The sequence below is a fragment of the Hydrogenophaga sp. R2 genome (assembly GCF_049843595.1).
Classification (GTDB): domain Bacteria; phylum Pseudomonadota; class Gammaproteobacteria; order Burkholderiales; family Burkholderiaceae_C; genus Hydrogenophaga.
The window spans coordinates 221,443-277,812 of sequence record NZ_JBBHZN010000003.1 but is presented as its reverse complement, the minus strand read 5'-3'; the positions used below and the strand labels follow the sequence as shown (position 1 = coordinate 277,812).

49 protein-coding genes, 1 pseudogene and 1 riboswitch (2 of these 51 cut by a window edge) are annotated in these 56,370 nt (G+C 69.0%); of the genes and pseudogenes, 22 read left to right on the top strand and 28 right to left on the bottom strand.

Features of this window, described 5'->3' with window-relative positions; all coding sequences use genetic code 11:
- Both WD026_RS12635 and WD026_RS12630 read left to right on the top strand, forming a co-directional pair.
- Positions 1–534, top strand: partial view of a response regulator gene (locus tag WD026_RS12635; protein ID WP_086121680.1) — the 3' portion only. 141 nt of this gene lie to the left of the window's left edge; only the last 534 of its 675 coding nucleotides appear in the window; the start codon falls outside the window, past its left edge; it ends in the stop codon at positions 532–534.
- Between the two features lie 79 nt (positions 535–613).
- On the top strand, positions 614–1,999 hold the full coding sequence (locus WD026_RS12630; RefSeq protein WP_425724171.1) for a sensor histidine kinase N-terminal domain-containing protein: 1,386 nt from the start codon (positions 614–616) through the stop codon (positions 1,997–1,999).
- Here the strand turns inward: WD026_RS12630 and WD026_RS12625 are convergent.
- Both WD026_RS12625 and WD026_RS12620 read right to left on the bottom strand, forming a co-directional pair.
- Entirely contained in the window at positions 1,984–2,631 is a 648-nt protein-coding gene (locus WD026_RS12625) for a glutathione S-transferase family protein (RefSeq protein WP_425724010.1), read from the bottom strand. The genes WD026_RS12630 and WD026_RS12625 overlap by 16 nt on opposite strands.
- A gap of 19 nt (positions 2,632–2,650) precedes the next feature.
- A complete protein-coding gene (locus tag WD026_RS12620; protein WP_425724009.1) occupies positions 2,651–5,587 on the bottom strand; it encodes a DNA topoisomerase III in 2,937 nt (978 codons plus the stop codon).
- Between the two features lie 100 nt (positions 5,588–5,687).
- Here WD026_RS12620 and WD026_RS12615 point away from each other — a divergent pair, with 100 nt between their 5' ends.
- The 3 genes from WD026_RS12615 to WD026_RS12605 are packed head-to-tail and all read left to right on the top strand — an operon-like array spanning position 5,688 to position 7,763.
- A complete protein-coding gene (locus tag WD026_RS12615; protein WP_425724008.1) occupies positions 5,688–6,206 on the top strand; it encodes an SET domain-containing protein in 519 nt (172 codons plus the stop codon).
- Positions 6,207–6,225: 19 nt separating this feature from the next.
- Positions 6,226–7,008, top strand: coding sequence for a biotin--[acetyl-CoA-carboxylase] ligase (locus tag WD026_RS12610; protein ID WP_425724007.1), 783 nt, complete (start codon positions 6,226–6,228; stop codon positions 7,006–7,008).
- Complete coding sequence (locus WD026_RS12605) at positions 7,002–7,763, top strand: SPOR domain-containing protein (RefSeq protein ID WP_425724006.1); 762 nt, start codon at positions 7,002–7,004, stop codon at positions 7,761–7,763. Before WD026_RS12610 ends, WD026_RS12605 begins: the two co-directional genes overlap by 7 nt.
- Here WD026_RS12605 and WD026_RS12600 read toward each other — a convergent pair.
- From WD026_RS12600 to tkt, 4 genes are all read right to left on the bottom strand, one after another.
- Entirely contained in the window at positions 7,739–8,644 is a 906-nt protein-coding gene (locus WD026_RS12600) for an alpha/beta fold hydrolase (RefSeq protein ID WP_425724005.1), read from the bottom strand. The two genes, WD026_RS12605 and WD026_RS12600, sit on opposite strands and share 25 nt — an antisense overlap.
- Positions 8,641–9,285 (bottom strand): TetR/AcrR family transcriptional regulator, encoded by a 645-nt coding sequence (locus WD026_RS12595; RefSeq protein ID WP_425724004.1) that lies wholly within the window; start codon positions 9,283–9,285, stop codon positions 8,641–8,643. The genes WD026_RS12600 and WD026_RS12595 overlap by 4 nt, the downstream gene beginning before the upstream one ends.
- 108 nt (positions 9,286–9,393) lie before the next feature.
- Complete coding sequence (gene gap / locus WD026_RS12590; RefSeq protein ID WP_425724003.1) at positions 9,394–10,392, bottom strand: type I glyceraldehyde-3-phosphate dehydrogenase; 999 nt, start codon at positions 10,390–10,392, stop codon at positions 9,394–9,396.
- Positions 10,393–10,431: 39 nt separating this feature from the next.
- Positions 10,432–12,489 carry a transketolase gene (gene tkt / locus WD026_RS12585; RefSeq protein WP_425724002.1) on the bottom strand — a complete coding sequence of 686 codons (2,058 nt, stop codon included), beginning with the start codon at positions 12,487–12,489 and terminating at the stop codon, positions 10,432–10,434.
- Between the two features lie 132 nt (positions 12,490–12,621).
- Here tkt and WD026_RS12580 point away from each other — a divergent pair, with 132 nt between their 5' ends.
- The 6 genes and pseudogenes from WD026_RS12580 to WD026_RS12555 all read left to right on the top strand — a co-directional run.
- Positions 12,622–13,380, top strand: coding sequence for a nucleotidyltransferase family protein (locus WD026_RS12580; RefSeq protein ID WP_425724001.1), 759 nt, complete (start codon positions 12,622–12,624; stop codon positions 13,378–13,380).
- A gap of 49 nt (positions 13,381–13,429) precedes the next feature.
- On the top strand, positions 13,430–14,827 hold the full coding sequence (locus WD026_RS12575) for an aminopeptidase P N-terminal domain-containing protein (RefSeq protein WP_425724000.1): 1,398 nt from the start codon (positions 13,430–13,432) through the stop codon (positions 14,825–14,827).
- A gap of 21 nt (positions 14,828–14,848) precedes the next feature.
- The gene (locus WD026_RS12570) at positions 14,849–15,415 is read left to right on the top strand and encodes an MOSC domain-containing protein (protein ID WP_425723999.1); all 567 of its coding nucleotides are present in this window, start codon (positions 14,849–14,851) and stop codon (positions 15,413–15,415) included.
- A 156-nt stretch (positions 15,416–15,571) separates the two neighbouring features.
- Positions 15,572–17,899 (top strand): NADP-dependent malic enzyme, encoded by a 2,328-nt coding sequence (locus tag WD026_RS12565; RefSeq protein WP_425723998.1) that lies wholly within the window; start codon positions 15,572–15,574, stop codon positions 17,897–17,899.
- A 190-nt stretch (positions 17,900–18,089) separates the two neighbouring features.
- Entirely contained in the window at positions 18,090–18,548 is a 459-nt protein-coding gene (locus WD026_RS12560) for a ribonuclease domain-containing protein (RefSeq protein ID WP_425723997.1), read from the top strand.
- Between the two features lie 49 nt (positions 18,549–18,597).
- Positions 18,598–18,993, top strand: a pseudogene (locus WD026_RS12555) (barstar family protein); the annotation flags it as partial.
- Positions 18,994–19,185: 192 nt separating this feature from the next.
- Here the strand turns inward: WD026_RS12555 and rsmA are convergent.
- From rsmA to WD026_RS12540, 3 genes are read right to left on the bottom strand one after another with little or no spacing between them, the layout of a single operon-like run.
- Positions 19,186–19,953, bottom strand: coding sequence for a 16S rRNA (adenine(1518)-N(6)/adenine(1519)-N(6))-dimethyltransferase RsmA (gene rsmA, locus WD026_RS12550; RefSeq protein ID WP_425723996.1), 768 nt, complete (start codon positions 19,951–19,953; stop codon positions 19,186–19,188).
- Positions 19,950–21,314, bottom strand: a complete 1,365-nt coding sequence (locus WD026_RS12545) for a peptidylprolyl isomerase (protein WP_425723995.1) — start codon at positions 21,312–21,314, stop codon at positions 19,950–19,952. The genes rsmA and WD026_RS12545 overlap by 4 nt, the downstream gene beginning before the upstream one ends.
- On the bottom strand, positions 21,307–23,673 hold the full coding sequence (locus WD026_RS12540; protein ID WP_425723994.1) for an LPS-assembly protein LptD: 2,367 nt from the start codon (positions 23,671–23,673) through the stop codon (positions 21,307–21,309). Before WD026_RS12540 ends, WD026_RS12545 begins: the two co-directional genes overlap by 8 nt.
- A 134-nt stretch (positions 23,674–23,807) precedes the next feature.
- Here WD026_RS12540 and WD026_RS12535 point away from each other — a divergent pair, with 134 nt between their 5' ends.
- Genes WD026_RS12535 through WD026_RS12525 form a run of 3 tightly spaced genes read left to right on the top strand, consistent with a single transcriptional unit; the run spans position 23,808 to position 26,821 of the window.
- Entirely contained in the window at positions 23,808–24,899 is a 1,092-nt protein-coding gene (locus WD026_RS12535) for an aminoglycoside phosphotransferase family protein (protein WP_425723993.1), read from the top strand.
- A gap of 13 nt (positions 24,900–24,912) precedes the next feature.
- Positions 24,913–25,641: a 16S rRNA (uracil(1498)-N(3))-methyltransferase gene (locus WD026_RS12530; RefSeq protein ID WP_425723992.1), complete on the top strand. Its 729-nt coding sequence runs from the start codon at positions 24,913–24,915 to the stop codon at positions 25,639–25,641.
- A gap of 1 nt (position 25,642) precedes the next feature.
- Positions 25,643–26,821 carry an MFS transporter gene (locus WD026_RS12525; RefSeq protein ID WP_425723991.1) on the top strand — a complete coding sequence of 393 codons (1,179 nt, stop codon included), beginning with the start codon at positions 25,643–25,645 and terminating at the stop codon, positions 26,819–26,821.
- Positions 26,822–26,830: 9 nt separating this feature from the next.
- Here the strand turns inward: WD026_RS12525 and WD026_RS12520 are convergent, their stop codons facing one another.
- From WD026_RS12520 to WD026_RS12495, 6 genes are all read right to left on the bottom strand, one after another.
- Positions 26,831–27,700, bottom strand: a complete 870-nt coding sequence (locus WD026_RS12520) for a lysophospholipase (protein WP_425723990.1) — start codon at positions 27,698–27,700, stop codon at positions 26,831–26,833.
- 10 nt (positions 27,701–27,710) lie between these two features.
- Complete coding sequence (locus tag WD026_RS12515) at positions 27,711–29,207, bottom strand: M20/M25/M40 family metallo-hydrolase (protein WP_425723989.1); 1,497 nt, start codon at positions 29,205–29,207, stop codon at positions 27,711–27,713.
- A 66-nt stretch (positions 29,208–29,273) separates the two neighbouring features.
- On the bottom strand, positions 29,274–30,836 hold the full coding sequence (locus WD026_RS12510) for a methyl-accepting chemotaxis protein (protein WP_425723988.1): 1,563 nt from the start codon (positions 30,834–30,836) through the stop codon (positions 29,274–29,276).
- Positions 30,837–30,870: 34 nt separating this feature from the next.
- Positions 30,871–32,640 (bottom strand): methyl-accepting chemotaxis protein, encoded by a 1,770-nt coding sequence (locus tag WD026_RS12505; protein ID WP_425723987.1) that lies wholly within the window; start codon positions 32,638–32,640, stop codon positions 30,871–30,873.
- 19 nt (positions 32,641–32,659) lie between these two features.
- Positions 32,660–34,819 carry a methyl-accepting chemotaxis protein gene (locus tag WD026_RS12500; protein ID WP_425723986.1) on the bottom strand — a complete coding sequence of 720 codons (2,160 nt, stop codon included), beginning with the start codon at positions 34,817–34,819 and terminating at the stop codon, positions 32,660–32,662.
- A 43-nt stretch (positions 34,820–34,862) separates the two neighbouring features.
- A complete protein-coding gene (locus tag WD026_RS12495) occupies positions 34,863–35,384 on the bottom strand; it encodes a chemotaxis protein CheW (RefSeq protein WP_086121735.1) in 522 nt (173 codons plus the stop codon).
- Positions 35,385–35,553: 169 nt separating this feature from the next.
- On the opposite strand from WD026_RS12495, the gene WD026_RS12490 reads away from it, so the two are divergent.
- Entirely contained in the window at positions 35,554–36,243 is a 690-nt protein-coding gene (locus WD026_RS12490) for a transglutaminase-like domain-containing protein (RefSeq protein ID WP_425723985.1), read from the top strand.
- Between the two features lie 19 nt (positions 36,244–36,262).
- Here WD026_RS12490 and metW read toward each other — a convergent pair whose 3' ends face one another.
- Positions 36,263–36,844: a methionine biosynthesis protein MetW gene (metW, locus tag WD026_RS12485; RefSeq protein WP_425723984.1), complete on the bottom strand. Its 582-nt coding sequence runs from the start codon at positions 36,842–36,844 to the stop codon at positions 36,263–36,265.
- Positions 36,841–38,010 (bottom strand): homoserine O-succinyltransferase MetX, encoded by a 1,170-nt coding sequence (gene metX / locus WD026_RS12480; protein ID WP_425723983.1) that lies wholly within the window; start codon positions 38,008–38,010, stop codon positions 36,841–36,843. Before metX ends, metW begins: the two co-directional genes overlap by 4 nt.
- 62 nt (positions 38,011–38,072) lie before the next feature.
- Positions 38,073–38,146, bottom strand: a riboswitch (SAM riboswitch).
- A gap of 253 nt (positions 38,147–38,399) precedes the next feature.
- Here metX and WD026_RS12475 point away from each other — a divergent pair.
- Positions 38,400–38,801 (top strand): RNA recognition motif domain-containing protein, encoded by a 402-nt coding sequence (locus tag WD026_RS12475; protein WP_425723982.1) that lies wholly within the window; start codon positions 38,400–38,402, stop codon positions 38,799–38,801.
- A 63-nt stretch (positions 38,802–38,864) separates the two neighbouring features.
- On the opposite strand, the gene WD026_RS12470 is transcribed toward WD026_RS12475, so the two are convergent.
- Genes WD026_RS12470 through WD026_RS12455 form a run of 4 tightly spaced genes read right to left on the bottom strand, consistent with a single transcriptional unit; the run spans position 38,865 to position 41,891 of the window.
- The gene (locus WD026_RS12470; RefSeq protein WP_425723981.1) at positions 38,865–39,659 is read right to left on the bottom strand and encodes an SDR family oxidoreductase; all 795 of its coding nucleotides are present in this window, start codon (positions 39,657–39,659) and stop codon (positions 38,865–38,867) included.
- Positions 39,656–40,351 carry an LPS export ABC transporter periplasmic protein LptC gene (gene lptC / locus WD026_RS12465; protein WP_425723980.1) on the bottom strand — a complete coding sequence of 232 codons (696 nt, stop codon included), beginning with the start codon at positions 40,349–40,351 and terminating at the stop codon, positions 39,656–39,658. Before lptC ends, WD026_RS12470 begins: the two co-directional genes overlap by 4 nt.
- Positions 40,348–40,893 carry a KdsC family phosphatase gene (locus WD026_RS12460; protein ID WP_425723979.1) on the bottom strand — a complete coding sequence of 182 codons (546 nt, stop codon included), beginning with the start codon at positions 40,891–40,893 and terminating at the stop codon, positions 40,348–40,350. Before WD026_RS12460 ends, lptC begins: the two co-directional genes overlap by 4 nt.
- Entirely contained in the window at positions 40,893–41,891 is a 999-nt protein-coding gene (locus WD026_RS12455; RefSeq protein ID WP_425723978.1) for a KpsF/GutQ family sugar-phosphate isomerase, read from the bottom strand. The genes WD026_RS12460 and WD026_RS12455 overlap by 1 nt, the downstream gene beginning before the upstream one ends.
- Positions 41,892–41,932: 41 nt before the next feature.
- On the opposite strand from WD026_RS12455, the gene WD026_RS12450 reads away from it, so the two are divergent.
- The 3 genes from WD026_RS12450 (at position 41,933) to WD026_RS12440 (ending at position 45,562) form a co-directional block, all read left to right on the top strand.
- The gene (locus WD026_RS12450; RefSeq protein WP_425723977.1) at positions 41,933–43,918 is read left to right on the top strand and encodes a cation:proton antiporter; all 1,986 of its coding nucleotides are present in this window, start codon (positions 41,933–41,935) and stop codon (positions 43,916–43,918) included.
- A gap of 98 nt (positions 43,919–44,016) precedes the next feature.
- Positions 44,017–44,976: an MBL fold metallo-hydrolase gene (locus WD026_RS12445; protein WP_425723976.1), complete on the top strand. Its 960-nt coding sequence runs from the start codon at positions 44,017–44,019 to the stop codon at positions 44,974–44,976.
- A 40-nt stretch (positions 44,977–45,016) separates the two neighbouring features.
- On the top strand, positions 45,017–45,562 hold the full coding sequence (locus WD026_RS12440; protein ID WP_425723975.1) for an adenine phosphoribosyltransferase: 546 nt from the start codon (positions 45,017–45,019) through the stop codon (positions 45,560–45,562).
- Between the two features lie 17 nt (positions 45,563–45,579).
- On the opposite strand, the gene WD026_RS12435 is transcribed toward WD026_RS12440, so the two are convergent.
- The 7 genes from WD026_RS12435 to rpmH form a co-directional block, all read right to left on the bottom strand.
- Positions 45,580–46,260 carry a hypothetical protein gene (locus tag WD026_RS12435; protein WP_425723974.1) on the bottom strand — a complete coding sequence of 227 codons (681 nt, stop codon included), beginning with the start codon at positions 46,258–46,260 and terminating at the stop codon, positions 45,580–45,582.
- Between the two features lie 31 nt (positions 46,261–46,291).
- A complete protein-coding gene (locus WD026_RS12430) occupies positions 46,292–46,783 on the bottom strand; it encodes a Crp/Fnr family transcriptional regulator (protein WP_425723973.1) in 492 nt (163 codons plus the stop codon).
- A gap of 117 nt (positions 46,784–46,900) precedes the next feature.
- The gene (gene mnmE, locus WD026_RS12425; protein WP_425723972.1) at positions 46,901–48,283 is read right to left on the bottom strand and encodes a tRNA uridine-5-carboxymethylaminomethyl(34) synthesis GTPase MnmE; all 1,383 of its coding nucleotides are present in this window, start codon (positions 48,281–48,283) and stop codon (positions 46,901–46,903) included.
- Between the two features lie 116 nt (positions 48,284–48,399).
- The gene (yidC, locus tag WD026_RS12420; protein WP_425723971.1) at positions 48,400–50,091 is read right to left on the bottom strand and encodes a membrane protein insertase YidC; all 1,692 of its coding nucleotides are present in this window, start codon (positions 50,089–50,091) and stop codon (positions 48,400–48,402) included.
- Positions 50,088–50,375 carry a membrane protein insertion efficiency factor YidD gene (gene yidD, locus WD026_RS12415; protein WP_425723970.1) on the bottom strand — a complete coding sequence of 96 codons (288 nt, stop codon included), beginning with the start codon at positions 50,373–50,375 and terminating at the stop codon, positions 50,088–50,090. The genes yidC and yidD overlap by 4 nt, the downstream gene beginning before the upstream one ends.
- A complete protein-coding gene (locus WD026_RS12410; protein WP_425724170.1) occupies positions 50,365–50,793 on the bottom strand; it encodes a ribonuclease P protein component in 429 nt (142 codons plus the stop codon). Before WD026_RS12410 ends, yidD begins: the two co-directional genes overlap by 11 nt.
- Before the next feature lie 79 nt (positions 50,794–50,872).
- Positions 50,873–51,007, bottom strand: coding sequence for a 50S ribosomal protein L34 (gene rpmH, locus WD026_RS12405; protein ID WP_070399696.1), 135 nt, complete (start codon positions 51,005–51,007; stop codon positions 50,873–50,875).
- 197 nt (positions 51,008–51,204) lie between these two features.
- Between rpmH and dnaA the strand changes: the two genes are divergently transcribed.
- From dnaA to gyrB, 3 genes are all read left to right on the top strand, one after another.
- Positions 51,205–52,611, top strand: coding sequence for a chromosomal replication initiator protein DnaA (dnaA, locus tag WD026_RS12400; protein WP_425723969.1), 1,407 nt, complete (start codon positions 51,205–51,207; stop codon positions 52,609–52,611).
- A gap of 64 nt (positions 52,612–52,675) precedes the next feature.
- Positions 52,676–53,782, top strand: coding sequence for a DNA polymerase III subunit beta (dnaN, locus tag WD026_RS12395; RefSeq protein WP_425723968.1), 1,107 nt, complete (start codon positions 52,676–52,678; stop codon positions 53,780–53,782).
- Positions 53,783–53,859: 77 nt separating this feature from the next.
- Positions 53,860–56,370: the 5' portion of a DNA topoisomerase (ATP-hydrolyzing) subunit B gene (gene gyrB / locus WD026_RS12390; protein WP_425723967.1), read on the top strand. Its footprint extends 75 nt past the window's final position; the window shows 2,511 of its 2,586 coding nt (coding positions 1–2,511); the start codon lies at positions 53,860–53,862; its stop codon lies off the right edge, out of view.

Sequence of the window (56,370 nt, the reverse complement as noted above, 5' to 3'; positions counted from 1 at the left end):
CTGCTGATCCTCGACCTGGGCCTGCCGCGCCTGCACGGGCTGGAGGTGCTCAAGCGGCTGCGCTCGCGCGGATCGCAGCTGCCGGTGCTGATCCTCACCGCGGCCGACAGCATCGAGGAACGCGTCAAGGGCCTGGACTACGGCGCCGACGACTACATGGCCAAGCCCTTCAGCCTGCAGGAGCTCGAAGCCCGGGTGCGGGCCCTCACCCGGCGCGGCATGGGCGGCACCACCAACACCATCCGCCACGGCCCGCTCGAATACGACCAGGCCGGCCGCGTGGCCACCATCGACGGCAAGATGGTCGAGCTCTCGGCCCGCGAGCTGGGCCTGCTGGAGGTGCTGCTGCAGCGCGCCGGCCGCCTGGTCAGCAAGGACCAGCTGGTGGAGCGCCTGTGCGAGTGGGGCGAAGAGGTGAGCAACAACGCCATCGAGGTCTACATCCACCGCCTGCGCAAGAAAATCGAGAAGGGGCCGATCCGCATCGCCACCGTGCGCGGTCTGGGTTATTGCCTTGAAAAAATCCCCGGCTGAAGCGGACAAGGCCGGCTCGGTCGGCTTCGGACTGTTCCAGCGCGAACAGCGCAGCCTGTTCGGCGAAATCCTGGACTGGATGCTCACGCCGCTGCTGCTGCTGTGGCCGCTCTCGCTGGCGCTCACCTGGTTCGTGGCGCAGGGCATTGCCAGCAAACCCTTCGACCGCGCACTCGAATTCAACCTGCAGGCCCTGACCCAGCTGGTGGTCAACAACGATGGCCGCGTGATGTTCGTGCTGAACAACCAGGCGCGCGACCTGCTGCGCGCCGACGACAGCGACCTGGTGTACTACCAGGTGGTCGACGCCCGGGGCAAGCTGGTCAGCGGCGAGGGCGACTTTCCGCCGCCGCAGGACGAACCCGCGCCCGGGCCGGGCCGGGTGCTGCTGCGCGACGACGTGGTGCGCGGCGACGAGGTGCGCGTGGCCTACACCTGGCTGGACCGCAACGACGCCGCCGGCCCGGTGCTGATGCAGGTGGCCGAGACCAAAGGCAAGCGCTCCACCCTGGCCAACGAGATCATCAAGGGCGTGATGGTCCCGCAGTTCGTCATCCTGCCGCTGGCCGTGCTGCTGGTGTGGCTGGCGCTGGTGCGCGGCATCCGGCCGCTGTCCGATCTGGAGCAGCGCATCCGCGCCCGCCGCCCCGACGACCTGAGCCCGATCGAGGAGTCCTTCATCCCGCAGGAGGTGGCGCCGCTGGTGTCGTCCATCAACGACCTGCTCACCCGCCTGAAGGCCTCGCTCACCACCCAGCGCCGCTTCCTGGCCGATGCGGCGCACCAGCTCAAGACGCCGCTGGCCGGCCTGCGCATGCAGGCCGAACTGGCCCAGCGCGAGACCGATCCCCGCGAGCTGCGCGGCTCGCTGCAGCAGATCTCGCGCTCCAGCGCCCGGGCCACCCACACCGTCAACCAGCTGCTGGCGCTGGCGCGGGCCGAATCCACCGGCCGCGCCCTGCCCAGCGCCGACATCGACCTGGCGCGGCTGGTGCAGACGGTGGTGCAGGACTCGGTGCCCCGCGCACTGGAGGCCGGCATCGACCTGGGCTACGAAGGACCGGACGAGATGCCGCCCGAACTGCACCCCATGGGCAACCCGGTGCTGCTGCAGGAGATGGTGCGCAACCTGGTGGACAACGCCCTGGCCTACAGTGGCCGCGGCGGCGTGGTGACGGCTCGCGTGCTGGCCGACCGCTTCAGCGGGGTGCAGGTGCTGCAGGTGGAAGACAACGGGCCAGGCGTGCCCGAGAACGAACGCCACCTGGTGATGCAGCCCTTCTACCGGGCCCTGGGCACCAACGTGGACGGCTCAGGCCTGGGCCTGGCCATCGTGCAGGAAATCGCCCAGCAGCACGGCGCCACGGTGCACATGGAAGACACCCACCCCGAGCGCGCGCAGCGCGGGCTGCGGGTGTCGGTGAAGTTCCCGCCGAAACCCGACGAGACTCAGGCCGGCTTGTAGACGTTGAGCTGCAGGCGCTCGCGCTCGATGGCGCGGGCCACCGCCGGCAGGGCGGCGAAGCGCTGGGCCAGGTCCCAGGTGGCACCCAGCGTGGTGGGGTCGATGCCGGCATAACCACCCCAGCGCAGCAGGGTCAGGGCATAGGCATCGAGCACGCCGGGTTGCGCGCCCGCCAGCCAGGGCGAGGCGGCGCGGGCCATGGCCTCGATCTCCTCCAGCAGTCCCCGGTAGGCCGCCACCGCGTGCTCGCGCACCGCTTTCTGGGCGGCCTCGTCGGCGGTGAACTTCTGCGGCATGAACACGTGGGTGAAGGTGGGGTGCACCGTGTTGTTCATCCACATGAGCGTCTGCAGCGCCCGGGTGCGGGCGATGCCGCTGGCCGGCAGCAGACCGGCCTGGGGGAACAGGCTGTCGATGTGCAGCGCAATCGCCGGGATCTGGGTGACCACATCGCTGCCATCCACCAGCACCGGCACCTGGCCGCGCGGGTTCAGGGCCAGGTACTCGGGCGCACGCTGCTCGCCCTTGTGCAGCTTGACCATCACCGGCTCGAACGTGGCGCCGGCCAGCTCCAGGGCGGCGTGCGGCACGAACGAACAGGCGCCCGGGGCGTAAAACAGTTTGAGGCTCATGGCTTGTCTCCGTTGAAGTTCATTCCAGGTGCTGGCCGACCAGACCAGCGATCTCGAACATGGTCACGGCGTCCTTGCCGAACACCGGACGCAGCTTGGCATCGGCATTGATGCGGCGCTTGTCGGCAGCATCCTGCAGGCCGTTGGCCTTGATGTAGTCCCACAGCTTCTTGACCACCTCGGGGCGCGACACCGGGCCTTCGCCGATGACGGCCGCCAGCGCGGCGCTGGGCTGTTTGCCGGTGGCCGCCGTGGTCTTGCGCGGGGCCTTGGGCGCGGCGGCCTTCTTCGCGGCGGCGGCCTTTTTGGCCGGCGCGGCCTTGGCGGCCGGGCGGGCCGCGGTCTTGCGGGGCGGGTACTTGCTCTCGCGCTGCTCGAACTCGAAGTTCACCTTGCCGGCCTCCTTGTCCCAGGCCAGGAAGGCCTTGAAGGCGCGGCGGGTGCGCATGGAGACGAACTTGTCCAGCAGGTCGGTCTTGCCGGTGGCCAGCAGCTTGCTCATCTGCTCGCGCGCCACCGGCTGCTGCAGGATGACCTTGCCGCTCTTGAAGTCGCAGCTCGGCGTGGGCTGCTGCGCCGTGGGCACGGCGCGCTCGCACACATAGTTGGCGCCGTGCTCGTGCACCGCGCCGCCGCACTTGGGACAGGCGCCCAGCGACTCGCTGGCGGTGAACTCGACCAGCTCGCCGGTCTCTTCCTCGCGCTTGTCGTCGCCGAAGTCGAACTCCAGCTTCCAGTTGCGGTCCTCGTCGCTGAACTTGAGCACCATCTCGGCAACGAAAGGCCAGCCAGCCTTGGAGCGGAAACCCTCCAGCGGGCCGATGTGGCGGTCGCGCACGAAGGCCTCGGCCTCGTCGATCTCGAAGGTGCGGCCGGCCGGCGACTTGGTGAACGAGAAGCCGCAGCCCTCGCTGCTGCCATCGGCGCCGGTGCAGGCGTAGCGTCGGTAGTTTTCCTTCACCACGCCGCCGCAGTTGGGGCAAGGCGACTGCAGCGTGGCGTAGTTGCCCGGCACGGTGTCGCGGTCGTACTCCTTGGCCTTCTTCACCAGCCGCTCGGTCATGGCGGCGATGTCGGCCATGAAGGCCTCGCGGCTGAGCTTGCCCTGCTCCATCTGGGCCAGCTTGTATTCCCATTCACCGGTGAGCTCGGGGCGCGAGAGTTCCTCCACCTCCAGGCCCCGCAGCAGCGTCATGAGCTGGAAGGCCTTGGCAGTGGGGATGATCTCGCGGCCCTCGCGCAGCATGTACTTTTCGGTCAGCAGGCCTTCGATGATGGCGGCGCGGGTGGCTGGCGTGCCCAGGCCTTTTTCCTGCATGGCCTCGCGCAGTTCGTCGTCGTCCACCAGCTTGCCCGCGCCTTCCATGGCGCCCAGCAGCGTGGCTTCGCTGTAGCGGGCCGGCGGACGGGTCTTCAGGCCCTTGGCCTCCACCGACTCGGTGCGCACCGTCTCGCCGTCGCGCACCGGCACCAGGTTCTGGCCCTTGTCGCCGTCCTTGGCGTCGACCACGTCCTCGGCGGCTTCCTTGCCGTACACCGCCATCCAGCCCGGCTTGACCAGCACCTTGCCCTCGGTCTTGAAATGGTGGTTCAAGACCTTGGAGATGCGCGTGGTCACCATGAACTCGGCGCTGGGGAAGAACACCGCCAGGAAGCGGCGCACCACCAGGTCGTAGAGCTTCTGCTCGGCGTCCGACAGGCCGCTGGGCGCCTGCAGCGTGGGAATGATGGCGAAGTGGTCCGACACCTTGCTGTTGTCGAACACACGCTTGCTGGGGCGGATGTAGTTGTTGTTGAGCGCCGTCAGCGCAAAGGGCGCCAGGTGCTTCATGCCGCTGTCGGCCAGCATCTCGAAGGTCTGCTTGACGGTGGGCAGGTAGTCCTCGGGCAGGGCGCGCGAGTCGGTACGCGGGTAGGTCAGGGCCTTGTGGCGCTCGTACAGGCTCTGGGCCAGCTGCAGCGTGGTCTTGGCCGAAAAGCCGAAGCGGCCGTTGGCCTCGCGCTGCAGGCTGGTCAGGTCGTACAGCAGGCCGCTGGCCTGGGTGGTGGGCTTGCGTTCCTCGGTGACGCTGGCGGCCTTGCCGCGCACGGCCTCGACGATGGCCAGCGCCTCGCGGTGGTCCCACAGGCGGTCGGCGCGCAGGTCGGCATCGGCGTCATCGCCGGTGGGCTTCTTGAAGTCGGGGTCGAACCACTTGCCCGGGTACTCGCCGGCTTCGGCCAGGAAGCTGGCGTGGATCTCCCAGTAGTCGCGTGCCTTGTGCGCGCGGATCTTCTCTTCCCGCTCCACCACGATGGACAGCGTGGGCGTCTGCACCCGGCCCACGGTGGTCAGGAAGAAGCCGCCGTCGCGCGAGTTGAAGGCGGTCATGGCGCGGGTGCCGTTGATGCCGACCAGCCAGTCGGCCTCGGAGCGGCTGCGGGCCGCATCCGCCAGGCCGCGCATCTGGGCGTCGCTGCGCAGCTGCTCGAAGCCTTCGCGGATGGCGGCCGGCGTCATGGACTGCAGCCACAGGCGCTGCACCGGCTTGCCCAGGCCCTGGTACTGACCGTTCTTGAGGCCGCCGGCGTACTGCTCGATCAGGCGGAAGATCAGCTCACCCTCGCGGCCCGCGTCGCAGGCATTGATGAGGGTGCCCACGTCCTTGCGCTTGGCCAGCTTCACCACCGCGTTCAGGCGCGACTTGGCCTTGTCGATCGGCTTGAGCTCGAAGTACGGCGGCAGCACCGGCAGATGGGCAAAGCTCCACTTGCCGCGCTTGACGTCGAACTGCTCGGGGGCGGCGATCTCGACCAGGTGGCCCACGGCCGAGGTCACGACGTACTGCTCGTTCTCGAAGTGGTCTTCGTGCTTGTCGAACTTGCCGGCCACCGGCGTGAGCGCACGCACGATGTCCTGCGCCACCGACGGCTTCTCGGCAATGACCAGTGTCTTGGTCGAACCAGGGGTTTTCATCTCTACAATCCGGCTTTCCGCGCGCACACGCAGGCGCGCTCATGGGTGCGCACACACACGCGCGCACCTGCATGAAACAACCTTACCAAAAACTCCGACCGTGACGAAAAGCCCCGGAAAGCCCTCGGCGCGCCAGTCCAGAGCCGCCCCGGTGCGGCGCATCCAGGTCCGCCGCTCGGGGGTGCATGGTCGCGGGGTGTATGCCCTGGTCGATCTGGCCGAGGGTGAAACCCTCATCGAGTACGTGGGCGAGGTCATCACCTGGGCCGAGGCGCTGGAACGCCATCCGCACGACCCGGCCGACCCCAACCACACCTTCTACTTCCACATCGACGAAGAGCGGGTGATCGACGCCAAGTACGGTGGCAACTCGGCGCGCTGGATCAACCACAGCTGCAACCCCAACTGCGAGGCCGAGGTGGAAGACGGCCGGGTGTTCATCCGCGCCCTGCGCAACATCCCGGCTGGCGAGGAGCTGTTCTACGACTACGGCCTGGTCATCGACGAGCCGCTGACGCCAGCCCTGAAGAAGCAGTACCCCTGCTGGTGCGGTGCCCCGAAGTGCCGCGGCACCCTGCTGGCGCCCAAGCGCGGCGGCCGCGCCACCCGGCTCGGCTGACGCTGCCACGTTGCGCAACATGCTCACGGCGCACCTCGAATCCGTCTGGCAGGCTGTCGCGCCGGTGCTGCCCGGGTTCACGGTGGAGCTGCTGCCCACCATCGACTCCACCAACAGCGAACTCATGCGCCGCGTGCGCGCCGGCCTGAACGAGCCGGTGCTGCTGGTGGCGCAGGAACAGACCGCCGGGCGCGGGCGCCTGGGCAAGCCCTGGACCAGCCAGCCCGGCCATTCGCTGGCCTTCTCCCTGGGCCTGCCGCTGGCGCCGCTGGACTGGTCCGGCCTGTCGCTGGTGGTGGGCGTGAGCCTGGCCGAATCGCTGCACCCCGACCTGCGCCTCAAGTGGCCGAACGACCTGTGGCTGGAGGGCCGCAAGGCCGGCGGCATCCTGGTGGAAACCGCCAGCAGCGGCGAGGCGCCGGGCGCACCGCGCATGGTGATCGTGGGCGTGGGCCTGAACATCGCCCGGCCACCGGCCTCGGTGCTGTCCACCGCCGGTGCGCTGCCGCCGGTGCAGCCGGCCGGGCTGTCCGAATGCCGCATGGGCCTCACCGACGGCGAGGCACTGGAGGCCGTGGCCGCCCCGCTGGTGAACGATCTGCTGGCCTTTGCCAGCCTGGGCTTCGGCGCATTTGCCGCCCGCTTCGATGCGCGGGACGCGCTGCGCGACCGGGAGCTGCTGCTGTCCGACGGCACCACCGGCACCGGCCAGGGCGTGGGCCCGGACGGCAGCCTGCGGGTGATGACGACCCAGGGCCTGCGCGAGATCAGCAGCGCCGAAGTGAGCGTGCGGCCATGCTGAGGGCGCTCGTCATCCTGCTGGTGCTGGCCAACCTGGGCAGCTACGCCTGGCAGACCGGCTGGCTGGCCCCGCTGGGCCTGCAGCCACGCTCTGCGCAGGAGCCGCAGCGGGTGGAACAGCAGCTGCGGCCCGAGGCCATCCGCCTGCTCAACGGGCAGCGGCCCGCGACATCGGCTGCGCCCACCGCCGTAGCGCCCGCCAACCCGGCAGCACCCTCTTCACCACCCCCGCCGGCCAACGAAGCCCCCGCTGTGGCAGCCGATGCGGGCGGCACGGCGCCGTCATCGTCCACCGCAGCCACGGCCTGCTTCGAGGCCAGCGGCTTCGATGCTGCCCAGGCCGATCAGCTGCGCGCCGAGCTGGGCCGCATGGCACTGCCGGACAACGCCTGGCGCCTGAGCGAGGTCAGCAGCGCGGGCCGCTGGATCGTCTACATGGGACGCTACGACAACGCCGCCCAGGTCAGTGCCAAGAAGGCCGAGCTGCGGGAGCTGGGCGTCGACTTCCGCGACGTCAACACCACCGGCCTGGCCCCGGGCCTGTCGCTGGGCACCTTCTCCAGCGAGGCCGCCGCCCAGACCGCGCTGCAGCAGGTGGTGCGCAAGGGGGTGAAGACGGCACGGGTGGCCCAGGAACGGGCGCCGTCCACCAGCTTCAGCCTGCGGCTGCCGGCGATCACGGCGGCGCAGCGCGAGCGCATCCAGTCGCTGCAGCCGGCCATGGGCAACCGTCAGCTGGCCGCCTGCGCCGGCTGAGGCGCCTGGCCCAGCACGGTGTCGAACCAGTCCAGCGCGTCGTTCCACAGCGCCGAGGCCTGCGGACGGAAATAGCCCATGTGGCCCACCGGGCCGATGCCGCTGCCGCGCGGGTCGACCGTGACGGTGCGCACCGGGGCCTGGCGGTAGCCCGCCATGAAGGCATCGCGCGAGGCCGGCGGGGCCCAGGCGTCGTCCAGGGCGTTCACCGCCACGATGGGAAAGCGCACGTCGTCGAAACGCTCGGTCACCGGTTTCATGGCCGGATCGTCGAAGAAGTAGCGCGGGAAGCGGCACCACTGCCGCCACTGGCGGTACACGTCCAGCGGCAGGTCTTCGCCCATGCCCAGGCGGCTCCAGGGCAGGTAACCCGCCCGGCGGGTCAGGATGGGGCCAAGCACCCGCCACATGAAGAGCACGCGCAGGCGCTCCAGCGGCGGCATCCAGCCGTGCCAGCCGGCGCCGGTGGCAAAGGTCCAGGCGGCCGTGACCTGGGTCGGGTCGGGCAGCAGCCCCAGCGCGTGGCCGCCATAGGAATGGCCCACCAGCACCACCGGCCGGCCTTCCGTCTGCATGGCGGCCACCCCGGCGGCCAGATCGAGCCGGCCCCAATCCAGGTAGTCCATGCGGAACCCCTTGAGGCTGGGCGGCGCCGACAGGCCGATGCCGCGGTAGTCGAGCGTGAGGGTGTCGTAGCCGCGGGCGGCGGCGTGTTCGGCAAAGCGCCGGTAGAAGCCTTGCGGCACGGCGGTGGCACCGGCCACCACCAGGGCGGGCCGGCGGGTCTGAGGCTGCAGCGGGCGGTACCGCGTGGCCGCAATGGCGTAGCCGTCGGCGGCCAGCAGGGTCTGGCGTTCGCCGTTGATGGGGGTGGTGCTCATGAGGGGACTCCCGGTGGCGGGGATGGTGGAGCGGTGGAGGGCATGGCCAGCAGGCCAAGCAGGGCATCGGTCACACGGTCCAGCGGTGCGGTGCTGTGGGCCACCCGGGCCTGCAGCAAGCCGCCTTCGTAGGCGGAGACGATCAGGGCGGCCAGCGATTCGGCCCGCGCGGCGTCGTGCCCGGCCGCCGCCAGGGCCTGGGCCAGCCGCTGGCGCAGGCGGTCGAACGCCCGGGCCAGCGCCGCACGCAGGGCGGTGTCGGCGGCGGTGGTTTCCAGGGCGATGGTGGCCAGCGGACAGCCACTGTCGAAACCGCTGGCCTGCAGGCGGCCGGTGGCGCTCTGCAGCCAGACCCGGGTCGCCTGCAGGGGGTCGGGCTGCTGGGCCAGCAGCTGGTCCAGGCCGGCGATCATGCGGTCCACCACCTGGTCGATGGCCGCCACGGCCAGGTCGGCCTTGCCGCCGGGGAAGTGGTGGTAGAGCACGCCCTTGGGCGCGCCGGCCTGCTGCAGGATGTCGGCCACGCCCACGCCGTGAAAGCCCCGGTGGCGCAGGGCATCGGTCATGGCGGCGATCAGGCGGTCGCGGGTGCCGGGCACCGATGGGGGCGCGGCGGGTGGCGGGGTGGTGTCGGCGGGCATGGCCGGACTCTATAGACCGGTCGGTCTAGTGTCAACCGGCCCTGCGTGCCCGCCTGAATCACAAAGGGCGCCCGAAGGCGCCCTTTGTCTTGTCGAGTGAGCTTGCGCTTACTTGGCGACGACGCGAACCATCTCCAGGCACTTGTTGGAGTAGCCCCACTCGTTGTCGTACCAGCTCACCACCTTGATGAAGGTGCCGTCCAGGGCGATGCCGGCGTCGGCGTCGAAGATGGAGGTGCGGGTGTCGCCGCGGAAGTCGGTGGCGACCACCTTGTCCTCGGTGTAGCCCAGCACGCCCTTGAGCGCGCCTTCGGACTGGGCCTTCATCTCGGCCTTGATTTCCTCATACGTGGCGGCCTTGTCCAGCTCCACGGTCAGGTCGACCACCGACACGTCGGAGGTGGGCACGCGGAAGGACATGCCGGTGAGCTTCTTGTTGAGCGAGGGGATCACCACGCCCACGGCCTTGGCGGCGCCGGTGGAGCTGGGGATGATGTTTTCCAGGATGCCGCGGCCGCCGCGCCAGTCCTTGTTGGACGGGCCGTCCACCGTCTTCTGGGTCGCCGTGGCGGCGTGCACCGTGGTCATCAGGCCGCGCTTGATGCCCCACTTGTCGTGCAGCACCTTGGCGATGGGGGCCAGGCAGTTGGTGGTGCACGAAGCGTTGGAGATGATGGCCTCGCCCTTGTAGGTGTCGTGGTTGACGCCGTACACGAACATGGGGGTGTCGTCCTTGCTGGGCGCCGACAGGATCACCTTCTTCGCGCCGGCATCCAGGTGCTTCTGGGCGGTGGCCTTGTCCAGGAACAGGCCGGTGGACTCGATGACGACCTCGGCGCCGACCTCGTTCCACTTCAGGTTGGACGGGTCGCGCTCCTGGGTCAGGCGGATCTTCTTGCCGTTGACGATGAGGGTGTTGCCCTCGACGCTGACCGTGCCCTTGAAGCGGCCGTGCACGCTGTCGTACTGCAGCATGTAGGCCAGGTAGTCGGGCTCCAGCAGATCGTTGATGGCCACCACCTCGATGTCGGCGAAGTTCTGGATGGCGCTGCGCAGCACGTTGCGGCCGATGCGGCCGAAGCCGTTGATGCCGATCTTGATGGTCATGTCGGGTCTCTCCTGGAGGGGTGGTTCAAAGGGGGTTGATCACTTCGCGAGCACGGCACGCACCGTGTCCGCCACGTTCTGTTCGGTGAAGCCGAAGTGCTGGAACAGCACCGGGGCCGGGGCCGACTCGCCGTAGGTGTCGATGCCGACCACGGCGGCCACGCCGTACTTCCACCAGCCGTCGGTCGAACCCATCTCCACCGCCACGCGCGGCAGGCCGGCGGGCAGCACCGACTTCTTGTAGGCCACGGTCTGGCGGTCGAACACGCTGGTGCTGGGCATGGAGACCACACGCACGGCAATCTTGTGTTCGCGGGCCAGGCGCTCCTGCGCCTTGAGCGCCAGCTGCACCTCGGAGCCGGTGGCGATGATGACGGCCTGGGCCTTCTTCTTCAGGCCCACATGCGCCGGCTCGGACAGCACATAGGCGCCCTTGCTGATGTCCGACAGGTCCGACTTGGGTGCGTAGGGCAGGTTCTGGCGCGACAGGCACAGCGCGCTGGGGCGGCTGGCGTTCTGCAGGGCCACGGCCCAGGCCACGGCGGTCTCGGCGGTGTCGGCCGGGCGCCAGACATCGAGGTTGGGGATCAGGCGCAGGCTGGCCACATGCTCGATGGACTGGTGGGTCGGGCCGTCTTCGCCCAGGCCGATGGAGTCGTGGGTGAACACGTGGATGACGCGCTGCTTCATCAGCGCGGCCATGCGGATGGCGTTGCGGCTGTAGTCGCTGAAGGTCAGGAAGGTGCCGCCGTAGGGGATGTAGCCGCCGTGCAGGGCCACGCCGTTCATGATGGCCGCCATGCCGAACTCGCGCACGCCGTAGTTGATGTGGCGGCCCTGCTGGCCCTGCTCGTTGCGCTGCACGTCGCCGGCCAGGTTGAAGCGCAGGGCCGGGGTGTGGCTGGTGTTGGTGAGGTTGGAGCCGGTGAGGTCGGCGCTGCCGCCCAGCAGCTCGGGCAGCGCGGCGGTGAAGTGCTCCAGCGCAATCTGGCTGGCCTTGCGGCTGGCCACGGTCTCGGCCTTGGTGTGGGCGGCCACGGCAGCGTCCACGGCGGTCTGGGCGAAGTGGCGCGGCAGCTCGCCCTTCATGCGGCGGGTGAACTCGGCGGCCAGCTCGGGGAAGGCGGCCTGGTAGGCGGCGAAGCGCTGATTCCAGGCCTGCTCGGCGGCCTGGCCCTTGGCCTTGGCGTCCCAGGCGGCGTACACCTCGGCCGGCACCTCGAAGGGCGCGTGGTTCCAGCCCAGGGCCTCGCGGGTGAGCGCGATCTCGGCCGCACCCAGCGGCTCGCCGTGGGCCTTGGCGGTGTTGGCGCGGTTCGGGCTGCCCTTGCCGATGTGGGTCTTGCAGATGACGATGGTCGGGCCGTCGGCATGGCGGCGGGCGTCGGCAATCGCGCGCTCCACGGCGTCGGCGTCATGGCCGTCGATGGGGCCGATCACGTTCCAGCCGCAGGCGGCAAAACGCAGCGCGGTGTTGTCGATGAACCAGGGCGTGACCTGGCCGTCGATGGAGATGCCGTTGTCGTCGTACAGGGCGATCAGCTTGTTGAGCTTCCAGGCGCCGGCCAGGGCCACGGCCTCGTGGCTGATGCCTTCCATCAGGCAGCCGTCGCCCAGGAACACATAGGTGTGGTGGTCGACGATGGTGTGGCCGGGGCGGTTGAACTCGCTGGCCAGCAGCTTCTCGGCCAGCGCCATGCCCACCGCATTGGTGATGCCCTGGCCCAGCGGGCCGGTGGTGGTTTCCACCCCGGGGGTGATGCCCACCTCGGGGTGGCCGGCGGTCTTGCTGTGCAGCTGGCGGAAGTTCTTCAGCTCGCCGATCGGCAGGTCGTAGCCGGTGAGGTGCAGCAGCGCATAGATCAGCATGGAGCCGTGACCGTTGGACAGCACGAAGCGGTCGCGGTCGGCCCAGTGCGGGTTGGCCGGGTTGTGCCGCAGGTGGCGGCCCCACAGGGCCACGGCCATGTCGGCCATGCCCATGGGCGCGCCGGGGTGGCCGGAATTGGCGGCCTGCACCGCGTCCATGGCAAGGGCCCGGATGGCGTTGGCCTGGGTCTGGGCGGACACGGGGGTCTGGGGGCTGGCGTCGGTCATGGCGGCATCGGATGAGGAGGGCCGCTCGGGCAGCGGCGGGGCCGCCGGGGCCGGCGGTCGCGAAAAACCGGGATTTTATCGGGCCGGGCTGCCACCCATAATCGAACCCACCGTCCCGCCGAGCCGCGCCCCATGTCCCCCTCCTTCCCGAGCAGCCCCCTGTCCATCCCCAGCGCCATGGTGCTGGCGGCCGGGCGCGGCATGCGCATGCGGCCGCTGACCGACCACACGCCCAAGCCCCTGCTGCAGGTGCACGGGCGTCCGCTGATGCAGTGGCCCATGGACACGCTGGCCTCCGGTGGCGTGGGCCATTTCGTGGTCAACACCGCCTGGCTGGGCGACCAGATCGCCATGCACTGCCGGCAGTGGCAGGCCCGGCACCCGGGGGCGATGGTCCAGATCTCGGACGAGGGCGCCGACTTCGGCTACGCCCTGGAAACCGCCGGCGGTATCTCGCGTGCGCTGCCGCTGCTGGGCGAGGTGTTCTGGGTGCTGGCGGCCGACGTGTACGCGCCCGGCTTCACGTTCGACCCGCAGGACGTGAACCGCTTTGCCGCCAGCGATGCCCTGGCCCACCTGTGGCTGGTGCCCAATCCGCCGCACAACCCCCGCGGCGACTTCGGGCTGGACACCCAGGGCCGCGCCCTCAATGGAAACAGTCCCGACGGCACACGCCTGACCTACAGCACCATCGGCCTGTACCGGCGCGCGCTGTTCGAGCCGCCCTGGTGCGACATCCACCCCGGCAACCCGCAAGGCACGGCCGCGCCGCTGGCCCCGCTGCTGCGCCGGGCCATGGACGCCGGTCGGGTCACGGCCAGCCGCTTCGACGGCGCCTGGACCGATGTCGGCACGCCCGAGCGGCTGGCCGAACTCAACGCCACGGACTGAACGCCACTGCCAGCGGCGCGTGAACCGAAATGGGCCGACAATCCGGCCCATGGACGCCACCCCCCACTTCGCCCTGTACGCCGAGCGCCGCGCCCGAGTGGCGGCCCAGCTCGGCCCTGGCGGCATCGCCGTCGTGCCCACCGCCCCGGAGCGCCCGCGCAACCGCGACAGCGACTTCCTCTACCGGCACGACAGCTACTTCTACTACCTCACCGGCTTCACCGAGCCCAACGCCTGGCTGGTGATCACCGCCGAAGGCCACAGCACCCTGTTCTGCCAGCCCAAGGACATGGAACGCGAGATCTGGGACGGCATCCGCCTGGGCCCGCAGGCCGCGCCCGGCACGCTGGGCGTGAACGAGGCCTTTGCGGTGGACGAGCTCGACCGCCGCCTGCCGCGCCTGCTGGAAAACCGCAGCGCCGTGTGGTTCCCGTTTGCCACCCACGAAGGGCTGGAAGTGCGGGTGGAAGGCTGGCTGCGCCAGGTGCGCGCCCGGGTGCGCTTCGGCGCCCTGTGCCCGCAGACCCAGCACGACCTGTGCGGCGTGCTCGACGAGATGCGGCTCATCAAGGACGCGCACGAGCTCGCCATCATGCGCAGGGCCTCGCAGATCAGCGCCCGCGCCCACATCCGCGCCATGCAGAAGAGCGCCGCCATGCTGCGCGCCGGGCAGGACGTGCGCGAGTACCACCTGGACGCCGAGCTGCTGCACGAATTCCGCCTGCACGGCTCGCAGTACCCGGCCTACGGCAGCATCGTGGCGGCCGGCGCCAATGCCTGCGTGCTGCACTACCGGGCCGACGCCGCGCCCATCCGCGACGGCGAGCTGGTGCTGATCGACGCCGGCTGCGAGCTCGACGGCTACGCCAGCGACATCACCCGCACCTTCCCGGCCAACGGCCGCTTCAGCGGCCCGCAGCGCGCGCTCTACGACCTGGTGCTGGCCAGCCAGGACGCGGCCGTGGCCGCCACCCGCCCCGGCCAGCGCTTCGTCGATCCGCACGATGCCACCGTGGCCGTGCTGGCCCAGGGCCTGCTCGACCTCAGCCTGCTGGATGCCAACAAGGTGGGCAACGCGCAGGACGTGATCGCCAGCCGCGCCTACTTTGCCTTCTACATGCACCGCACCGGCCACTGGCTGGGCATGGACGTGCACGACTGCGGCAGCTATGTGGAGCCGACCGAGCTGGGCACGGTGAGCGAGCGGCGCGACCCGCTGTCGGGCGAGACCATCCGCGACCGGCCCAGCCGCATCCTGCGCCCGGGCATGGTGCTGACCATCGAACCCGGCCTGTATGTGCGCCCGACCGAGGGCGTGCCCAGCGAGTTCTGGAACATCGGCATCCGCATCGAGGACGACGCGGTGGTCACCGCCGAGGGTTGCGAGCTCATCACCCGCGACGTGCCGGTCAAGGCCGACGAGATCGAAGCGCTGATGCGCGGCTGATCGCAGCAGGCGCCCCGGCCCATGCAAGTGCTGCACGTCTGCGTCGGCCAGGCCAGGCCCCTGACCATCGGCCGGCGCAGCTTTCTGTCCGCCATCGGCAAGGCGGCGGTGGACGGGCCGGTGGCGCTCGCCCCGCTCGGGCTGGCCGGCGACGAGCAGGCCGACCCCAGCGTGCACGGCGGCCTGGACAAGGCGGTGTATGCCTACCCGCTGGAACACTACGCCTTCTGGGAAGCACAGCGCGGCGGGCTGTTCGACGAACCGCTGCCGCCCGGCGCCCTGGGCGAGAACCTGCTGGTGCAGGGCCTGCTGGAAAACGCGCTGTGGATCGGCGACGAACTGCACCTGCCCGACGCGGTGCTGCGCGTGACCGCCCCGCGCGAACCCTGCTTCAAGTTCAACGCCCGCATGGGCCTGCCCGATGCCGGGCGCCGCATGATGCAGGCGCTCAACCCCGGCTTCTACCTGGCGGTGGTGCGGCCCGGCAGCATCCGCGCGGGCGACCCGGTGGAACTGCGCCCCGGTCCACGCGGTCTGCGGGTGGACGAAGCCTTCGCGGCACGCCGGCTCAAGCACCTGCGCGAGTAGCGGGATCGGGATTCACGGCCAGGATTCCCCGTGGAAATGTCACAAGCCCTGCGACTGCGGGGTGCAGACTGCCCGATCGGGTTTTCCCGGAGCCGAACTTAGAATGCGAAGTCTGCTTTCACATGGCAGAAAACCCACATCGCCAGGAGACACCGGATGAACAAGGACAACAGCCCCGAAAACAAGCGCGCCGAGCTGCGCCGTGCCGCGCTCGAGTACCACGAGAAACCGGTGCCGGGGAAGCTGGCGATTGCCGCCACCAAGCAGCTCACCAACCAGCGTGATCTGGCCCTGGCCTACTCGCCGGGCGTGGCAGCCCCCTGCGAAGAAATCGTGGCCGACCCGGTCAACGCCTTCAAGTACACCAGCCGCGGCAACCTGGTGGCCGTCATCACCAACGGCACCGCCGTGCTGGGCCTGGGCGACATCGGTCCGCTGGCGGCCAAGCCGGTGATGGAGGGCAAGGCGGTCCTGTTCAAGAAGTTCTCCGGCATCGATGTGTTCGACATCGAGATCAACGAGAAGGACCCGGACAAGCTGGTCGACATCATTGCCTCGCTGGAACCCACCTTCGGCGGCATCAACCTCGAAGACATCAAGGCGCCCGACTGCTTCTACGTGGAGCGCAAGCTGCGCGAGCGCATGAAGATTCCGGTCTTCCACGACGACCAGCACGGCACCGCCATCGTGGTGGGCGCGGCCATCCTCAACGGCCTGAAGGTCGTGGGCAAGGACATCAAGCAGGTCAAGCTGGTCACCTCGGGTGCGGGCGCTGCGGCCCTGGCCTGCCTGGGCCTGCTGGTCAAGCTGGGCCTGCCGCGCGAGAACATCTGGGTGACCGACCTGGCCGGCGTCGTCTATGAAGGCCGCACCGAGCTGATGGACGAGGACAAGATCCAGTTCGCCCAGAAGACCGACCAGCGCACCCTGGCCGAGGTGATTGCCGGCGCCGACATCTTCCTGGGCCTGTCCGCCGGCGGCGTGCTCAAGCAGCCCATGGTGAAGTCCATGGCCGCCAAGCCGCTGATCTTTGCCCTGGCCAACCCCAACCCCGAGATCACGCCGGAAGACGTGAAGGCCGTGCGCGACGACGCCATCATGGCCACCGGCCGCACCGACTACCCGAACCAGGTCAACAACGTCCTGTGCTTCCCCTACATCTTCCGCGGCGCACTCGACGCCGGTGCGTCCACCATCACCGACGCCATGGAGATCGCTGCGGTGCACGCCATCGCCGAGCTGGCCCAGGCCGAGCAGAGCGAGGTGGTGGCTGCCGCCTACGCGGGTGAAAAGCTGGCCTTCGGCCCCGAGTACCTGATCCCCAAGCCGTTCGATCCGCGCCTGATGATCAAGATCGCGCCGGCCGTGGCCCAGGCCGCTGCCGACAGCGGCGTGGCCCTGCGCCCGGTGACCGACATGGCCGCCTACCGCGAGAAGCTGCAGAGCTTCGTGTTCGCGTCCGGCACCATCATGAAACCCATCTACGCGGCCGCCAAGGTGGCGCCGCGCAAGCGCGTGGCCTATGCCGAAGGCGAGGAAGAGCGCGTGCTGCGCGCCTGCCAGATCGTGGTCGACGAAGGTCTGGCGCGCCCCACCCTCATCGGCCGCCCGGCCGTGATCGCCCAGCGCATCGAGAAGTTCGGCCTGCGCCTGCGCGAGGAGCTGGACTACGACGTGGTCAACGTCGAGCAGGACAACCGCTACCGCGACTTCTGGCAGACCTACCACCGCATGACCGAGCGCAAGGGCGTGACCCAGCAGCTCGCCAAGATCGAGATGCGCCGCCGCCTCACCCTGATCGGTGCCATGCTGCTGCACAAGGGCGAGGTGGACGGCCTGATCTGCGGCACCTGGGGCAACACCCACAACCACCTGGAGTACATCGACCAGGTGATCGGCAAACGCCTGGGCGGCAGCCCGCGCACGCCGCAGGACATTCCGGTCTACGCCTGCATGAACGGCCTCATGCTGCCGGGCCGTCAGGTGTTCCTGGTCGACACCCATGTCAACCACGACCCCACCCCCGAGCAGCTCTGCGAGATCACGGTGATGGCGGCCGAGGAAATGATGCGCTTCGGCCTGCAGCCCAAGGTCGCCCTGCTGTCGCACTCCAACTTCGGCTCGTCCAGCCAGCCCTCGGCCGTGAAGATGCGCCGCACCCTGGAGCTGCTGCGCGAGCAGGCGCCCTGGCTGGAGGTGGACGGCGAGATGCACGGCGACGTGGCCCTGGACGCCGACGCCCGGGCCGCCCTGATGCCCCACTCCACCCTCAAGGGCGCGGCCAACCTGCTGGTGCTGCCGAACATGGATTCGGCCAACATCGCCTACAACCTGCTCAAGACCGCCGCCGGCGGCAACATCGCCATCGGGCCGGTCCTGCTGGGCGCTGCACAACCTGTGCACATCCTGACGGCCAGCGCCACGGTGCGCCGCATCGTCAACATGACAGCCCTGACGGTGGCCGACGCCAACGCGTCGCGCTGAGCTCTGCAGCGATAGCGGGCACCAACTTAGGAGGGGTCGGAATGACCTTTCCGGTGCCCGCTTTTTGTGCAATAACTTGCATTTCCGGGCTGGTTAGGGCACACTCGCGATCTTGAATTTCAGGGTAAACCCGCCTCTCTCCATACCGATGGAGATGGCGGGTTGATCGCTTCAGGAGCAACAAACGTTCATGGGTCTGTGGCAGATCCGCCCCCACCGCAACGGTGATCGACACCGGGCCGGCAAAGGCTTCAAGGCGATGTTGGCGGCGGTACTGGCCGCAGGGCTGACGGCGGTACTGAGCACCATGCTGGTGCAGGCCCGCACGCCGGATCCGACGCCCCCGAGCGCCGTCACCGGGACCACCATCGCGTTGTCCGGGCTGCCGGTCCAGGGGCAGCAGGTGATGGGGCAGATCCTGCAAGGGGGTCCGTTCCGTTATGAAAAGGACGGAACCGTCTTCTTCAACCGCGAACGCTTGCTGCCCCAGGAGAAACGGGGTTATTACCGGGAATACACCGTGCCCACCCCAGGGCTGAAGCATCGGGGGGCGCGGCGTATCGTCTGCGGTGGTCAGGAGCCACGGCAACCGGATGCGTGTTACTACACCGAGGACCACTACGCCAGCTTCCGGCTGATCGTGCGGTGACCCCGGGGTCGTTGGATCTTTAACTTTGACTGTGGAAAGAAGAGCGGAGATGGACACGCCACTTCGTAATGTACGAACCAACATCGTTCAGTCGATTCGCGCTTTCGGCGTGAAGGAACTGCAGGCTGCGGCCGAACAGCTGGGTCATCACTTCCTCTACGCCAACCTGGCCAAGGCCCAGAGCAAGCAGGACGTGCTGGAGCTGATCGCCGCCCAGTACACGCTGCCGCCGCACTTCGGCAAGAACTTCGACGCCCTCTACGACTGCATGACCGACATGGTCCACAAGTCGGGTCCGCAGACCGGTTTCATCGTGGTGCTGGAGCACATCCCGGCCCATTCCAAGTTCGACAAGGAAGCCCGCGAGCAACTGCTCGACATCTTCCGCGACACCGCCGACTACTGGTCCGACCGCCGCATCCCGTTCCGCTGCTTCTACTCCTTCTCGGTGGCCCGCACGCCCAAGGGCGAGGAGCCGATCGAGGTGCAGAGCGAAGAGCCCATGCCCACCGACAAGATCCTGGACGTGAGCCCGATGGCGCTGCGCATGAGCAGCCCGTTCAACGCCGGGTACTGGCTCAACGCCGCCTGAGCAGACGCCCGTGAAGCCAAAAGCCGCTGACCCCAGCGGCTTTTTTCATGCCTGTACCGACAGGGCCAGCGCCACGTACTCGGCCACCGGCACTTCCTCGGCCCGCCGCTGCAGATCGAAGTCGCCCGAAAAACCCCGCGCCTCCAGCCAGCGGCCCAGGGTGTTGCGCAGGATCTTGCGGCGCTGGCTGAAGGCGGTCTGCACCAGCTCGCCGTACAGCGCCACGTCGATGGCCGGCGGCTGCGTCAGCGGGACCATGCGCACCACCGCGCTGTCCACCCGGGGCGGAGGGTCGAAGCTCTCGGGCGGCACGAACAGCACGTTCTCCATGGCGTAGCGCCACTGCAGCATGACCGACAGGCGCCCGTAATCGGCCGTGGCGGGCGCGGCCACCATGCGGTCGATCACCTCCTTCTGCAGCATGAAGTGCTGGTCGCGCACCACCGCCACATGGTCGAGCAGGTGGAACAGGATGGGTGTGGAGATGTTGTACGGCAGGTTGCCCACGATGCGCAGGGAGCCGGTGGCCTGCAGGCGCTGCGCCAGCGCCGTGATGTCGACCTTGAGGATGTCGGACTCGACCACATCGAGCTGCGGATGGGTCCGCAGTCTGGCGGCCAGGTCGCGGTCGAGCTCGATGACGGTGAGGCGCCCCAGGCGCTCGACCAGCGGCTGCGTGAGTGCGGCGAGACCGGGACCGATCTCCACCACCGGCTCGCCGGGCACCGGGCCGATGGCGGCCACGATGGCGTCGATGATGCCGTGGTCGGTCAGGAAGTGCTGGCCGAAGCGCTTGCGGGCAACATGGCTCACAGCTGGGGTTCTTCGCGGATCTCGACGTAGGCGCGGGCGCGGATGTCGCGGGCCCAGAGCTCCAGCGCTTCGTTGGCCTTTTTCTCGCGCACGATGTTGCGCACCGCTTCACGCTGGTCGCGCTGGCTCAAGGCCTGCTGGCGACGCTCGTCCACACGGATGAGGTGCACGCCGAAGCGCGAGACCAGGGGAGCCGACAGCTCGCCGGGCTTGAGGCTGTCCATGGCCTGCTCGAACTCGGGCACGAACTGGCCCGGCGACGCCCAGCCCAGATCACCGCCGCCCGGGGCCGAGCCGTCGGCGCTGTGCTCGCGGGCCAGGTCTTCGAAGCGGGCCTGACCCGACTGGATCTGCTGGCGGTACGCATTGAGCCGCTCGATGGCCTGGGCCTGGCTGAGCTGGGCCGAGGGGCGCAGCAGGATGTGGCGGGCACGGGTCTGGGTGACGGTGGCATCCACGCCGGCGGTGCGTTTCTCGACCACCTTGAGCACGTGAAAACCGGCGGGGCTTCGCAGGGGGCCGGCCACGCCGCCCACCGGCAGGTCCTTGACGCCGTTGACGAACAGCTCGGGCAGGCGGCTGGCCGGGCGCATGCCGAAGGTGCCGCCGCGGCTGCGTTCGGGGGCATCGGACATCTCGCGCGCCACCACGGCGAAATCCTCGCCGGCGCGCACGCGCCGCGCGGCCTCGTCGGCCTTGGCCTTGAGCGTCTGCACCTGGGTCTCGGACGCGCCTTCCGGCACGGCCACCAGCACGTGGCCCAGGTTGAGTTCGAGCGCGTCGGGGTTGTTGGCGGGACGCTGATCGCGCAGGTGGTTGTCGATGTCGGCTTCGCTGACGGTGACCTTGTTGATCACCTCGCGCTCCTGCAGCCGCTGCAGCGTGAGTTCGCGCCGTAGGTCGGCGCGGAACTGGGCCACGTCGGTGCCGGCATCGCGCACCAGGCGGCGGCGGAACTCGTCGCGGCTGAGCTGGTTCTGCGCGGCCACGGCGCGCTCGGCCTCGTCGATCTCGTTCTCGCTCACGCGGATGCCGACCTCGGTGGCGTACTGCATCTGCGCCCGTTCGGTGATGAGCAGTTCCAGCACCTCGGCCAGCAGCTGATCGCGCGTGGGCTGCGGGCCGCCACGCTGGGCCAGCTGCTGGGCCACGCGCTGGGCGCGTCGACGGATCTCGCTGTTGGTCACAGGCTCCGAGTTGACCAGCGCGACGATGTAGTCGGCGGTGCGGGCGGCTGGTGCTGCGGCAGCCGCCGGGGCGGGCGCAGCCGCGCGGCTGGTCTGCGCCGGGGTCGGTCCGGCCACCAGCAGGGCGGCCAGGGCCAGGGCGGAGGGGCGGAGCAGGGAGGTGCGATCAGTCATAGTTCTGGAACCGGCTGGGTGACGGCAAGGTCTCTTCGCGCAGGTACTGGTAGCGCGGGACGTTGTCCCTGAGGGTCTGCAGGGGGCTGGACCCGATGCGGGAGAAGCCGTTGAATTCAAGCTGGAACAGGATGCGCTGCGCGGCCGTGGCGGCGCTGCGCTGCAGGCGCTCCAGGACGATGCGCCCGATCCAGCAGCCACCATCGTACTCAAAGCCTGCCACCAGATCGACCACCTTGCGGTCGGGCACGCTGTAGTTGATGCGGCCCACGCTGTACCAGCGGCCGGGGCCCAGGGCCTGACCCGGCGTGGCACGGGCGGGAGCGTCGTCGGACCACGGCAGGCTCAGCGGCCACTGCCAGCCCACGTCGAACTGCTCGCTGCTGCCGCGCTGCAGGCGGTAGGCCGCGCTCAGCACCCGGTACGGCCCCGGCATGTAGCGGGTCAGCAGCGTGGTGCGCACCGAGTCCTTGATGGTCGGGTTGTACTGGAAGTTGGTGTCCACCAGCCACTGCGGGGTCCATTGCACCCGGGCCGCCAGCAGCACGTCGCTGAAGCGCTCGGTGACCGGCGCGCCGCCGGGCAGGAACACGTTCTGGTCGCGCAGCAAGTAGCGCTGGGCCAGACCCAGGCGCACGATCTCGGCACCGTCGCGCGGATCGAGCAGGCGCGAGCTCACGCCCACGGTGAGCGCCCGCGAGTCGGTGATGCGGTCGTTGCCGCCGAACACGTTGTCGCTGAAGATGGACGCGAAGTTGAAGTCCACCGCGGCCGAGTCGTAGTTGGGCAGCAGGCTCTGGTCGCGGAACGGCGTCCAGGTGAGGTAGGCACGCGGCTCCAGCGTCTGCACGAAGTTGCGGCCAAAGTACCGGGCATCGCGCTCGAAGACCAGACCGGTGTCCAGGCTGACGGTGGGCAGGGCGCGGGACGCCGAGGTGGCGCCGTTGCTCAGCGGCTGGTCGAACTGGTACTGGGTGAGGTGCAGCTTGGCGCCCGGCTGGATGAACCAGCCCGGCTGACGCCAGCGGCGCGACAGGCCGGCAATGGCCATGCTGCGTGAACCATTGGGCTGGCCGGTGGCAAAACGCAGGTCGCGCTCGAAGCGGGTGTGCTCCAGGTACAGCGACGGCTTGATGCCTTGCCAGCGACCGCCCTCGGCCTCGCCGGGACCGTAGCTGGCGATCAGCGACGGGATGCGGTCGTACGGCGGCGTGATGGGGGCCGTGACGTCCTGCAGGGTCTGCCAGGTGTAGGCACCGGCGCTGTAGCTCCAGGCGCCGCTGCCTCCGGAGAGCACCGCATCGCTGGGCAGCAGGCGGGTGGTCAGCGTGGGCAGGGCGCGGGGGAAGTCGCGCCAGTAGTCGTCGTCGCTGACGCGGTTGAGGTTCAGGTTGAGCCCGAGCGAACCGCGGCCACCCGCCCGGTTGAGCGCACCGGCCAGGTTCTGCAGGTGCTGCAGCGAGTAGCCCCAGCGGTCCTGGTTGCGCAGGCGGTCCGAGGGCATGTACGAGCCCCGCAGCTGACCGTTGAAGTCGGGCTGAAGGTAGCGGAACTCGGCACCCAGGTCGACGCCGCGCTTGGACAGCAGCGTGGGGTAGAGCGTGAGGTCGTGATTGGGCGCCAGGTTCAGGTAGTACGGAACCGTGACCTCCAGGCCGCTGATGCTGTCCAGGCCGATGCTGGGCGGCAAGAAGCCCGACTTGCGCGTGTCGGACAGCGGGAAGGTGAGGTAGGGCGCCCCCAGGATGGGCACACCCTGGAACTCCAGCACGCCGCCGGTGGCGCGGCCGGTTTCCTCCACGTTGTCGAACTCGATCTTGCTGGCGCGCACCATCCAGGCCGGCATCCAGTCGGCGCCCGGGGTGCGGGGGCAGGTGGAGTAGCGGGCGTCGTAGGCCACCGCGTTGTCCTTGTCCAGGAAGTCCACCCGGCTGGCATCGCCTTGCCCGCCGGTGTTGAGCAGCTGGAACGAGGGCTGGAAGAAGGTGCCCTTGAAGGTGTCGGTGTTCAGGCGCAGCTCGGGGCCGCTGAAGCGGTCGCCGTTGCGGTTGACCATGACGTCGCCTTCGGCGCGCGAATCGCCGGTGGACGCGTCGTACTCCAGCCGCTGGGCGCGGATCACGCTGTTGTGCCGCCGCAGTTCGGCGTTGCCTTCGACGACGGTGTTCGCCTCGGTCTGGCCTTCGATGCGGTCACCGCTGACGAAGGTGGGCGCCTCCTGCACGGCGCCGGGGTCCAGGCGTTCGGCGAGCTGGCCGCTGGGCCGCAGCTGCAGGGTCTCGACGGTCTGTGCCTGCGCGGACATGCCGAGCAGACCGCCGGCCACACAGGTGCCCAGCCAGCGCGCAGCCACGGCCACAGGTCGCACCGGACCGGGCTCGGCAAGCGGATTCGGGAGCGGGGGCGCGCGGCGTTTCAAGGTGGAGCCGATGGGGCGTTTGTAGAATCGACAGCCATTATCCTATGGCCCCTGCAGGGGTCCCGCCGCTCGCCATGACCTCCTCCCTTTCTGCCGTCACCTGGGCCGATCCGCAACGCGAGGCCGCCTTCGGCGCCTGGCTGCAACCCCTGGCGCAGCAGCTCGGACTGGTCGTCGACAGCCTGCGCCCCGCATCGGCCGACGCCAGCTTCCGCCGTTATCTGCGCATCGATGCGGCCGACGGGTCCAGCCGGATCGTGATGGACGCACCGCCGGCCCAGGAAAACTGCGAGCCCTTCGTGCGCATCGCCGGCCTCATGCGTGACGCCGGTCTGCGGGTGCCGCAGATCCTGGCCTGGGACGAGCCCCAGGGCTTCATGCTGCTGGACGACCTGGGCCACCAGACCCTGCTGGATGTCATCCTGCCCGAGCAGCCCGCCGCCAACCTGCCAGCTTACATGGCCGCCACCGATGCGCTGCTGGCCTGGCAGACCGCCTCGCGCCCCGGGGTGCTGCCTGCCTACGACGAGGCGCTGCTGCGCCGCGAACTGCAGTTGTTCCCCGACTGGTACCTGGGCCGCCACAAGGGCATCACGCTGCAGGGCAGCGCAGCGGACATGCTGGGCAAGACCTTCGACACCATCGTGCAGCGGGTGCAGGCCGCACCCCAGGTCTATGTGCACCGCGACTTCATGCCACGCAACCTGATGGTGCTGCGCGAGCCGGGCAGCACGCCGGCCACGCAGCTGGGCGTGCTCGATTTCCAGGACGCAGTGCACGGCCCGGTCACCTACGACATCGCCAGCCTGATGCGCGATGCCTTCCTGAGCTGGGACGAGGACTTCGTCATCGACGTGACGGTGCGCTACTGGGAAAAGGCGCGCAAGGCGGGCCTGATGGACTTCGAGGACTGGCACAGCGACTTCGGTGCCTTCTACCGCGCGGTCGAATGGATGGGTCTGCAGCGCCACCTCAAGGTGGCCGGCATCTTTGCCCGCATCACCCTGCGCGACGGCAAGCCCAAGTACCTGGCCGATGCGCCGCGCTTCATCGGCTACATCCGCGCCACCGCCCACCGTTACCGCGAACTCGCGCCCCTGCTGCGCCTGATCGACGAGGTGGAAGGCCTGCAGGCCGCCAGCGGCTTCGCCTTCGGCCGGGTCTGACCCGGCCCCGCCCATGACCCGCCTGTACTGCCCTGCCCCGCTGACCGCCGGGGCCGAGATCGATCTGCCTGAAAGCGCTGCCCGCCATGTGCAGGTGCTGCGCCACCAGCCCGGCGATGCGCTCACCCTGTTCGACGGCGGTGGCGGCCAGTGGCAGGCCACCGTGCTGGCCATGGGCCGCGGCCGGGTGCAGGTGCGGGTGCAGACCCATGAGCCGGTGGAACGTGAAGCCCGGCGGCCGGTGTGGCTGGCCCTGGGCATGCCGGCCAACGAGCGCATGGACTGGCTGGTGGAGAAGGCCACCGAGGTGGGCGTGGCCGGCATCGTGCCGCTGCACACCGCCCACGGCGTGCTGCGCCTCTCGGGCGAGCGTGCCGGCAAGAAACAGGCGCACTGGCAGGCGGTGGCCCAGGCGGCTTGCGAGCAGTGCGGCCGCAACCGCCTGCCCGAGGTGCAGCCGGTGCAGGACATCGCCCGCTGGCTGAGTGCCCCGGCAACGGTGCCGGTCGGGGCGCTGCGCTGTGTGCTGTCGCTGGCCGAGGGCACACGGCCGCTGGGCCAGGTGCTGGCCGAGGTGCCGGCCGATCGGCCGGTGGTGTTTCTCAGCGGTGCCGAGGGCGGCCTCTCTCCGGCCGAAGACGCACAGGCCCGGGCCGCCGGCTTCGTGCCGGTGACCCTGGGTGCACGCATCCTGCGCGCCGAGACCGCTGCGCTGGCCGCGCTCACGCTGGCGGTGCTCTGACATGAACCGCAACCTCTGGCTGCTGGCCGGCGCGCAAGGCCTGTTCCTGACCAACAACGTGGTGTTCATTGCCATCAATGGCCTGGTCGGCCTGTCGCTGGCGCCGCTGGGCTGGATGGCCACGCTGCCGGTGATGGGCTATGTGGTGGGCGGCGCGCTGTCGACCGCGCTGGTGGCCCGCACGCAGGTGCGGTTCGGCCGCCAGATCTCGTTCCAGATCGGTCTGCTGGTGGCGCTGGGCTCGGCACTGCTGTGCGCCTGGGCCGTGACCGAGCGCCAGTTCTGGTGGCTGGTGGCCGCCACGGTGGTGGCCGGTTACTACAGCGCCAATGGCCAGCTCTACCGCTTTGCCGCCGCCGAGCTCTGCCCGCCCACGTTCCGCGAGAAGGCGGTGTCGCTGGTCATGGCCGGTGGCCTGATCGGCGCGGTGCTGGGGCCCAACCTGGCCAGCCGCACCCGCGGCCTGACCGAGGTGCCGTTTGCCGGCGCCTACCTGGCCCTGGCCGTGGTGGCGCTGCTGTCCATGCTGCTGATGGCGGGCATCCGCTTTCCGGCGGTGCCGAAGCGTCAGGCCAGCGACGACCCGGGCCGCCCCCTGCGCGAGATCGTGCGCCAGCCGGTGTTCATCGTGGCCGCCGCCGGCGCGGCCCTGGGCTACGGCGTGATGAACCTGCTCATGGCCGCCACGCCACTGGCCATGCAGGTGTGCGGCTATCCGTTCGAGGACGCTGCCCTGGTGCTGGAGTGGCATGTGATCGGCATGTTCGCGCCGGGCTTCTTCACCGGCCACCTGATCCAGCGCTTTGGCGCGCTGCGCATCATGGGCACGGGCGTGCTGCTGAACGCGGCATGCATCGCGGTGGCCTTGTCCGGCATCGAGCTGCACCGTTTCCTGATCGCACTCTTCCTGCTGGGCGTGGGCTGGAACTTCCTGTTCACCGGGGCCACCACGCTGTCGCTGCAGGCCTGGCGTCCGCAAGAGAAGGACCGCGCGCAGGCAGCCATCAATTTCGCGGTGTTTGCGGTGATGGCCCTGAGTTCGTTTGCCTCGGGCGCACTGGTCACCAGCCAGGGCTGGCAGTGGCTCAACGCCGGATCGCTGGTGCCGGTGGCGCTGACCGGCCTGGCGCTGGTGTGGCTGGCACGGGTGCGCCGGCGCGAAGCCGCTGCCGCTGTCTGAGACCGCGCCTCAACGGTCGGGCGGGACCAGGCGGTCCAGCCAGGTGTGCAGGGCACCGATGACCGGGGTGGTGTCGGCCTCGTTGAAGATCTCGTGGTACAGCCCGTCAAAGCAGCGGGCCTGCACCCAGCGCGGCGGCGCGGTGCTGGCAAAGCGCCGGCTGCCCTGGGGATCGACCAGGCGGTCGTCACCGGCGTACAGCAGCAGCGTGGGCAGGTTCCATTGCGGGGCACTGGCCAGCACGCGCGGGCCCCGGCTGCGGATGAAGTGGGCCAGCCGGGCGGTGATGCGGTTGTGCACCAGCCGGTCGCGCTGGTACGCCTGCACCACCTCGGCGCTGTGCGAGATCTTGCTGGCGTCCAGCCCGTTGCCCAGGGCCAGGTCGGGCGCCACGCGCAGCATCAGGTCCAGCAGCCGCCGCTTGAGCCAGCCCAGCCCGGGGTCGAGCGCGGGCGAGGACAGCACCAGCGCGTCGACCGGAGGACGGGCCGCGCCCAGGTGGCGCTGCACATAGGCGGCCGACACCAGGCCACCCATGCTGTGTCCCAGCAGGATCAGCGGACACGACCAGGGGGTGGCGATGTGGTGGCGGGTGTCTTCGACCAGTTCGTGCAGGTCGTCCAGCAGCACGTCGTCGTAGGGGATGGCGCCATGCGGACCGGCCGATTCGCCATGACCGCGCTGGTCGTAGGCGCGCACCGCAAAACCCCATTCGTTGAGCTGCTGGGCCAGCGGGTCGTAACGCCAGGCGTGCTCGCCCAGGCCGTGCACGATGAGCACCACGCCGCGCGGGCGCCAACGCATGGGCAGCGGCCAGTCGTACAGCGCCAGGTTGAGGCCGTCGCGCAGGACGAAAGGGGCCTGGGTGGTGTCGGTCACGGCGGCGCCTTCAGGGCATGCGGGCAATGACCTGGGCCACGCTGGCGGTCAGGCGCCGGGCGTAGTCCAGGTGCAGGAACTCGTTCGGCCCGTGGGCATTGCTGCGCGGACCCAGCACCCCGCAGACCATCATCTGCGCCGTGGGAAAGCCCTGGCTGAGCAGGTTCATGAGCGGGATGGTGCCGCCCTGGCCGATGGTGCCGCAGCCGGCGCCGAAGTGGGCCATGGAGGCGTCCTGCAGGGCCTGTTCGAACCAGGGCGTGGTGGCGGGCGCGTTCCAGCCGCTGGCCGAGCCTTCGCCCTCGAAGGTGACGCGGGCCTGGTAGGGCGCGTTGTCCTCCAGCAGGGTCTTGAGCTGCTGCACCGCCTGCGCGGCGTCCACCAGCGGGGGCAGGCGCAGACTGAGCTTGAAGGCGGTGTAAGGCCGCAGCACGTTGCCGGCATCGCGCAGGGCGGGCAGGCCCTCGGCGCCGGTCACGCTCAGCGTGGGGCGCCAGGTGCGGTTGAGCAGGGCTTCGACCGGATCGGTGGTGGTGGGCAGGGCAAACACGGTGGAGCCGCCGCAGTCGTGGTGCGCCCACGGAAAGCGCCGGTGCAGCTCGTCACCCAGGATGGCCGCCGTGGCCTGCGCCTGCGCGATGCGTTCGGCCGGGATCTCGCAATGAAACACCGAGGGCAGCAGGCGGCCGCTGGCGCTGTCCTCCAGCCGGTCCAGCACCTGCCGCATGATGCGAAAGCTCGACGGCACCACACCCGAGGCGTCACCGGAGTGCACGCCCTCGGTCAGCACCTCCACCTTGAGCACGCCGCTGGCCATGCCGCGCAGGCTGGTGGTGAGCCAGAGCTGGTCGTAGTTGCCGGCGCCGCTGTCCAGGCAGATCACCAGGCCCACATCGCCCAGCCGGGGACGCAGCGCGTCCACATAGGGCAGCAGGTCTTGCGAGCCGCTTTCCTCGCTGGTCTCGATCAGGCCGACGATGCGCGGATGCGCCACGCCCTGGGCCTGCAGCGCCTCGATGGCGGCGATGCTGGCGTACACCGCATAGCCGTCGTCGGCGCTGCCCCGGCCGTAGAGCTTGCCGTCCTCGATCTTGGGGGTCCAGGGGCCGAGGTCGTTGCGCCAGCCGTTGAATTCGGGCTGCTTGTCCAGGTGGCCGTACATCAGCACGGTCTGGCCGGAGGCGGGTGGCGGGCTGCCGTCGCGGCCACCGCTGGCGGGCAGTTCAAAGAACAGCACCGGGGTGCGGGGGCGGCCCTGCGCATCGTCGAGCCGGATCACCTCCAGCGACAGACCCGGCACGCGGCGGGCGGCCACCCAGTCGGCCGCGTCCTGCAGCACCCGGTCGATCAGGCCATGGCGGGCCCAGTCGGGGTCGAAGGCAGGGGACTTGGCCGGCACCTCCACGTACTTCACCAGCGCCGGCAGGATGCGCTCCTGCCACGAGGCATCGACATGGTTCTGCAGGGCAGCGGCGTTCAGCGCGCCGGCGGGCAAGGGGGCGTTCATGGGCGTCTCCTGAGACGGCGGCGGGGGCCACCGTCCATACACCCGGGCAGTATAGGGACGGGCGGGTCAGGCCTGCTGCAGTCGGAAAACCCGGACCACCGACGCCAGTCGCTCGGCCTGGTCCTTCAGACTCTCGGCAGCGGCGGCGCTCTGCTCCACCAGCGCGGCGTTCTGCTGCGTCATCTGGTCGAGCTGGCTCACGGCCGAGTTGACCTGGCCGATGCCCTGGGACTGGTTCTGCGCGGCGGCGGTGATGTCGCCGATGAAGCTGGACATGCGCTGCGCGTTGTCCACGATCTCGCCGATGGTCTGGCCGGCATGGCTGACCAGGCGCGAGCCTTCGCCCACCTTGGACACGCTGGCATCGATCAGGCCCTTGATCTCCTTGGCCGCCTGCGCGCTGCGCTGCGCCAGGTTGCGCACCTCGCCGGCCACCACCGCAAAGCCACGGCCCTGTTCACCGGCGCGGGCGGCTTCCACCGCCGCGTTGAGCGCCAGGATGTTGGTCTGGAAGGCGATGCCGTCGATGACACCGATGATGTCGCCGATCTTCTGGCTGCTGCGCTGGATGTCGTCCATGGTGGTCACCACCTGGGACACCACCTCGCCACCGCGCGTGGCCACCTGGGCGTTGGCGCGTGCCATGTCGCTGGCCTGGCGGGCGGCTTCGGCGCTCTGCTGCACCGTGTCGTTGATCTGCTCCACGCTGGCCGCCGTTTCCTGCAGGCTGCCGGCCGCCTGTTCGGTGCGGGTGGACAGGTCCTGATTGCCGGTGGCGATCTGGGCGCTGGCGGTGCTGATGCTCTCGGTGGTGCTGCGCACCTCGCCGACGATGCGCGAGAGCGAACCCTGCATGTCGCCCAGGGCCTTGAGCAGCTCGGCCAGCTCGTCGCGGCCGTTCACGACCACCGGACGGGTCAGGTCGCCGCCGGTGATGGCAGTGGCGACTGCCCGGGCTTCGTCCACCGGGCCGCAGATGCTCTGCATGTTGGCCAGCGTGGTCGGCACCACCACCAGCACGGCCACCAGCAGCACGCCGCCGAAGATCCAGAAGATGGTGGTGGCCGTGGCGCGGTCGGCTGCCAGCTGGGCCTCGGCCTCGCTGGCGATGATGGCGGCCACCTTGTCCAGGTTGTCCACCATGGCCTGGTACTCCTGGTGCGCCGGGGCCAGCACGCGGTTGGCCACGGTGGCCGAGTCATAGCCGCCCACTTCCAGCTGGGCAGCCACCGGCTCCATGGCCTTGGCATAGACCGACAGCTGGGCCAGCATCTGCTCGACGATGGCGTTGTCTTCGTCGGCATCGCCTTCGGTCATGCCGCGCAGTTCCTTCTCGGTGCTGGCCAGCGACGCCTTCCACGCCGCAAACGAAGCGCGGACCTTGTCGGACTTTTCGTAGTTGATGATCATGTCGCGCTCGTGGCGACCCAGATCACCGATGGCCACCCGGGCACGGGAGAGCGTGACCGACTCGCTGTAGGCGTGCGCGGCAAAGTGTTCGTTGCCCGCCTGCAGGCGGGCCATGCCCCAGAGGCCGGCGCTGCCGATGACGGCGAGCAGGGCCAGCACCACGCCGATGGCGCCCAGCATGCGGGTGCGGATGGAAAACTGGCGCATCAAGGCTTGCATGGGAACCCTCCTGGATGAATCGGGGGCAACAGGATCAGAAGCTTTCCCACTCGCCTTCGGCCGACGCCGAGGCGGTGGTCGCCGGGGCCGGGCTCGGAGCGGGGCGTGCGGGTGCCGATGCGGCGCGCGGCGCGGCGGGCTGTGTTGCGGCAGGCTTGGCGGTCGGCTTGATGGCCGGCTGGTGAGCCGTCGGCGTCTTCGGTGCCACAGGGGCCACAGGGGCCGCGGCTGCGCTCACCGACGCCAGCGCGGTGGCCGACGGATCCAGGCGGAACACCTGCACCACCTCGGCCAGCTTGCGGGCCTGGTCCTTCAGGCTCTCGGCCGCGGCTGCGCTCTCTTCCACCAGCGCCGCGTTCTGCTGCGTCATCTGGTCGAGCTGGGCCACCGCCGTGTTCACCTGGCCGATGCCGTCGCTCTGCTCGCCCGCGGCTGCCGTGATCTCGCCGATGATGTCGCTCACCCGCTGCACCGAGCCCACGATCTCGCTCATGGTGTTGCCCGCATCGGCCACCAGCTTGCTGCCAGCCTCCACACGGTCCACGCTCGCGCCGATCAGGCCCTTGATCTCCTTGGCCGCCTGCGCGCTGCGCTGCGCCAGGTTGCGCACCTCGCCGGCCACCACCGCAAAGCCACGGCCCTGCTCACCGGCGCGGGCGGCTTCCACCGCCGCGTTGAGCGCCAGGATGTTGGTCTGGAAGGCGATGCCGTCGATGACACCGATGATGTCGTTGATCTTCTTGCTGCTGTGGTTGATCTCGTCCATGGTGGTGACCACCTGGGCCACCACCTCGCCACCACGGGCGGCGATCTCGGCCGCGCTGGCGGCGAGCTGGTTGGCCTGGCGGGCCGCATCGGCGCTCTGGCGCACGGTGCTGGTGAGCTCCTCCATCGAGGCCGCGGTTTCTTCCAGGTTGCTCGCGGTCTGCTCGGTGCGGCTGGAGAGGTCCTGGTTGCCGGTGGCAATCTCCACCGACGCCGTGCCGATGCTGTCGGTCGCCTGGCGGACCTGGCTGACGGTCTTGACCAGTGCCACCTTCATGGACTCCAGGGCCTTGAGCAGATCGCCCAGTTCGTCCTGACGGCGGGTGTGGATGGGGCGGGTGAGGTCACCCTGCGCCACGGCGCTGGCCACCTCCACCGCTTCCTGCACCGGTTGGGTGACGGAGCGGGTGATGCGCCAGGCCAGCACCATGGCCAGCACCACGGCGGCCACGGTCAGCGAGACCAGCAGCATGACCTGGCGCTGGATGGTGGCCTCGGACTTGGCCACAGCGGCCACCACCAGTTCACGTTCGTACGCCTGCAGGCTGGCCATCAGGTCGATGTAGCGGTTGGAGGCCGGCACCAGCGCCTTGCCCAGCATCTCGTCGGCCGCCGGGGATTCGCCCGCCTTGAGCAGGTCGAAGTAGTTCTTGCGCACACCGATGTATTCGGTGCGGGCTGCCGAGATCTGCTTGAGCAGGTCGCGGCCCTTCTCGCTGGTGATCTCCTCGTCCAGGGTCTTCTGCAGCTCGTTGATGCGTTTGGTGGTGTCCGCGATCATCGGCTTGAAGTACTCGTCCACGCGCGGGTTGTTGCCCGACTTGGCCATGGCCATGACGCGGTTGATGTTGAGCCGGGTGCTGGAGAGCCACTCATCGGTCACGCTGGAGCGGTTCTCCATGGTGACCACCATGCGGGTGGCGTCGCGCGACGCCTGCAGGCTGGTCCAGGCCAGCGCGGTCAGCGCCACCAGCAGCACCAGCACGCTGGCAAAGCCGAGGGTCAGGCGCTGCCCGATCTTGAGGCGGTCGAAAAACATGGTGGTCTCCCTGGAAGGTTCAGAAGCTTTCCCACTCGCCCTCGGCCGTGGCCGGGGCTGCAGCGGGTGCCGGCACCGCAGCGGGCGTGGCCCTTGCAGTGGCGGCGGGGGCCTTGGCCGGCGGCCGGGCGGCCGGGGCAGGGCTGGGGGAAGCGGCACGGGGTGCCGCGGTGGATGCCCGAACGGGTTTCGGGGTGGTCACGGGGGCGGGCGCGCGGGCCGGTGCCATCGACGGCATGCCGCCAGCAGCATCACCGGTGCGGAAGTGGCTGATCAGTTCGGCCAGCTTGCGGGCCTGATCCTTCAGGCTCTCGGCCGCGGCTGCGCTCTCTTCCACCAGCGCCGCGTTCTGCTGCGTCATCTGGTCGAGCTGGGCCACCGCCGTGTTCACCTGACCGATGCCGTCGCTCTGCTCGCCCGCGGCTGCCGTGATCTCGCCGATGATGTCGCTCACCCGCTGCACCGAGCCCACGATCTCGCTCATGGTGTTGCCCGCATCGGCCACCAGCTTGCTGCCAGCCTCCACACGGTCCACGCTCGCGCCGATCAGGCCCTTGATCTCCTTGGCCGCCTGCGCGCTGCGCTGCGCCAGGTTGCGCACCTCGCCGGCCACCACCGCAAAGCCACGGCCCTGCTCACCGGCGCGGGCGGCTTCCACCGCCGCGTTGAGCGCCAGGATGTTGGTCTGGAAGGCGATGCCGTCGATGACACCGATGATGTCGTTGATCTTCTTGCTGCTGTGGTTGATCTCGTCCATGGTGGTGACCACCTGGGCCACCACCTCGCCACCACGGGCGGCGATCTCGGCCGCGCTGGCGGCGAGCTGGTTGGCCTGGCGGGCCGCATCGGCGCTCTGGCGCACGGTGCTGGTGAGCTCCTCCATCGAGGCCGCGGTTTCTTCCAGGTTGCTCGCGGTCTGCTCGGTGCGGCTGGAGAGGTCCTGGTTGCCGGTGGCAATCTCCACCGACGCCGTGCCGATGCTGTCGCTGGCCTGGCGCAGCTCACGCATCATGGTCAGGAAACGCTGGCGCATGGATTCGACCTCGCGCACCAGGCCACCGATCTCGTCGGTGCGCTGGCTGGCAAACGGTCGGGTCAGATCGCCCTGGGCCACGGTGGTCACGGCCGAGGTCAGCTCGGACAGCGGCTGGCTCACGTTGCGGCGCACCAGCCAGAACAGGCCGGCACCCAGCACCAGGGTGGCGGTGGCCAGCATGCCCCAGAAGGCATACATGGTGTTCCAGAAGGAGGCCATGGCTTCGGTGTCGGACACCTCGGACACCACCCACCACGAACCGGCCTTGGACTGCTGCTTGGCGGCCCAGGGCTTGCTGATCGAGGGGTTGAACAGCGGCGCGGCATCCAGCACGAACACTTCCTCGCCGGCACGCAGCTGGTCCAGGAAGGGCGCTGCACCCGGGTTGACTTCCAGCACCTTCTTGCCGGCGGCGGTCGGGTGCGACACGAACACGGCTTCCTCGTTGCTGGCCTTGGGATCGATGACGTAGGTGCCGCCGCTCTCGAAGAAGCGGGCGTCGGCCACCAGGACATCCAGCGATTTCTGGAAATCGCTCAGATCGAAACCGATGAACAGGATGCCCACCACCGCGCCGCCACCGTCCTTGACGGCCTCGTAATGCGTCATGTAGGGCTTGCCGAAGAGCGTGGCGCGACCGGTGTAGGTCTTGCCATCCATCATGAGCGGGTAGGCGGGATGGTTGCGGGCCAGGTTGGTGCCCACGGCGCGGTCACCGTTTTCCTTTTTCAGCGAGGTGCTGATGCGCTCGAAGTCGTCGCCCTTGCGCATGAAGATGGTGGCCACGCCGCCATTGGTCTTGCTGAAGAGATCGACCTCGGCAAAGTCGTTGTTGAGCGCCGCACCAAAGCTCTTGAGCTGGCCACCGGCCTTGTCCAGATCGAAGGTGGCGGCGAACTTCTGGCGGAACGGCCGGTAGGCGCGGTCGGTCATCATGCGCGCGGTGGCGTCGAAGCCGTCCACCGAATCGGCCACCGAACGGGCTTTCTCGGAGGCCATCATCACCCGTTGTTCTCGTGAGCTTTTCTCCACGGCCAGTGACATGGCGCCGCTGAGGATGGCCAGGACGACGGCCAGCATGGCCACAGCCAGGAGGGCAACCCGGCGCGCGACCGAGGTGGTCGGGGTGGTGGTCGGATTCATGGTGGTGATCAGAAAAGGAAGAAAGGCGGGATGGCGGGAGACGTCACTGCACGGTCTGGCTGTCCATCAGGCCCATGTCGCTGCTCGACATGAGGGCCTCGATGTCCATGAGGATCAGCATGCGTTCGCCGACGCTGGCGATGCCGGTGATGAAGCTGGTGTCCACCGAGGTGTTCATCTCGGGCGAGGGCTTGATCACGTCGCCGGCGAGTTCCAGCACGTCGGACACCGAGTCCACCACGGCACCGACCACGCGGCCGTGCACGTTGAGCACGATCACCACGGTGAAACCGTTGTATTCCACCTTGTCGCAACCCAGCTTGATGCGCAGGTCCACCACCGGGACGATGACGCCACGCAGGTTGACCACGCCCTTGATGAAGGACGGCGCATTGGCGATGCGGGTGGGCTCTTCGTAGGAGCGGATCTCCTGCACCCGCAGGATGTCGATGCCGTACTCCTCGCCGCCCAGGCGGAAGGTCAGGAATTCGGCGCTGGCCGGCTGGGCCGCAGAGCGGGCGCCGTCCTGGCGGGCGAGGTGGGTGGCTTCGTTGCGCATGTCCATGGTGGTGTCCTCGGTGAAGGGAATGTCAGGTCACTGCAATATCGGTCGACCTGTCCACTCCTGAAGGGCGAAATAGCAAGCCCTTGAGGCACCATTACCTGCCTGAACACCGTTCAGGCTGTCGCGCTGATTACCAAAGTACACAGAGCGTCTCTGGGATCATCCGGCCATGAGCACACAGCCCCGCACCCCCGAGCCCGGCCCGGTCCATCTGGCCGCCACACCCAGCATCGACGCCGACCACCCTGCCGTGCAGGCCTTTGCCCGGCAGCACCGGCGTGGCAGCACGGTGCGGGAACAGGCGGTGTCGCTGGTGCATGCGGTGCGCGACGAGGTGCGCTACGACCCCTACCGCATCGACCTGTCGCCCACCGGCATGCGGGCCAGCACCTGCCTCGAACAGGGCTACGGGTGGTGCGTGCCCAAGGCGGTGCTGATGGCCGCCGTGGCGCGGGCCGCCGGCATCCCGGCGCGGCTGGGCTTTGCCGACGTGCGCAACCACATGTCGACCGAGAAGCTGCGCCGCACCATGGGCACCGACGTGTTCGTCTGGCACGGCTACACCGAGCTGTGGATCGACGGCGCCTGGCGCAAGGCCACGCCGGCGTTCAACCTGTCGCTGTGCGAGAAATTCGGCCTGCTGCCGCTGGACTTCGACGGGGTGAACGACTCGCTCTACCACCCGTTCGACAAGGCCGGGCAGAAGCACATGGAGTATGTGAACGAGCGCGGCAGCTTCGACGACCTGCCGCTGCAGGCGCTCACCGAGACCTTCCGCACCACCTACCCGCAGCTGGCGTCGGGCGTGGGCATCGAAGGCGATTTCGGGCAGGACGGCGCGGCCGAGCGCCGCGACTGACCCGCCCCGATCAGCGCGATCAGGCCGAGAAGCGGAACACCGCCGTGCTGGCCAGCAGGTTGGGCAGCAGGCGCACTTCCTCGCCTTCGTGCAGGCCATAGCTGTCGTCGATGCGCAGGCCGCAGCTGCGCGCCAGCACCTCGAAATCGGCGTGCGTGCCGACCCGGATGTTGGGGGTGTCGTACCACTGGTAGGGCAGCCGCTTGGTCACCGGCATGCGCCCCTGCAGCACCGCCAGCCGGTTGGGCCAGTGGGCAAAGTTGGGGAAGGCCACCACGCCCATGCGGCCCACACGCGCGGTCTCGCGCAGCATCACCTCGGCATTGCGCAGGTGCTGCAGCGTGTCGATCTGCAGCACCACATCGAAGGCCTTGTCGCCGAACACCGCCAGGCCGTCCTCCAGGTTGAACTGCAGCACGTTCACGCCACGGCGCATGCAGGCCTGCACCTTGGCATCGTCCAGCTCCACGCCGTAACCGGTGCAGCCCCGGGTGGACTGCAGGTGGTCGAGCAGGGCGCCGTCACCGCAGCCCAGATCGAGCACCCGCGAACCCGGCGGCACCAGGCGGGCAATGCTCTCCATCACACGGCGCTCGCTCATGCCCGGCCTCCCGTGGCCTGGGCCACTGTCTGTTCAAAGTAGGTGCGCACGGCGGCGTGGTAACGCGGATCGTCCAGCAGGAAGGCGTCGTGGCCATGGGGCGCATCGATCTCGGCATAGCTCACGTCGCGCCGGTTCTCCAGCAGCGCCTTGACGATCTCGCGGCTGCGCGCCGGCGAGAAGCGCCAGTCGGTGGTGAAGCTCACCAGCAGAAACTTCGCGGTGGCGCGGGCCAGTGCGCGGCTGAGGTTGCCGTCATGCGCGCGGGCCGGGTCGAAGTAGTCCAGCGCGCGGGTGATCAGCAGGTAAGTGTTGGCGTCGAAGTACTCGCTGAACTTGTCGCCCTGGTGGCGCAAGTAGCTCTCGATCTGGAACTCGACGTCCTGAGTGGAGTACCTGTACCCCCATGCTCCGCCCTGTTCCAGGTCGGCTGGCTTGAGCGCCCGGCCGAACTTGGCGTTCATCACGTCGTCGCTCAGGTAGGTGATGTGGCCGATCATGCGGGCAATGCGAAGGCCGCGCCGGGGCAGCGTGCCATGCGCCAGGTAGTGGCCGCCGTGGAAGTCGGGGTCGGTGACGATGGCGCGGCGGGCCACCTCGTTGAAGGCGATGTTCTCGGCCGTGAGGTTGGGCGCGCTGGCCACCACCACCGCGTGCCGCACCCGCTCGGGGTACTGCAGCGTCCAGCTCAGGGTCTGCATGCCGCCCAGGCTGCCGCCCATGACGGCCGCCAGCGTTTCGATGCCCATGGCATCGAGCAGCCGCGCCTGCGCATTCACCCAGTCTTCCACCGTGACCACGGGGAAGTCGGCGCCCCAGGGCTGGCCGGTCGCCGGGTTGGTGTGGGTCGGGCCGGTGGAGCCGAAGCACGAACCCAGGTTGTTCACGCCGATGACGAACCAGCGGTCGGTGTCCACCGGCTTGCCCGGGCCGATCATGTTGTGCCACCAGCCCTCGCTGCGCGGCAGCGGCTGGCCGCTGGCGTCGGCATGCAGACCGGCCACATGGTGGGAGGCATTGAGGGCATGGCACACCAGCACCGCGTTGGAGCGGTCGGCGTTGAGCGTGCCGTAGGTTTCCACCACCAGCTCGTAAGCCGGCAGCACCGCACCGCTCTGCAGCGGCAACGGGGTGTCGAAGCGGAAGGTCTGGGGCGTGACGATCAAGCGATCCACCCTGCCAGGCAGGGCCCTGAATGAAGAATCCCGGCACCGCCATGGTTCAAAGGCGAGACCGGGAATCCCCCCTTTAGCGGCATTTTTAAAGCGCCCGCAATCCGGACAAATCGGCGCGGGGCCAAGTATACGCACCGGGGCCGGCGGCGCCTGCGCGGGCCCGGGCGGTCAGGGTGTTGTAAGCGCGCATCGGGCCTCGGCGGGGCTTGCACATCCTGAAAAATAAAGCCTTGTTTTCAGCCGTTGCGCGCATAATGGCCGAGCAAGCCCCTGCCGGGCTTGTGGTTCAAGTGATCGGTCGGTTTCGCGCGCTACAGCTACAGGTTTGTGTGCATCGGGGCTCCATCGCTACTTTTCTTTTGTTTCTAGGAGTCCCACAGATGGGCAACAAACTGTACGTCGGCAACCTGCCTTATTCGGTCCGTGACGAAGACCTGAACCAGGCCTTCGGCCAGTTCGGTTCGGTCAACAGCGCCAAGGTCATGATGGAGCGCGACACCGGCCGTTCCAAAGGTTTCGGCTTCGTCGAAATGGGCAGCGATGCCGAAGCACAGGCCGCCATCGAAGGCATGAACGGCCAGTCCCTGGGCGGCCGTAGCCTGGTGGTCAACGAAGCCCGTCCGATGGAAGCCCGCCCGCCGCGCACCGGTGGTGGTGGCTTCGGCGGTGGCCGCAGCGGTGGCGGCGGCTATGGCGGTGGTGGCAACGACGGCGGTTTCCGCAGCCCCTACGGCGGCGGTGGCCGTCGTGACGGCGGCGGCGGTGGCCGCGGCGGCTACTGATCGGCCCAGCCCCTCACTGAAAACCCCGGCGCGAAAGCGCCGGGGTTTTTTGTTGTCTGCGCCTCAGCGCTCGCTCTGGCGGTGCTTGCGTGGGCGTCCGGCCAGCAGGCGGTCGAACAGCGGGATGGGCAACACGCGCAGCAGGCGCGCCACCCAGCCCATCTGCCACGGAATCACCCGCCAGGCCGCACCCGCCTCGATGGCGGCATGCGCCCGGTCGGCAAAGGCCTCCACCGGCATCAGGAAGGGCATGCTGTACCGGTTGCGCCGCGTCAGCGGGGTGTCCACATAACCGGGAACCAGGGTCACGACCTTCACGCCGCTGCCCCGCAGCTCGCCGCGCAGGCTCTCGGCATAGGCGACCACGGCGGCCTTGCTGGCGCAGTAGGCGCCGTGGCCGGGCAGCCCCCGGATGGCGGCCACGCTGGCCACCGCCACCAGCCGGCCGCTGCCGCGCTGGCGCATGCCGTCGACGAAGGGGTGAAAGGTGGCGGCCATGCCGGTGTTGTTGACCGCAAAGGTGCGCGCCATCACGTCGACGTCCTCGCGTTCGCCGGTGTCCATCCCGATGCTGATGCCGGCATTGGCCACCACCACATCGGGCAGGCCCATCTGGGCGATGCAGGCCTGGCCGGCGGCGACGATGCTGTCGATGTCGGCCACATCGGCGCCGAAGATGCCGCAGCGCCGGGCGTCCAGCCCCTGCGCATCGGCCCAGGCCCGCAGTTCGTCGGTGCGCCGGGCCACCAGGGCCAGCCGGTACCCGGCCCGGGCAAAACGGGCCGCCAGGGCCTGACCGATGCCGCTGGAGGCGCCGGTGATGAAGACCAGGGGAGCAGAGCGGGGGTCGGAGGTCATGGCGGGCTGGGGTTGCGGCCGGGCGGGGCCAGTTCGACACGCACCCGGCCGGTGAAGTCGGCCACGCGCTGGTCGTCGCGGTAATCCAGGGTGGCGGCCTCCAGCCGGTCGTTGCCGCGCCGCAGCACCACCGGCAGGTCGGAGACCACCCGGTCGGGCTGGAGGAAGATCTTCAGGCGCTCGCCGTTGAACTGCAGCCGGGGCCGGGCCACGCCGTCCTTGCCGGTGCCGGCCTCACGCACCACCTGGGCATTGCCCTCCAGCAGGAATTCGGTGTTGTCGCTGTTGGTGGTCACCCGCCGCGCCGTGGCCAGCGTGATGAGGCCCTGGTCGTCGATGCGGCGGATGCGGGCATTGTCGATTTCCACGCGGTCGTCGGACGGGTGGTGGCGGGCTTCGGTGCCGGCCACCTCGGAGCGCAGCGTGCCGCCCGGATCGAACGACTTGACCGAGAAGCGGCGCATGAAATAGTCAGGCTCGCTGCTCACCGGCCGGGCCTCCGGAGCCTCGACAAAGGCTGGCGTGGCCCGCAGCAACCAGTAGGAGGCCAATGCCAGCACACCCATGAGCAGGACCGGCAGGTAAATGGAGACCGTGTCCCACCACGGGGCCTTACGGCGCCGGGGGGCCGGGCCGGACGTGGCCGGGTCCAGGCCGGGCAGGATGTCGTCGAGGGGTTCGTCGGGCGTCACCGCAGGGCCGCCTCCAGCTCGCGGGTGTAGTGGCCGCTGGCCAGCAGCAGCAGGTCGCAGAGCTCCCGCACGGCGCCGGCACCCGCACCACGCTGGCTGACCCAGTGGGCCCGGGCGCGCACCTCGGGGTGGGCCTCGGGCGGGGCGGCGGCAAAGGCCGCGCGGGTCAGCAGGGGCAGATCGGGCCAGTCGTCGCCCATGGCGGCAGCCGCGTCCCAGCCCAGGCCCAGCGATTGCAGGATGGCCTGCGCGGCGGGCGCCTTGTCTTCGGTGCCCAGGCGCAGGTGGGTGATGCCCAGGGCCTGCAGGCGCATGCGCAGGGCCGCCGAATCGCGACCGCTGACCACCGCCGGGGTGATGCCGGCCCGCTGCAGCAGCTTCAGGCCGTGGCCGTCGAGGGTGTGGAAGCGCTTGAGGGTCTCGCCGGCCTCGCTGAAGTACAGGCCGCCGTCGGTGAGCACGCCGTCCACGTCGAGCAGCAGCACCTTGACGGGCTGGGCGCGCAACAGGACCTCGGGGGAGAAGCTCGGCACCGGGTTCATCAGATCACCTTGGCCCGCATCAGGTCGTTGCTGTTGAGCGCGCCCACCAGCAACCCGGCGGCATCGACCACCAGCAGGCTGTTGATGCGGCGCTCTTCCATCAGGCGGGCGGCCTCCACCGCCAGCGACTGCGCGGCCACCGTGGCGGGCCGGGGGTTCATGACCTCGGCGGCGCTGAGCTGGCGCAGGTCCTGGGCGCTGCCGGTGCGCTCGATCAGGCGGCGCAGGTCGCCGTCGGTGAATACGCCCTGGGCGCGGCCGTCCGGCCCGACCACGGCGCACAGGCCCAGGCCCTTGGCGCTGATCTCGCGCATCAGGTCCATCAACGGGGTCCCGGGTGCCACGCGCGGCACGGCATCGCCCTGGCGCATGACGTCGGCCACATGGGTGAGCAGACGCCGCCCCAGGGCACCGCCCGGGTGGGAGCGGGCGAAGTCGTCGGCGCGGAAGCCGCGGGCATCCAGCAGGGCCACGGCCAGGGCATCACCCAGCGCGAGCTGCGCGGTGGTGCTGGCGGTGGGCGCCAGGTTGTGCGGGCAGGCCTCGCGCGCCACGGCGGTGTCCAGCACCCAGTCGGCATGGCGGGCCAGGGACGAATCGCTGCGGCCGGTGAAGGCCACCAGCGGCACGCCCATGCGCTTGATCAGGGGCAGCAGCACGGTGAGCTCGTCGCTCTCGCCGCTGTTGCTGATGGCCAGCACCACGTCCTGCGGCGTGACCATGCCCAGGTCGCCATGGCTGGCTTCGGCCGGGTGCACGAACTGCGCCGGCGTGCCGGTGGAGGCCAGGGTGGCGGCGAGCTTGCGGCCGATGTGACCGCTCTTGCCCATGCCCATGACCACCACCCGCCCCTGGCAGGCGAGCAGGCACTGCAGGGCGCCGGTGAAGGCAGCGTCCAGCCGCGTGGCCAGCGCCTGCACCGCCTCGGCCTCGATCTGCAAGGTGTCGCGGGCCAGGGCGAGGGCGCGTCCGGCGTCGAATGCCACGGGAAAAGTCATGCGCGGATTATCGCTGCGGGGTCGGCGGCTAACATCGCCCGATGACATCGCTGGACATCACCCTGCTCTACCTGCTGGCCGCCGTGCTGGGGGTGGTGGCCTGCCGCAGCCTCAAGCTGCCACCCATGCTGGGCTATCTGGTGGTGGGCGTGCTGATCGGCCCGAATGCGCTGGCCATTGCCCAGGACTCCAAGGGCATCCGCTACCTGGCCGAGTTCGGCGTGGTGTTCCTGATGTTCGTCATCGGCCTCGAGTTCAGCCTGCCCAAGCTGCGGGCCATGCGCCGCCATGTGTTCGGCCTGGGGCTGTCGCAGGTGGTGCTGACCGTGCTGATCACCACCGCCGCCTCGCTGGCGCTGGCCCTGCTGCTGCCGCAGTGGTGGACCATCTCCTGGCAGAGCGCGCTGGCCCTGGGCGGCGTGATGGCCATGAGCAGCACCGCCATCGTCATCAAGCTGGTGGCCGAACGGCTGGAGCTGGAATCCGAACACGGCAAGCGGGTGCTGGGCATCCTGCTGTTCCAGGACCTGGCCGTGGTGCCGCTGCTGGTGGTGATTCCGGCGCTGGCCGCCGAGCCGGAGCAGCTGCTGCCCGCACTGGGCCTGGCCGTCTTCAAGGCCACGGTGCTGCTGGGCCTGCTGCTCACCGGCGGGCAGCGGCTGATGCGCTGGTGGCTCACGCTGGTGGCCCGGCGCAAGAGCGAAGAGCTGTTCATGCTCAACCTGCTGCTCATCACGCTGGGCCTGGCCTGGCTGACCGAGCACGCCGGGCTGTCGCTGGCCCTGGGCGCCTTCGTGGCCGGCATGCTGATTTCCGAGACGGAATACAAGCACCAGGTGGAGACCGACATCCGGCCCTTCCACGATGTGCTGCTGGGCCTGTTCTTCATCACCATCGGCATGATGCTGGACTGGCGCCTGGTGCTGGAGCGCTGGCCGCTGGTGCTGCTGTTGCTGCTGGCGTCCATGGCCTTCAAGGTGACGCTGATCACGGCGCTCACCCGGGCCTTCGGCGCGCCCACCGGGGTGGCCCTGCGCACCGGCCTGTACCTGGCCCAGGCCGGCGAGTTCGGCCTGGTGCTGCTGAGCCTGTCGGGCCAGAACGGGCTGATCCCGCCGCAGCTGTTCAACCCCATCCTGGCCAGCATGGTGATCTCCATGATCGCCACGCCCTTCGTGATCCTGTACGCCAACACGGTGGTCACGCGGCTGGTGGGCAGCGACTGGCTGATGCAGTCGGTGCAGATGACCAGCATCGCCCGCAAGGCCATCAATGCCCACAAGCACGTGATCATCTGCGGCTACGGCCGCTGCGGCCAGAACCTGGCCCGGCTGCTGGAGGCCGAAGGCATCCCCTACATGGCGCTCGACCTCGACCCCGACCGGGTGCGCCAGGCCGCTGCCGCCGGCCATTCGGTGGTGTTCGGCGATGCCGCACGGCTACAGGCGCTGATGGCCGCCGGCCTGCACCGGGCCAGTGCGCTGGTCATCACCTACAACGACAGTCCGAGCGCGCTCAAGGTCCTGCACCACACCCGCGAGCAGGCGCCCCAGGTACCGGTGGTGGTGCGCACCGTGGACGATGCCGACCTGGACCGCCTGCGCCAGGCCGGCGCCACCGAAGTAGTGCCCGAGGCCATCGAGGCCAGCCTCATGCTCACCAGCCATGCCCTGGCCCTGGTGGGCGTACCGATGCGCCGGGTGATCCGCGTGGTGCAGGAGCAGCGCGAGGCCCGCTACAACCTGCTGCGGGGCTACTTCCACGGTGCCGACGACGATGCCGAAGACGCCGGCGAGCAGGTGCGCCTGAACACCGTCACCCTGCCCGGCGCCAGCCGCCATGTCGGCCGGCCGCTGGAAGCGCTCGCACTCGACGCCATCGGCGTGCGGGTGGTGAGCCTGCGGCGGGCCAGCGGGCGGTCTGCCACGGTGGAGGACACCACCCTGGTCGAGGGTGGCGACACCCTGGTGCTGCAGGGCAAGGCCGCCGCGCTGGCGCTGGCCGAGGACAAGCTGCTGGGCAGCTGAGGCTGCGGGGGCGGCCGACCCCGGAATTGTCCGAGTCGCGTCGCGGGCCTTTGCCCGCCCCTTACGCTGCCGGCTTTTCACCCCCCGGAGACAACCCCATGGATCGACGCCTTTTCCTCGGTGCCGGCATTGCCGGCGCGACCACGCTGACCTTCACCTCGGTGTTCTCGCAGAACGCGCCCGACCTGGGCACGCCCACCCTGCCCAGCCCGGGATTCCGCAAGACCATGGTCGGGGACATCGAGGTGATCGCCATCAACGACGGCGCCTTGCGCCGCCCCCTGGGTGACGAGTTCGTGCGCAATGCACCGCTGGAGCAGGTCAAGGCCCTGCTGGCCTCGCAGAGCCTGCCCACCGCCTATGTGGACATCCCCTTCACGCCCTACCTGATCGTGGCCGGTGGCCAGCGCTTCCTGATCGACACCGGCTTCGCCGACAACGGCCCGGCCACCACCGGCCGCCTGCGCGCCAACATGGCCGCCGCCGGTCACAAGCCCGAAGACATCGACCATGTCATCCTCAGCCACTTCCATGGCGACCACATCAACGGCCTGTTCGCCAAGGACGGCTCGGCGGTGTTCCCCAAGGCCAAGGTGCACGTGCCGGCGCCCGAGTTCGCGTTCTGGATGGACGACGCCAAGATGAACGCCGCACCGCCCGCAGCCAAAGGCGCCTTCGAGAACGCCCGCCGCGTGATGGGCAAGATCGCGGCCGACAAGCTGGTCAAGTTCGAGCCGGGCGCCGAGCTGGCCCCGGGCATCCGTTCGCTGGCCGCCTTCGGCCACACCCCGGGCATGAGCGTGTTCAACGTCAGCTCCAAGGGCCAGTCGTTCATGTATGTGGCCGACGTGACCAACGTGCCGTCCCTGTTCGCCCGCAGCCCCGACTGGGCCGTGACCTTCGACATGGACGCCGACATGGCCCGCGCCACCCGCCGCCGCCTGTTCGACCAGCTGGTGAAGGACAAGACCATGATGGGCGGCTTCCACTTCCCGTTCCCGGCGCTGGGCACCCTGGAACTGGCCGGCAGCGGTTACCAGTTCAAGCCCCTGGCCTGAGCCGGCGGGGATACCCCCGGGGGCGGCGGATAATCCGGCCATGGATACCGCCGCCTACCTCCGCGCCCACATCCGCACCGTGCCCGACTGGCCGGCGCCGGGTGTGCAGTTCCGCGATATCACGCCCCTGCTGCAGGACCCCAAGGTCTTCCGGGTGCTCATCGATGCCTTCGTGCACCGCTACATGGACCCCGCGCTGCGCCCCAGCGTGGTGGCCGGACTGGACGCACGCGGCTTCATCATCGGTTCGGTGCTGGCCTACGAGCTGGGCGTGGGCTTCGTGCCCATCCGCAAGAAGGGCAAGCTGCCCTTCACCACGGTCGAAGAGACCTACGAGCTGGAGTACGGCAGCGCCACGGTGGAGCTGCACACCGACGCGGTGAAGCCGGGCGACCGGGTGGTGCTGATCGACGACCTGATCGCCACCGGCGGCACCATGATGGCCGGGCGCCGCCTGCTGGAAAAGCTGGGAGCCGAAGTGACCGAGGGTGCGGCCATCGTCGACCTGCCCGAACTCGGCGGCTCGGGGAAGCTGCGCGCCAGCGGCCTCAAGCTGTTCACCCTGCTCGATTTCGCCGGCCACTGAGCGCGGCCGGCACCGGCTCAGAGCTTGCCGTACTGGGTCTCGCTCAGGGCGGCAAAGTCGCTGACCACGTCGGTGGGCTGCACCGGCGTGTCTCTGGCCTGGCGATAGGCCTGGGCCGGCGGCGCCTGCAGGGCCTGGCGGAAAGCCTCCACCTCGGCCTCGGTCACCGGCTGTCCGGCCTGCGGGCGCTCGGGCTGCGGGGGACGCGGAATGGCCGTGTCACGGGCGGTCTCCTGGGGCGCCTCACGGGCCAATTCGGCTTCGCGCCGGGTCTGCGCCGCCACCGACGCCCGCAGGGCCGTGCCCACGCGTTCGGGTGCCGCACGGCGGCGCCAGTAGACCGAGCGCACCTCCATGGCATGCCGGCTCTGGGCGCTGCGCTGGATCCAGCGCTCGATCTCCAGCAGGTATTCGTCGGGCAGGTCCTTGGCGCCCAGGGCCAGGTCGATCAGCACCAGAAAGCTGTCGCCGTTGGCGTCGGTGGACAGCACCTTGAAGCTGTAGCTGGTGGACAGCACGCCCCCCCGGATCAGCGACTCGCGGATCACCGTGAACAGCTGCTCCCGCCGCAGGATGCGCCGGCCACGGCGCGGGGAGATCAGGGGCAGGGTGGTGTTGCGGATGGCCTGACGGGCCTTGGCCAGCGTGCTGTCGCCGTCCGAGGGCTTGCGTCCGAACCACCAGTTCTTGAATGACATGGGCAGGGCGATCATGTGGGAGGGTGGGCGGTCAGGTGACGGCCACCCGTTTGGGCTTGTTGTACATGCGGCGGGCCAGCACGGCCGACATGGCCACCGTGAGCTCGAGGGCGATCTCCGGGGCGCGGGTGCACAGCTCGCGAAAACGCAGCGGGGTCAGGCACCAGAGGCGGCAGTCGCTGCCGGCACTGACCGTGGCGCTGCGCGGCAGGTGAGAAAAGAAGGCGCCTTCACCGAGCAGCGAACCTTCGCCCACCACGGCAATGCGGATGCGGTCGTGGCTGTCCTCGTAGTGCACGGTCAGGGTGCCGCTTTCCACCAGGTAGACGGTGCGGTCCTTCACACCCTGCTCGATCAGGGGCTGGCCCTGGCGCAGCATGACCGGCTGCAGATACCCGGCCAGGGTGTTCCATTGGGTTTCGGACAGGTTGAGCGGCAGGGCGTCCAGCGCGTTGCTCTGCCGCATGGCAGCGGCCAGCGCCTTGATGTCGGCTCGCGCGGAAGGGACGGTAATCACACTCATGCCCCCGAGTTGACCGCGAGGTGACCAACGGCGCAAGTGTGCGATGGATCACGCTTACGGTTGATTACAGATTCACTCCGGACGGCTGACGAACGGCCCCGGACGGTGGGGCAAGGCCTACTTGCCGATGCAGAAGCGCGAAAAGATGACGCCCAGCAGGTCGTCGGCGGTGAATTCACCCGTGATGTCGCCCAGGGCGTGCTGGGCCAGCCGCAGCTCCTCGGCCAGCAGGTCCAGGGCATCGGCCGAACCATCCAGCCACGTGGTGGCCGCCTCCAGGTGGGTCTGCACCCGGTGCAGGGCCTGCAGATGCCGTTCCCGGGCCATGAACAGGCCGTCGCCGGCCCGCTCCCAGCCGGCCAGCTGCAGCAGGCGCTGGCGCAGGGCTTCCAGGCCGTCACCCTGACGGGCCGACAGGGCCAGCGCATCGGCCGGCACGGCGGCGCCCGGTCGCTGGTCCAGCTTGTTCCACACGTGCAGCAGCGGCACGCCGGCGGGCAGGTCGGCGGCAATGGCCGCGTCGGCCGCCTGGTAGCCGGGGTCATCGGTGCGGGTGAGGTCGTGCAGGAACAGCACCACATCGGCCTGGCGGATGCGGCCCCAGGCGCGCTCGATGCCGATGCGCTCGACCTCGTCCACCTCCGGGCTGTCGCGCAGGCCGGCGGTGTCCACCACGTGCAGCGGCACGCCCTCGATCTGGATGGTCTGCTGCACCACGTCGCGGGTGGTGCCGGCCACCGGCGTGACGATGGCCAGCTCGGCCCCGGCCAGGGCATTGAGCAGCGAGCTCTTGCCGGCGTTGGGCTGGCCGGCAATCACCACCTGCAGACCGTCGCGCAGCAGCGCCCCCTGGCGCGCCTCGCCCAGCACGGTGGCCAGCGACGCCTGCAGGCGCTGCAGCTGCCCGCTGGCGTCGGCCTTCTGCAGGAAATCGATCTCTTCTTCGGGGAAGTCCAGCGTGGCCTCCACCAGCATGCGCAGGTTGACCAGCGCATCGCGCAGGCCGTGGATGCGCTCGGAGAAGGCCCCCGCCAACGAACGCGAGGCACTGCGCGCCGCCGCCTCGGTGCTGGCGTCGATCAGATCGGCCACCGCCTCGGCCTGCGCCAGATCGAGCTTGTCGTTCAGGAAGGCGCGCTCGGTGAACTCGCCGGCCCGCGCCAGCCGCAGCCCCGGCAGGCTGCCCTGCGCCGCCACCTCGAGGCAGCGCGCCAGCAGCAGCTGGAGCACCACCGGCCCGCCATGGCCCTGGAGTTCCAGCACGTCCTCACCGGTGTAGGAATGCGGCCCCGGAAACCACAGCGACAGCCCATGGTCGATCGGCTCACCCGCCGCATCGCGCCATGGCCCATAGGTGGCCTCGCGCGGCCTGAGCTCCCGCCCCACCAGCGCCTTCACAAACGGCAGCAACCCCTTGCCCGACACCCGCACCATGCCCACAGCGCCGCGACCGGGCGCCGTGGCGATGGCAATGATGGGTTCTGAAGCAGAGGAGAGCATGAACAGACGGTGGAGCGCCAACCAATGCCCCGAGGGGTGCCGAGGGTCCGGCTCCGCCGGCCCAAGGGCACCGTCCCCCCTCCCAGGGGGGAAGCCGCGTCAGCGGCGCAGGGGGGTCACTTGAACTTGGGCATGTTGAACTTCAACGGCACCCCCATGCGGCTGTTGATGTGCGCCTGCTGGGCGATCGTCAGCACGTTGTTGGTAATCCAGTACAGCACCAGGCCGGACGGGAAGAAGAAGAACATGACCGAGAAGATGAGGGGCATCATCCACATCAGCTTGGCCTGCAGCGGATCCGGCGGCAGCGGGTTGAGCGCGGTCTGGATCAGGGTGGTCACGGCCATGACCAGCGGCAGGATGTAGAACGGATCGGGCGAGGACAGGTCGCTGATCCAGCCCAGCCACGGGGCGTTGCGCATCTCCACGCTGGACAGCAGCACCCAGTACAGGGCGATGAACACCGGAATCTGGATGAGGATGGGGAAGCAGCCACCCAGCGGGTTGACCTTCTCTTCCTTGTACATCTTCATCATTTCCATCTGCATCTGCTGCGGGTTGTTCTTCAGACGCTCCCGCATTTCCATGATGCGCGGGTTGATGGCCTTCATCTTGGCCATGCTGCGGTAGGCGCTGGCATTGAGCCAGTAGAAGGCGGCCTTGATCAGCACCACCAGCAGCACGATGGCCCAGCCCCAGTTGCCCACGAAGCTGTGGATCTTCTCCATCAGCCAGTACAGCGGCTTGGCCAGGATGGTCAGCCAGCCGTAGTCCTTGACCAGCACCAGACCCGGGGCGATGGTCTCCAGCACCTTCTCTTCCTGCGGGCCCACGAACAGGCGGGCCTGGCTGGTCTCGCGCTGACCGGGAGCGATCTCGGGCAGGCGCACGATGCTGCCGACCGAGAACAGGTTGCTGTCGACCGCGCGCACGAAGTTCTCGCGCGCCACACCGTCGGCCAGCAGCCAGGCGGTGGCGAAGTAGTGCTGGACCATGGCGATGTAACCATCGCTGGTGGTCTTGACGAAGTTGGCCTTGTTGGCGGTGATGTCCTTGAACTCGACCTTCTGGTACTTCTGCTCGGCGGTGAAGACGGCCGGGCCGGTGAAGGTGGAATAGAACGGGGTCTCGCTGTCGAGCTTGCTGCCGTCGCGCACCAGCTGCACATACAGCTGCGGGCTGACCGGCGCGGTGCCGGTGTTGACGACCTCGTGGCGCACGTCGATGACGTAAGAGCCGCGCTTGAGGGTGTAGGTCTTGACCAGCTTGACGCCACCCACATCGGCCGACTCGAACACCACGTCCAGGCTGTCCTGGCCGTCGGCCAGCGCGGTGGGCGAACCCACCAGGGTCATGGGGGTCTTGTGGGTGGGGAAGCTGCCACCGATCAGGCCGGTCTGGGCCACGTAGGTGTGCTTGGCGTCCTGGGTGAGCAGGGTGAAGGGGCTGTCGTCGGGCGTCTTGCTCTGGCGGGTGGACTGGCGGTGGGCCAGCAGGTCGGCACCGATCAGGGCGCCACCTTCGCTGCTGAAGGTCAGGACCATGCGGTCGGTGCGCACCTCGTGGCGGGTGGCGGCCGCATCGGGTGCGGCTGCCGGGGCATTGCCGGCCGGGGCCAACGCGGCCGAAGGCGCTGGCGCTGCGCCGGTGCCCGGGGCATTGCCGGCAGCCGGGGCGGTGGCCGCGGGCGGCGTGGCGCCCGGGAAGAACGTGGCGGGCTTGCCGTTGTGGATCTGCCACTTGTCCCAGATCAGGACCATGGACAGACCAAACACCACCCACAGGATGGACCGACGGATGTCATTCATGACGGGTTCTTCTTTGCACGAGAGGAGGAAAGGAGGCCGGTGAACAGACCCTGGGGCTGCTCGGGCACCGGATCGACGCCGCCCTGGCACCACGGATGGCAACGCACCAGACGGCGGGCCGCCAGCCAGCTGCCGCCAGCGGCGCCATGGCGCTCCAGGGCTCCCAGGGCATAGGCCGAACAGGTCGGCGCGAAGCGGCAGTGGCTGCCCAGCCAGGGGCTCAGCAGCAGCCGGTAGCCGCGCACCAGGCCCATCAGGATCTGTCGAGGCAGATCAGCCCACATGGGAAGGGTTCCCCGTGGCCACCTGCAGACCGGCACGCGACCAGAGCTGCTGCAGCTCGGCGCGCACTGCGCGCTTGAGCACATCGGAGCTGGCGCTGACGAACTGGTCGCGGCTGAAACCGGCGCGCAGCCGCACCACATGCACCGAGGCCGGCAGCTGGCCGGTCAACGGGCGGACCGATTCATAGATCTGGCGCCGGATGGCATTGCGGGTCACGGCCCGCCTGGCCCAGCGTTTGGGCAGCACGACGCCCAGCCACGGCGCGGTGACCGGGAAGAGGGGTCGGCCGGCGGCTGCATGGGCCGCACCGGACGGTCCGTCGACCGGGCTGCGGTGCAGCACGAAGTGGGCGGTCCTGGCCACGGGTGATCCCGCCATGGCAACCTGAAACTGCTGCCGGGAGCGCAGGCGCTGGATCGGCAGGGCCGAGGCCTGTTCCCGGGGTTCGGCCGTGTGCTCGGGCACCGGCGTTCCAGGAGCGTTCAGGGGGTCGGACTCAGACCGACAGACGCTTGCGGCCCTTGGCGCGGCGTGCGTTGATCACGGCACGGCCACCACGGGTCTTCATGCGCACGAGGAAGCCGTGGGTGCGGGCGCGGCGGATCTTGGAGGGCTGGTAAGTGCGTTTCATGATGGGTGGGTAAGAATCGGGGAAACCCGCAATTATCGCCAGAAAGCCCGTCGGCCGGCAAGTTCGGGTGCACAGACCCTGTGCGACCCGGGTCTGCCACGGGTGTAACCCGGGTTGTGGATAACTGATCGGCGTCGGTAGAATCCGCGCCCTGGCCCGAGCCCTTTGTCCACAACAACAACTCCCGATTTCTCCGCATGACCGAGGGCTTCGCCTCCGATTCCGACCTGCCTGAGGCCCACAGCCTGTGGGCGGCCTGCCTGGACCAGCTGGCCCAGGACATCCCCGAACAGCAGTTCAACACCTGGATCCGCCCGCTGGTGGCCCAGGTGAGCGACGACCGCCGCAAGGTGGTGGTGTCGGTCGCCAACCGCTTCAAGATGGACTGGATCCGCGCCCAGTACGCCACCCGCATCAGCGCCGCCCTGGAGGCCCTGGCCGGCGAGAAGGTGGCGCTGGAGTTGGCGCTTGCTCCGCGCGAAGGTCCCAGCCGCACGATGCCGGCGCCCCGCAGCATGCAGGATCAGCTGCTGGCCGAGCTGCCGGATGTGGCCCCAGCCGAACCGGCCGCGCCCAGCGGCACCCGCAACCGCCTGAACCCGGCGCTGACCTTCGCCACGCTGGTGGAAGGCTCGGCCAACCGCATGGCACGGGCCGCGGCCATGCATGTGGCCGGCAGCCTGGGCCAGCTCTACAACCCGCTGTTCATCTACGGCGGCGTGGGCCTGGGCAAGACCCACCTGGTGCACGCCATCGGCAACCACCTGCTGAGCGAGCGGCCGCAGGCCAAAGTTCTCTACATCCACGCCGAGCAGTTCGTGTCGGATGTGGTCAAGTCCTACCAGCGCAAGACCTTCGACGAGTTCAAGGAGCGTTACCACTCGCTGGACCTGCTGCTGATCGACGATGTGCAGTTCTTTGCCAACAAGGAGCGCACGCAGGAGGAGTTCTTCAACGCCTTCGAGGCGCTGCTGGCCAAGAAGAGCCACATCGTGCTGACCAGCGACACCTACCCCAAGGGCCTGGCGGACATCCACGAGCGGCTGGTCTCGCGCTTCGACTCGGGGCTGACGGTGGCCATCGAGCCACCCGAGCTGGAGATGCGGGTGGCCATCCTGATCAACAAGGCGGCGGTGGAGCACGCCGTCATGCCCGAGGAAGTGGCCTTCTTCGTGGCCAAGAACGTGCGCTCCAACGTGCGGGAACTGGAAGGCGCGCTGCGCAAGATCCTGGCCTATTCGCGCTTCAACCAGCGCGAGATCTCGATCCAGCTGGCCCGCGACGCCCTGAAGGACCTGCTGTCCATCCAGAACCGCCAGATCAGCGTGGAGAACATCCAGAAGACGGTGGCCGACTTCTACAAAATCAAGGTCGCGGACATGTATTCCAAGAAGCGGCCGGCCAGCATCGCCCGGCCGCGGCAGATTGCCATGTTCCTGGCCAAGGAGCTGACCCAGAAGAGCCTGCCGGAGATCGGCGAGCTGTTCGGCGGCCGTGACCACACCACGGTGCTGCATGCGGTGCGCAAGATCGCCGCCGAACGGCAGCAGAACACCGAACTCAACCAGCAGCTGCACGTCCTCGAACAAACCCTCAAGGGGTGAGGCGGGAAAGCCCCCTCAAACCAGCGAAAATAAACACGGTTCAACCCTGTCGAAAGAGTCGTTCATGATCGTTTTCAAATCGACCCAGGACAAAGTCCTGGCTGCCCTGCAGTCGGTGGCCGGCATCGTGGAGCGCCGCCACACGCTGCCCATTCTGGCCAACGTGCTGCTGCGCAAGACCGGCTCGGCCGTGCAGCTGACCACCAGCGACCTGGAAATCCAGATCCGCACCACCGCCGCCCTGGACGGTGACGACGGCAGCTTTGCCACCACGCTGGGCGCCCGCAAGCTCATCGACATCCTGCGCACCATGCCGGGCGACCAGACGGTGAGCCTGGAATCGAGCGCGGGCAAGCTGGTGCTCAAGGGCGGCAAGAGCCGCTTCACCCTGCAGAGCCTGCCGGCCGAAGACTTCCCGCTGGTGCAGGAATCGGCCAGCTTCGGCCCGGTGTTCAGCGTGCCCCAGAAGACGCTCAAGGGCCTGCTGGGCCAGGTGTCGTTTGCCATGGCGGTGCACGACATCCGCTACTACCTCAACGGCATCCTGTTCGTGGCCGAAGGCCGCCAGCTCAGCCTGGTGGCCACCGACGGCCACCGCCTGGCCTTTGCCAGCGCCACGCTGGACGTGGACGTGCCCAAGCAGGAAGTCATCCTGCCGCGCAAGACGGTGCTGGAGCTGCAGCGCCTGCTGTCCGACAAAGAAGGCGCCATCGAGATGCAGTTCGCGGCCAACCAGGCCAAGTTCAGCTTTGATGGCATGGAGTTCGTCACCAAGCTGGTCGAGGGCAAGTTCCCCGACTACAACCGCGTGATTCCCAAGAACCACAAGAACATCGTCACCCTGGGCCGCCAGCCGCTGCTCTCCAGCCTGCAGCGCACCGCCATCATGACCAGCGAGAAGTTCAAGGGAGTGCGCCTGAACATCGAAGCCGGCACCCTGCGCGTGGCCTCCAGCAACGCCGAGCAGGAAGAGGCGGTGGACGAGCTCGACATCGACTACGCCGGCCCCGAGATCGAGATCGGCTTCAACGTGACCTACCTGATCGACGCGCTGCAGAACATGTCGCAGGAGATGGTCCGCATCGAACTGTCGGACGGCAACAGCTCCGCGCTGGTGACCAACCCCGACGACAACGCCTTCAAGTACGTCGTGATGCCCATGCGCATCTGACCGCACCCCGCCAGCCTGCCCCGAGCCCGACCCGCTGACCAGCGGGTTTGGCGTTTTCTGAGATCGAGAAAGTCCCCATGTCCAACGCTGCACCGAGCCCCGAGAGCTCCAATTTCCAGCCCACCATCGATGCGAACCAGGCCGGCGCCAGCGAGGGCTATGGCGAGGGCAGCATCCAGATCCTGGAGGGCCTGGAGGCGGTGCGCAAGCGCCCGGGCATGTACATCGGCGATACATCCGACGGCACCGGCCTGCACCACCTGGTGTTCGAAGTGGTGGACAACTCCATCGACGAGGCCCTGGCCGGCCACTGCGACGACATCGTGGTGACCATCCACACCGACAACTCCATCAGCGTGGTGGACAACGGTCGCGGCATTCCCACCGGCGTGAAGATGGACGACAAGCACGAGCCCAAGCGCAGTGCGGCCGAGATCGCGCTGACCGAACTGCACGCCGGCGGCAAGTTCAACCAGAACAGCTACAAGGTTTCGGGCGGTCTGCACGGCGTGGGCGTGAGCTGCGTGAACGCCCTGTCGGTGTGGCTGCGCCTGACCGTGCGCCGCGAAGGCAAGGTGCACCAGATCGAGTTTGCGCGCGGCGTGGTGCAGAACCGCATCGTCGAGCAGACGGCCGACGGCATCGAGGTCTCGCCCATGAAGGTGACCGGTGCCACCGAGAAGCGCGGCACCGAGGTGCACTTCCTGCCGGACACCGAGATCTTCAAGGAGAACAACGATTTCCACTACGAGATCCTGTCCAAGCGCCTGCGCGAGCTGAGCTTCCTGAACAACGGCGTGCGCATCCGACTGATCGACGAGCGCAGCGGAAAGGAAGACGACTTCTCGGGTGCCGGCGGCGTCAAGGGTTTCGTGGACTTCATCAACAAGGGCAAGACGGTCCTGCACCCCAACGTGTTCCATGCGCTGGGCGACCGCCAGAGCGACCAGGGCACCAACATCGGTGTCGAGGTGGCCATGCAGTGGAACAGCGGCTACAACGAGCAGGTGCTGTGCTTCACCAACAACATCCCGCAGCGCGATGGCGGCACCCACCTCACCGGCCTGCGCGCCGCCATGACGCGGGTGATCAACAAGTACATCGAAGAGAACGAGCTGGCCAAGAAGGCCAAGGTCGAAGTCACCGGTGACGACATGCGCGAAGGCCTGTGCTGCGTGCTGTCGGTCAAGGTGCCCGAGCCCAAGTTCAGCAGCCAGACCAAGGACAAGCTGGTGTCCAGCGAAGTGCGCGGTCCGGTGGAAGACGTGGTGGCCCGCCTGCTGACCGACTTCCTGCAGGAGAAGCCCAACGACGCCAAGATCATCTGCGGCAAGATCGTCGAGGCCGCCCGCGCCCGCGAAGCCGCCCGCAAGGCCCGCGAGATGACGCGCCGCAAGGGCGTGCTCGACGGCATGGGCCTGCCCGGCAAGCTGGCCGACTGCCAGGAGAAGGACCCGGCGCTGTGCGAGATCTACATCGTGGAGGGTGACTCCGCCGGCGGCTCGGCCAAGCAGGGCCGCGACCGGAAGTTCCAGGCCATCCTGCCGCTGCGCGGCAAGATCCTGAACGTGGAGAAGGCGCGCTACGAGAAGCTGCTGACCAGCAACGAGATCCTGACCCTCATCACCGCCCTGGGCACCGGCATCGGCAAGGCCGGCAGCACCGACGGCAAGAGCGGCGCGGATGACTTCGATGTGGCCAAGCTGCGCTACCACCGCATCATCATCATGACCGACGCCGACGTGGACGGCGCCCACATCCGCACCCTGCTGCTGACCTTCTTCTACCGCCAGATGCCCGAGCTGGTGGAGCGCGGCCACATCTACATCGCGCAGCCGCCGCTCTACAAGGTGAAGGCCGGCAAGGAAGAGCTGTACCTGAAGGACGCCGCCGCGCTCGACGGCTTCCTGCTGCGCATTGCGCTCAAGGACGCCAAAGTGAACACGGGTGGTGCCACCCCGACCACGCTGGAAGGCGACACCCTGGCCGAACTGGCCCGCAAGCACCAGGTGGCCGAAGGCGTGATCGCGCGCCTGTCCGCCTTCATGGACGCCGAGGCGCTGCGCGCCATGGCCGACGGCGTGTCGATCCACCTGGACGACATGGAAGGTGCGGCCGCCAGCGCCCAGGCGCTGCAGGCCAAGCTGCGCGAACTGTCGGCCACCGGCGTGCCCGCCGAGGTGGCGGCCGAGTTCGACAACCGCACCGACAAGCCGGTGCTGCGCATCAGCCGCCGCCACCACGGCAACATCAAGAGCAGCGTGATCACGCAGGACTTCGTGCACGGCGCCGACTACGCCGCGCTGGCCCATGCCGCCACCACCTTCCGCGACCTGCTGGGCGAGGGCGCCCGCGTCATGCGCGGCGAAGGCGACAAGCAGCGCGAAGAGAAGGTGAGCGACTTCCGCCAGGCCATGCAGTGGCTCATCAGCGAAGCCGAACGCGCCACCAGCCGCCAGCGCTACAAGGGCCTGGGCGAGATGAACCCCGAGCAGCTCTGGGAAACCACCATGGACCCCAACGTGCGCCGCCTGCTGCGCGTGCAGATCGAAGACGCCATCGAGGCCGACAAGGTCTTCACCATGCTC

What these genes read in the sequence shown, in the direction of transcription:
- WD026_RS12630 (WP_425724171.1), top strand. Translation starts at nt 614, where the DNA reads ATGCTCACGCCGCTGCTGCTGCTGTGGCCGCTCTCGCTGGCGCTCACC.
- WD026_RS12625 (WP_425724010.1), bottom strand. Translation starts at nt 2,631, where the DNA reads ATGAGCCTCAAACTGTTTTACGCCCCGGGCGCCTGTTCGTTCGTGCCG.
- WD026_RS12620 (WP_425724009.1), bottom strand. Translation starts at nt 5,587, where the DNA reads ATGAAAACCCCTGGTTCGACCAAGACACTGGTCATTGCCGAGAAGCCG.
- WD026_RS12610 (WP_425724007.1), top strand. Translation starts at nt 6,226, where the DNA reads ATGCTCACGGCGCACCTCGAATCCGTCTGGCAGGCTGTCGCGCCGGTG.
- WD026_RS12605 (WP_425724006.1), top strand. Translation starts at nt 7,002, where the DNA reads ATGCTGAGGGCGCTCGTCATCCTGCTGGTGCTGGCCAACCTGGGCAGC.
- WD026_RS12600 (WP_425724005.1), bottom strand. Translation starts at nt 8,644, where the DNA reads ATGAGCACCACCCCCATCAACGGCGAACGCCAGACCCTGCTGGCCGCC.
- WD026_RS12595 (WP_425724004.1), bottom strand. Translation starts at nt 9,285, where the DNA reads ATGCCCGCCGACACCACCCCGCCACCCGCCGCGCCCCCATCGGTGCCC.
- gap (WP_425724003.1), bottom strand. Translation starts at nt 10,392, where the DNA reads ATGACCATCAAGATCGGCATCAACGGCTTCGGCCGCATCGGCCGCAAC.
- tkt (WP_425724002.1), bottom strand. Translation starts at nt 12,489, where the DNA reads ATGACCGACGCCAGCCCCCAGACCCCCGTGTCCGCCCAGACCCAGGCC.
- WD026_RS12580 (WP_425724001.1), top strand. Translation starts at nt 12,622, where the DNA reads ATGTCCCCCTCCTTCCCGAGCAGCCCCCTGTCCATCCCCAGCGCCATG.
- WD026_RS12575 (WP_425724000.1), top strand. Translation starts at nt 13,430, where the DNA reads ATGGACGCCACCCCCCACTTCGCCCTGTACGCCGAGCGCCGCGCCCGA.
- WD026_RS12570 (WP_425723999.1), top strand. Translation starts at nt 14,849, where the DNA reads ATGCAAGTGCTGCACGTCTGCGTCGGCCAGGCCAGGCCCCTGACCATC.
- WD026_RS12565 (WP_425723998.1), top strand. Translation starts at nt 15,572, where the DNA reads ATGAACAAGGACAACAGCCCCGAAAACAAGCGCGCCGAGCTGCGCCGT.
- WD026_RS12560 (WP_425723997.1), top strand. Translation starts at nt 18,090, where the DNA reads ATGGGTCTGTGGCAGATCCGCCCCCACCGCAACGGTGATCGACACCGG.
- WD026_RS12545 (WP_425723995.1), bottom strand. Translation starts at nt 21,314, where the DNA reads ATGACTGATCGCACCTCCCTGCTCCGCCCCTCCGCCCTGGCCCTGGCC.
- WD026_RS12535 (WP_425723993.1), top strand. Translation starts at nt 23,808, where the DNA reads ATGACCTCCTCCCTTTCTGCCGTCACCTGGGCCGATCCGCAACGCGAG.
- WD026_RS12530 (WP_425723992.1), top strand. Translation starts at nt 24,913, where the DNA reads ATGACCCGCCTGTACTGCCCTGCCCCGCTGACCGCCGGGGCCGAGATC.
- WD026_RS12525 (WP_425723991.1), top strand. Translation starts at nt 25,643, where the DNA reads ATGAACCGCAACCTCTGGCTGCTGGCCGGCGCGCAAGGCCTGTTCCTG.
- WD026_RS12515 (WP_425723989.1), bottom strand. Translation starts at nt 29,207, where the DNA reads ATGAACGCCCCCTTGCCCGCCGGCGCGCTGAACGCCGCTGCCCTGCAG.
- WD026_RS12510 (WP_425723988.1), bottom strand. Translation starts at nt 30,836, where the DNA reads ATGCAAGCCTTGATGCGCCAGTTTTCCATCCGCACCCGCATGCTGGGC.
- WD026_RS12505 (WP_425723987.1), bottom strand. Translation starts at nt 32,640, where the DNA reads ATGTTTTTCGACCGCCTCAAGATCGGGCAGCGCCTGACCCTCGGCTTT.
- WD026_RS12500 (WP_425723986.1), bottom strand. Translation starts at nt 34,819, where the DNA reads ATGAATCCGACCACCACCCCGACCACCTCGGTCGCGCGCCGGGTTGCC.
- WD026_RS12495 (WP_086121735.1), bottom strand. Translation starts at nt 35,384, where the DNA reads ATGGACATGCGCAACGAAGCCACCCACCTCGCCCGCCAGGACGGCGCC.
- WD026_RS12490 (WP_425723985.1), top strand. Translation starts at nt 35,554, where the DNA reads ATGAGCACACAGCCCCGCACCCCCGAGCCCGGCCCGGTCCATCTGGCC.
- metW (WP_425723984.1), bottom strand. Translation starts at nt 36,844, where the DNA reads ATGAGCGAGCGCCGTGTGATGGAGAGCATTGCCCGCCTGGTGCCGCCG.
- WD026_RS12475 (WP_425723982.1), top strand. Translation starts at nt 38,400, where the DNA reads ATGGGCAACAAACTGTACGTCGGCAACCTGCCTTATTCGGTCCGTGAC.
- WD026_RS12470 (WP_425723981.1), bottom strand. Translation starts at nt 39,659, where the DNA reads ATGACCTCCGACCCCCGCTCTGCTCCCCTGGTCTTCATCACCGGCGCC.
- WD026_RS12460 (WP_425723979.1), bottom strand. Translation starts at nt 40,893, where the DNA reads ATGAACCCGGTGCCGAGCTTCTCCCCCGAGGTCCTGTTGCGCGCCCAG.
- WD026_RS12455 (WP_425723978.1), bottom strand. Translation starts at nt 41,891, where the DNA reads ATGACTTTTCCCGTGGCATTCGACGCCGGACGCGCCCTCGCCCTGGCC.
- WD026_RS12450 (WP_425723977.1), top strand. Translation starts at nt 41,933, where the DNA reads ATGACATCGCTGGACATCACCCTGCTCTACCTGCTGGCCGCCGTGCTG.
- WD026_RS12445 (WP_425723976.1), top strand. Translation starts at nt 44,017, where the DNA reads ATGGATCGACGCCTTTTCCTCGGTGCCGGCATTGCCGGCGCGACCACG.
- WD026_RS12440 (WP_425723975.1), top strand. Translation starts at nt 45,017, where the DNA reads ATGGATACCGCCGCCTACCTCCGCGCCCACATCCGCACCGTGCCCGAC.
- WD026_RS12435 (WP_425723974.1), bottom strand. Translation starts at nt 46,260, where the DNA reads ATGTCATTCAAGAACTGGTGGTTCGGACGCAAGCCCTCGGACGGCGAC.
- WD026_RS12430 (WP_425723973.1), bottom strand. Translation starts at nt 46,783, where the DNA reads ATGAGTGTGATTACCGTCCCTTCCGCGCGAGCCGACATCAAGGCGCTG.
- mnmE (WP_425723972.1), bottom strand. Translation starts at nt 48,283, where the DNA reads ATGCTCTCCTCTGCTTCAGAACCCATCATTGCCATCGCCACGGCGCCC.
- yidC (WP_425723971.1), bottom strand. Translation starts at nt 50,091, where the DNA reads ATGAATGACATCCGTCGGTCCATCCTGTGGGTGGTGTTTGGTCTGTCC.
- yidD (WP_425723970.1), bottom strand. Translation starts at nt 50,375, where the DNA reads ATGTGGGCTGATCTGCCTCGACAGATCCTGATGGGCCTGGTGCGCGGC.
- rpmH (WP_070399696.1), bottom strand. Translation starts at nt 51,007, where the DNA reads ATGAAACGCACTTACCAGCCCTCCAAGATCCGCCGCGCCCGCACCCAC.
- dnaA (WP_425723969.1), top strand. Translation starts at nt 51,205, where the DNA reads ATGACCGAGGGCTTCGCCTCCGATTCCGACCTGCCTGAGGCCCACAGC.
- dnaN (WP_425723968.1), top strand. Translation starts at nt 52,676, where the DNA reads ATGATCGTTTTCAAATCGACCCAGGACAAAGTCCTGGCTGCCCTGCAG.